Raw genomic sequence first — 57,671 nt, 5'->3', positions numbered from 1 at the left:
CTTGCTAGTACGACTTACGATCCTAGTCATAAGCATTATCATTATTTTACTGCGTACAAACTAATCAACTTTGGTCTTGAAAGACTCGAACAACTCCATCCAGAACAAAGAATTGCATATTCAGACGACAGTAATTTCATGAATTTTAAAGCATGGTTCGAAGATACTTATAAATTAGAAGACTTTGACTATTTTGATTCTTTTGAAGAAGAGGTTGAGTCAAGAAAACACGGGAACTATTTCAAATGGTGTGGTGATAACAAGCTTTTTATAAATGATTTAAACGATGTTAGCGACTCTGAAATTGTCTATCAAGACATTATGACTTTACCCTCTTTTTCTCAACAAATTAATCCAACTTTATCGATGCATGAAGAGCTTGTATATCATGGGAATTTCGATGAGTTAAAGAATGACTATTGCTACGCACGCTATTTGATTTTTTCGGCGAAAGACATGCCAAATGATTATGAACATTTCTTTAATAAAACATACCCACACGTTGAGGATATGTCGCACTCCATCACCAATCTAAAAGCCAGTCATTACAAAAGTGCATTCAGAACACTTTATGCTATCTTCGATAAAGTCGCTTATTTTATCAACCGTTTTTTTTGTCTAAATGATATCGAGCATGATCATAAAATAAGCTTTGATAGTATCTTTAGGGAGCTGAAAGGTAGTAAGAATTGGAAACCGCACAGTAAGCTTAAAAACAGCCAGAATTGCTTTATCCATGCGCTATTCTATATTCTCAAAGACATCCGAGATGTAAAAGACTCAACTTCAGTTAGTCGTTGGCTAGATCCTGATGCAAAGGAGTTTTCTGAGATTAGAAATGCTATAGAGCATCGTTCTTTAAAGATTGTTGATGATTTTGGTTATACCCTAGTTCAATCAGATGTAGCTTTCAAGCAATCGCAACTTGAAATGCTTAATGGTGAGATAGAAGGCTTTGAAATACAACTTCAGGAGCTATATGGTAAAATATCTTCAGCGAAAAAGACGCAGAATGACGCTCTTAAAGCAGAATTGGAAACTAAAAAACAATCAATCTACAAACACTTAGAGCGAGCAAAATCAAAAGTCGATGAGCAACTCAAGCTTTCAAGTCATTCAGTGCTGATCAAAGAGAGTGATTTTAAATCAAGGCTTATGACATTGATGAAGCTTGCTCGAAGCTCGATTATGTACCTTTCACTTGCTATCCACGTCGAAGAGAAAAACAAGCCTGATAAAGGTGTATTAATGATTCCTAAAGAAGTGCCTTTAAAATAGTAATTGACCCTGTTAGTAGATTAACCAGATTTACCTAGACAAGTAACGCGCATTCTTGGAATAAACTGAAGCTATCTCTACACCTCAGGTTGTTGATGTATGTCTCAACTAGCTAAATTTGTAACCAACTGATGTCCATTCTTGAATTTGATGGCTTGCACGTTTGTGTCGGGTAGACGACACTTGTTGCCAAGTGCCGCCCCCCTAAGAACCCAGCGTGCAACTTTCACTGCACTAGGCTCAAGCCTCCACAAAAGTATCGTTTGATACCCAGCAACTTATAAAGCAGTGAGAGTAGGTTCATTCCAAGAGTTACGAGCTTGCCTTTTCGATTTTCTCCTAGCCAAGTATTCTTGGTATTGAGGATCAAATGGTATAGCCGAATTTCGGATTTTTACATGTCTCTCAATGGGCACTTTGGCTATTTGGAATAGATTGAATTGGCAATCCATATCCTTGACCTTCAGCCAACCATGAAATTGCCATTGGCCTTTTCGGTTGATGAAGTATTTAAGGGCTACCCAAGTCTTTGACTTTGTTGGATGGCGCCTTACTGCCCAGTGCCATAACGTATAGAATAGTTTGTGCCCAACATACCCGAATACTTGTTTAGCAACGCAATGACGATAATAATTCGCCCAACCCCTTAGTTTTGGATTTATCAGTTTGATAAGATCGTTAACAGGGATGGTTGCGTGCTTTTTGATGAGTTCGCGCAGGTTACTCAAGAGCAACAAGGTATTGGACTTGCTCGGTTTAATGAGCAATTTTCCTTTGTACTTCCTATGATAAAATCCTAAGAAGTCAAAACCATTGCTCTCCTTGCTTTGCTCAACGATAATCCAAAGATTGGAAAGTCATGGAGCAGAAAGTATCAAAGCTTCGAGTGAGTATTGCAAAGGTAACCCCTGTGGTTACCGGGTAACATAGTACGCCTTAGTGGAGGTTTGAGCCGTATGCAGTGAAAGTTGCACGTACGGTTCTTAGGAGAGCGGCACTTGGTAACAGGTGCCGCTTATCCGACCATTGTGAGTTAAGAGCCACCTGTAAATTCATAAATTTAGCTAATAGTAAGCATTAGATATATAGATTACGAGCCTATGAGTTAATGATTTAATCATGTAATTATTAATTTTTATGGGATTAGATCGATATCAAAGTTTTTTAAAAACCACGTCAACCCAACAAAAAAAATGATAGATATCATTACGCCAATTAACAAAGAACTCCAGAAACTATACTTGTTTAAAAGCATTGGAAACAATAGAAACATCGGTAACGTAGGAATGACGTACCAAAATGTATACCAAGCATGATTAGCTATTTTTTCATTTGATTCATTTTCGACATACATCCAAATCATTGCCATGATAGTTACAATCGGGAGAGCAACTACTAGTGCGCCAAATTTATCGCTGCGTTTTGCTATTTCTGAAGCCGCAACAATGATTGCAGCTGTAATGAGATATTTTGTAATTATCCAGGTCATAATTTCTCTGTTTTCATAAAAATCAAAAAACCGATTGCCGATAGGTTTTTAGTTTGTCATACTATTGATAAATAGTTAAGAGAATAATTTGATGCAATTAGGTGACTTAGAAAAGTTAGTGCTTCAATTCCTATGGTCTGAGAAAGAAGCAGATGCAAAGCGTGTACATGCAGTAGTTGGGATTACTCGTGGAAATTCATTAAATACGATCCAAACTACGTTAGATCGACTGTTCAAAAAGGATTTGTTAAGTAGAACTAAGCAAGGGCATGCACATTTTTATACCGCCAAAGTTGATAGAGAATCACTTATCGCAACATTAATAACAGATGTTACAGCCGACTTTATTGAAGATGGTGAACATAGCCTGATTGCTGCATTTGCTTCATCTTCAGCAAATCTTGACGACGCTCAATTTGATGAATTGGAAAAGCTTATAGAAGAACAACGAAAATTACGTAGTAGGCAAGCATAAGATGCTCGAAGGTAACGTGGCGATTTTATTAAATTTGATTAGTGTTGCAATAACGGCTTTTGTTATCGTTACACTATTAATATCTGCTATTGTCCCGTTGATTAGAAGCAGCTTAGATGCATTTGATTTTATCGCTCGAAAACGAATTTTGTGGTTGATGGTTACTTCTCCTTGGTGGATTGCGCTATTTTGCGTAGGAATATTGTTCCCTCGTCAAGGGAATGGATACTTAATTCTTTGGATGGAAAAGGTTGCACATTGGCATCATATCGATCTATTTATAGTAACAAGCTGGCATGGATTAACTTTGGTCATTGCAGCAGTCGTATTGGCGGTGTTGATTAACATTTCCTTTATTCAAGTTCGCCGTCATTCCATCGCAATACACAATCTTTTCAAACTTTCAGATGTTCAGCCTATCGCGGGTCAAAATGAAAATACTGTTTTTTCAATCTCATTAAGCATGCCTGCGGCTTTTACCATCGGTTTATTCAAGCCAAAGGTTTACCTTACATCAGGATTACTACAACAGCTTGAACAATCTGCTGTTGATATTATTATCCAACACGAGTTAGCACATGTTAGAGCAAGAGATCCCTTATTCAAAAGTATTTACGCTTTTTTCTGCCTACTTTATCCGAAGCCTATCCGCCGCTCTTTACAACAAGATTTTACTTTATTAACAGAACAACAAGCAGACGATGCCGTCACGCTCTACCATGACAACCTTGATGTGGCACAAACTTTAGTTACAGTCGCTAAGAAACAACGTCTGTTACCTGTTAGCTGTGAAGGAGTTCAAGTCAGTCATTTTAGTAAAGACCAAATTACCCTACGGGTAGAAAACCTTCTTTCTCCAAGAGAGCAAGTATCTGGAGCTAAACTGGCATTTACAGGGTTATGCTTCCTCGTGACTACATTATTCACATTATCAACTGTTGATAGCCTCCACCATCTAATCGAAACCTATTTCAACCATTAAATAAGGGTTATGAATGAATAATATTGTTGAAACAACCATAGATAAAAAACCGATTGCCAATCGGTTTTTGTGTGTTTTTTTTATCTCGGCCCTAGCATTTTCTGTGACAGCAAAAGACAACACAGAAATAAAAGTGCCACTTTATTTAGAAGACGCTATTCGCATGACGTTAAGTCACCACCCTGAGTTAGCGGTATTTTTGCATAAGACAAATATGCAAAAAGGAGCAATACAACAAGCAGGTATTGGTGAGCCAGCACAAATTGGGCTTACTTTTGAAGATGGTTTAGGCGTCGGTGAACATAGTGGGCTGAGTAACATGCAAACCACACTGACGTATTCCTGGTTGTTGCAACAAGAGCAAATTAATAGCCGTGTTGGCAATGCACAAACAGCGATGGATCAGCTAGATGTGGATAAGCACATTGTTACCATGGATTTAGCGGCGAGTACAGCAAAACAATTTACTCAAATCTTAGTAAAGCAAGAGCGTCTGAAGTTGAATCAAATGGCAACGCTTCAAGCGAACGAAGTGCTTAAAGCCATATCTGAACGGGTCAGTGCCGGCAGAAGCTCAACGATTGAAATGCGTATGGCAGAAGTTGAAATCGTGCGGATGCAGCTAGCTGTTGAAGATACAGAGCACGATTTAAAAGCTAGCCAGTATCAATTGTCGTCGTTGTGGGGAAAGCCAGGCACCCAATTTAGAGTCAATGGTAATTTATTCGCTCTGCCTGTGTTATCAAGTTTAGATAAGGAACTCGATAAACTGAAAAAAAGCCCGTATATCACTCAATTTGCAACCGCTACCCGCATAGCACAATCACAACTAGAACTAGCCCGTATTGAGGCTAAATCACAATGGCAATTATCGGCGGGTATAAGGCGTTATGAAGCGACAGATGATTTTGGGTTAGTCGCAGGTATTTCAATCCCATTGGGTACTGACAACCGAAATGCAGGCAACATAGCAAGCTTAAAAGCGAAACAAGAGTTACTGGCTTTTGAGCAGGCTTCGCTTATGCACAAGCTTGATTCACAGCTTTACGTTCTGCTTCAAGAAATAGCCCATTCGCGACACGTTATTGATAAGTTCCAACACGATATTATTCCTATTCTAGAAACGACCCTTAAAGAGGCTGTTTTAGCCTTTGATGTAGGGCAACTAAGCTACAGTCAATGGAGTGACATACGCCGAGAATTACTGAATGCACAATCGGAGTTGTTAATGGCTTACGAAAGCTTGCATTTACAGCATATTGAAATTCAACGCCTAACAGGCGCATCTTTATCTCAGTGAGACCTTTATGAAAAATTATAATATTTTGACATTATTAACTGTCACCGCATTTCTGTTTTTTGGTTTTACGGCCCCATTGCCAGTGTCCGCCTCATCTGCTCCTGAAGCTGAACAAGCTGAGCCAGAAAAAGGCCCTAATAGAGGCCGCATATTACGTGACGGTGATTTTGCCGTTGAACTCGCTATATTTGAAACCGGTGTTCCTCCTGAATTTAGAGTGTGGGTCACGGATGTTGGTATGCCAGTATCCCCAGATAAAGTCGATTTTAGTGTACAGCTAACCAGGCTAGGTAATGTCATTGATGATATTAAATTTCGGGTTCAAAGCGACTTTCTGCGTGGTGATTTAGAAATTTATGAGCCGCATTCATTTGTGGTTACGATTGTTGCTAAGTATCAAGGTCAAACCCACCGCTGGGAATACGATAATTTTGAAGGACGCACCCAGATAGCGCCTGATGTTGCAAGCGCCATGGAAATTGAAACCGATATAGTAGGACCTGTAACCCTGCATCAAACGATCCCTGCATATGGGCGTTTATCACTTCCAGCTAACGCAACGCATAACATAGCGGCAAGATTTGATGGCGTGATAAAAACCTTACTCGTTCAACAGGGGGATGTGGTCAAACAAGGGCAAGTGTTGATGACGGTTGAAAGCAACGAAAGTCTTAAACCCTATCAAATAACATCACCTTCTGACGGCATTATTAGTGAACAATATGCCAATATTGGTGAGCCGACCGGCGGGAAAGTATTACTAAGATTAACGAATACTGCGCAGTTTTTGGCAAAACTGGCGATTTACCCACAAGACTATACCAAGATTAAAGTAGGGACTCCTGTAACGATTAAAGTCGAAGGTGATGATCGTCAGCTGAAAGGAAAAATCGAATTTATCGAGCAAAAAGTACGTGATGACCAAGCAAAACTTGTTTGGGTCACATTACCCAATACCAACAGTTCACTGGTGGAAGGGAGTTTTGTCAATGCTGATATCGAGGTCGCCACAATCCAGGTTGCCGTGGCAGTGAAAAAAGTGGGGTTACAAGGTTTTAGGGATTTTACTGTCGTTTACGCAAAAGTAGGTGAACAGTACGAAGTTAGAATGCTTGAATTGGGTCGCGAAGATAGTCAGTGGATTGAAGTGCTTGGCGGTATCGAACTCGGTACAGCCTATGTCACCGAAAATAGTTACATAATTAAAGCTGACATTGATAAGTCTGGCGCATCGCACGATCACTAGGAGAGCGACATGTTGGAATCTATTTTACGCTTTTCCATAAAGCGCAATTTACTTGTTTTAGCCATAGTACTTATTGTCGCAAGCTTCGGCGCTTGGAACTTTACCAAACTGCCTATTGATGCCGTGCCTGACATCACCAATGTACAGGTCATGATCAATACGGAAGCATTGGGATATACACCATTAGAAATTGAGCAAAGAGTATCATTTCCATTAGAAAATGCACTTGCTGGATTACCAGGGCTCACTTATACCCGCTCTGTTTCTCGCTATGGTTTGTCTCAGGTAGTGGCAATATTTGATGATAATACCGATGTCTATTTTGCAAGGCAATTGGTAAACGAGCGCTTATCGGCTGCACGCTCTGAGTTACCTATAGGCTTAGAGCCTGAGCTGGGCCCTATCGCGACGGGTTTAGGTGAAATATTCATGTTCACCGTAGATGCGTTGCCTGATGCAACGCATGCTGACGGCTCTGCTATAACGCCAACCGATTTACGAACGGTTCACGACTGGACTATTCGTCCACAGTTAATGCGTGTTCCAGGTGTGGTTGAGGTTAATCCCATTGGTGGATTTGAGCGCGAAATATTGGTGGCATTTAAACCTGAAAAACTACTGGCATTTGGTGTGACTCAAGCTGATGTGGTTGGGGCAATAGCACAAAATAATCAAAACCAAGGGGCAGGTTTTATTGAGCAACGTGGTGCGCAATGGTTAATTCGGGTCCCCGGACAAGTCGAAACTTTACAAGACATTGGCAATATTCCGCTTAAAACTGAGGATGGTTCAGCTGTTTACATAAGAGATGTGGCATCCATTGGCGACGGCAAAGGGTTGCGTACAGGCGCAGCTACTCAAAATGGCCGCGAAGTGGTCATGAGCACAGTATTTATGCTCATAGGTGAAAATAGCCGAACAGTTGCTCATGCTGTGGGAGAAAAACTTAAAGAAATCAATACCAGTTTGCCAGAGGGAATAATAGCAACCGCAGTATATGACCGCACTAAATTGGTCGATCAAACACTTAGTACGGTACAAATGAACCTTACTGAAGGTGCCATTCTAGTAGTGGTGGTGTTATTTGTTTTATTGGGTAACTTCAGGGCAGCTTTTTTAACCGCGTTGGTCATTCCGTTTGCCATGTTGATGACGGTTACAGGTATGGTGCAAGTTGGTGTGAGTGCCAACTTAATGAGCTTAGGGGCACTTGATTTTGGCTTGTTAGTGGATGGTGCCATTATTATTGTTGAAAATTGTTTACGTCGACTAAGCCAAGCTGGACATACTCCATTACCGTTAAAAGTACGCTTAGAATTAGTTTTTTCAGCCACGCGTGAAGTGATCCGCCCAGCGTTATTTGGTGTGTTTATTATTACCGCGGTGTATTTACCCATTTTCGCTCTTGAAGGTGTAGAGGGGAAAATGTTTCACCCAATGGCTATTACTGTTGTTATCGCACTTTTAAGCTCAATGTTACTGTCAGTGACTTTTATTCCTGCAATGATTGCCTTGCTATTTAGAAAGCCAGTTAAAGAAAAACACAGTCCTATTATTCGTGGTGCGGCTTATTTGTATCGCCCTGCGCTTAATGTTGTGCTTAAAGCGCGTTGGGTTGTAGTGATAATGGCCATGCTACTGGTTGTGGTTTTTGGCTACCAAGCAACACGTTTAGGCAGTGAGTTTGTGCCAAATCTAGATGAGGGTGATATCGCGATGCATGCCCTGCGCATCCCAGGTACATCATTAAGTCAGGCTATTGCACTGCAAGAAGTGCTCGAAGAAAAAATAAAGAAAATGCCGGAGGTCGAAAGAGTCTTCGCCAAAATTGGTACTGCCGATGTGGCAACCGATGCCGTGCCACCTAGCGTGGCTGATAACTTTATTATACTAAAACCCCGAGACCAATGGCCTAACCCTGATAAGTCAAAGGAGCAAGTCGTTGAAGAACTAGCCGCTTTGGTTGAACCTATTCCAGGCAATCGCTATGAGTTCTTACAGCCTATCCAGATGCGTTTCAATGAGCTATTGGCAGGTGTTAGGGCTGAATTAGCGATTAAGGTGTTTGGTGATGATTTTGAAACATTGACCGCTTTAGGCAGTGAGATCGAATCAGCCATTAGTCAAGTTGAGGGCATTGCCGATGTACAAGTAGAGCAGACAACAGGATTACCGTTGTTATCCATAACACCTAATACTGACAAAATCATGCAATACCAAATTAGCAAGGCGGAATTACAAACTCAAATAGCCACAGCGCTAGGTGGAACGGTTGCAGGTAAGTTTTATCAAGGCGATAAACGATCAGATATTGTTGTAAGGTTAGATGAAACACTGCGTAACGATGTTGAGGCATTGTCGTATTTACCTATACATTTGGCAAATGGCGGTACTGTACCATTACAAGAATTGGCTTCATTAACCCTCATTAACGGCGCTAACCAAATAAATCGTGAGAATGGCAAGCGCCGAATAGTGGTCACTGCCAATGTAAGAGGCCGAGATTTAGGAAGTTTTGTTCAAGATGTTCAACAAGTTGTGAGTACCAATGTGGCTATTCCAGCAGGTTACTGGATTGAATATGGTGGCACTTATCAGAAGTTGCAGTCAGCTTCACAACGGCTAAGTGTTGTTGTGCCTATTACATTGCTAATGATTATTGGCTTACTCGTATTAGCTTTAAATTCTCTAAAAGACGCATTAATTATCTTCACTGGAGTGCCTTTAGCGTTAACGGGTGGAGTAGCCGCATTAACCCTGAGTGGTATTCCGTTTTCTATATCGGCAGCGGTTGGCTTTATTGCGCTATCAGGTATCGCCATTTTGAATGGTTTGGTAATGGTATCGTTCATACGTGACTTACGACAAGATGGAATGGGATTACATCAAGCTATTTTCGACGGTGCGTTAACCCGACTTCGGCCCGTTATCACTACCGCATTTGTCGCATCATTAGGCTTTATTCCAATGGCATTTAATACTGGTATGGGTTCTGAAGTACAACGACCTTTAGCGATGGTAGTTATTGGTGGCATTATATCTTCAACATTGCTGACGTTATTCGTCATTCCTGCACTTTATCGCATTTTACACAAAGACAAAGACGTTAATTTGACTGACGCAGACGCAATGGGACCACTCAATGTTAACTAAACTATCAAGCTATTGCTTACTCTTCATCCTTATTGGCTGTGCTTGTATGAGTATAGAAGTTTTTGCTCATGGGGTTGATGACAATACACGAGCTTTTCTAGAGCAAAATAGCGGCATTCAGTTTATTCCTTTTATTTATATAGGTGCAAAGCACATGATCACAGGTTATGACCATTTGTTATTTCTGGTCGGTGTGATCTTTTTCTTACATAAACGTCGTGATGTTTTGTTGTATGTCACCATGTTTACTATTGGCCATAGCGCCACCTTATTACTGGGTGTACTCGGCAATGTGCAAGTTAATGCTTACCTTATTGATGCCATTATTGGTTTATCTGTCGTGTACAAAGGCTTTGATAACTTAGGAGGGTTTAAACGCTGCTTCAATTGGCAGCCAAATACTCAGTGGGCGGTATTGATTTTTGGGCTGTTCCACGGTTTAGGTTTGGCGACAAAGTTACAAGAGTTTAATTTACCCAGCGAGGGCCTTTTTACTAATCTGGTTGCCTTTAATATTGGTGTTGAATTAGGTCAGTTTGCGGCATTAGTGATTATTTTAATTGCCATTAATACATGGCGAAAATGGCCTTCTTTCCAACGTTTTTCTACACTAACGAATACCTTACTAATGAGTGCCGGTGTCATGTTGATGGGTTATCAACTTGCTGGCTACTTTATCAACTAATGATTTATTTATTAATAATTAACAGAGAAAACTATGCAACATACAGTAAGTAGCAGCACGTTAATTAAAGCCACGCTATCTGCGATTGTCGTGGCAGCGATTGTTTTAGTGACACTCATTTTACCAGCGGAATACAACATCGATCCAACCGGTATTGGGCACAAGATAGGTGTCACGGTCTTAGCACAAACTGCGGAACCTGAAGAGCCAAAGAGTGCAGTCGCAGGGTCCGATAAGTTTCAAGTAATTGACGTTATAGTGCCTGCGGGACGTGGCGTTGAGTACAAATTCGACATGCAACAGTTTGAAAAAATGACCTACGAATGGAACACTGATAGAGGTCCTATATTTTTTGATCTACACGGTGAACCAGAAGGTGATACAAGCGGCTATTACGAAAGTTACGTTATCGCGACATCAGCTGAAATGAAAGGCAGTTTTACGGCACCCTTTGCTGGTTCACACGGATGGTATTGGAAAAATACATCTACTCAACCAGTAACGGTAAAACTATTAGTAAAAGGCCAATACAAAGTGATTGGTTTAAAATAATAAGGCGTTATTGATGAAAGCATTATTTTTACTCGTAGCACTGTTTGGCACTGCCATAAGTAGCTATTCCTTCGCACATTTAGACAAATTAAAACGAATGGATCATTCAAGGCATAACCATATGAATGACAAAAAAGCTGTAGATATTGTCATCTTGTTGACACAGAAAATGACGTTTAAGGATTTAGGTTATAAAGTTGGCCAACTTCCAGCATCATGGCAAAATATTACCGTTGCAGATACCACCGTGTTGAGCGATACAGGCGATGTGTATATTATCAGTGCTTTGAATACAGAGATTAATAAGATCTTATATTTTCAAATAGCTAACGACGGTGATGTTATAGCGGTATCTGAAAGTAATGTCTTTTAAGGAGTAATACAAAGAGTGTTGTATCCCAATTTAGACGGTCCAACACTCTTAAATGTCCTTATCACAAGATAAGGGCTTGTTAAATTGATTAATAAGCTGAGTTTTATCGGGTGTATAACTATCTTGAATATTAACTTGTCAGGGTTTCATTTTAAGGTGCTTCTTACACCTCGTTTTTAATCCTATATTAGAATTCCCGGTTCATTTTTTCAAAGCATTCTGTTAGCACCTCAATTGAGCTTTCATCTAAGTTACGTGTAATGTCTTCAGTCAGTTGGATATGCATACGATTATGGTATGTATGAAGCTCAATCCCTTCAGTTGTTAATCCTACGAGTATTGAACGCCTATCATCTTCGTGTGGAGAGCGGATAATCAATCCAAATTTTACCAGTTTCTCTACCTGAACAGTTAACGTGCCTGTAGTAATAGCAAGCCTATCAGCTAACTCCTTCATTCTCATCGGCCCATGAGAACCTAGCACCTCTATAGTGTGCACTTGTGCTAGTGAATACCCGGTATCTTTAACGACAGACTGCTCCCAAGAAGACAGTTTGTCGTAAAACTCGATGATTAAGTTATTCAAAGAATGCATAAAGGGCATTAGCAGTAATTCACTTCGAGGGTTAAGTGGCTTAGCTTATCAAACTTATTCAAAGAGTGTTTAAATGTTTCTACATTGGTATCTGTTGTTGTGCACAATGCTATTGAGGCAGAATAATGATCTGCGCTAACTTTCCAGATATGGATATCAGTAACCCTAGTGTGCTCATCATTAATCGTGTTAATGATGTCTAATTGATATTCTTTGTCGATGTTTTCATCTAAAAGAATTGGGCTTGTCTGCTTCATAAGACCCAATGCCCATTTAGTTATAATCACCGCACCAACGACGCCCATAATGGGATCTAACCAATACCATCCAAGGAATTTTCCGACTAGAAGTGCACAAATGGCTAACACCGAGGTTAATGCGTCAGCAAGTACATGAAAGTAAGCAGCCTTGAGATTATGATCGTGACCATTATGATGATCATGGTGTTCATGTTCATGTTCATGACTATGGTGGTCACTGTGGTCATGGCCGTGATGTTCATGACCCAGTATAAACATACTGGCGATGTTGACGATGAGTCCGACGATAGCAACAAGAATGGATTGATTAAATTGGATTTCAATAGGTGATAGTAGACGATGTAAAGATTCAGCTAGCATTATGATAGCGACAATACCTAATGCTATTGCACTGGTATACCCGCCGAGCACGCCAACTTTGCCCACACCGAAAGAGAACTTGTTACTACTCGCATGCTTTTTTGCATAGCTATAGGTGAACAGTGTGATGCAAAAGGCAGCGGCATGAGTTCCCATGTGCCAGCCATCAGCGAGTAAGGCCATAGAACCATAAACAGTGCCGGCTATAACTTCGATGACCATGGTGATGACTGTGATGATAAGTACATACCATGTTCGCCTTACATTTTGTTCATTAACAGATGCGAAGTTATGTTGATGGATATATTTTTCAGCAATAGTTTTCATAATAAAGTAGTTTGATAATCAATTATTATGCAAATTATACTATTTGACAGTCAAAGTAAATGGTTGTGATAACTCGATATTAAATATTTTAAATATGCGGTATCTAGGATTTAATCACTTCAGTTTTCAAAGTGTATTGCAGACATTACCGATCCTAATTGTAATATGCATGATGAAATTTAAGGCTTTAGCTTTAACACTCTCTATCGATGTTTCCCCCAACTAAACTTGTGATGACCAATCAATAAATTAGGAGGTCATCATGGATATATTAAATAAAAAACACCGCAGCGGTGTAAAAAAGCCTTTTCGGCTCGAAGAAATTTGGCGTATTCGAACTAGGCTAGAAATAGAAAATAGTTTTATGCAACTAGCGTTACTCAATTTGGCAATTGATAGTAAACTCAGGGCGAGCGATTTACTTCCTTTGAAGGTTTGCGATATATCGTCACAAGATCGGATGTTTACTCGGGTTAAGCATATTCAGCAGAAAACGGATGTTGAAGTCCAGTTTGAGATCACGGCAAGGACTCAACAAAGTCTGATGAAGTGGATTTTTGTAGCTACTCTAAAGACTAGTGACTATTTGTTTCCAAGCATAAGACGAAAACAACAACCGATTAGCTATTCATATTATCGGTATCTGGTCAGGAAGTGGGCATCAAATCTAGGGTTAGATCCTAGCTTGTACGGTACTCACTCTATGAGGCGCACTAAAGCGACACTTGTCTATGCAAAGACTAAGAATATTCGAGCAGTACAGCTTTTGCTCGGACATACTAAGGTAGACAATACAATCCGTTATCTTGGTGTTGAATTGGAAGATGCTCTTTTGCTTTCAGAAGGTACTGATTGCTGATACTAAATGGCCCTAGAATCTAGGGCCATTTTTTACAGCTGTAAGTATAGGACATAATAGCTGACTTCCCCCTCATTGTAAGAGCCATTAACCTTGAAATATAAAGCGTATTTATCGATAAAAATTTAATCACTAAAACCTTAATTTAATGGCCTGGTTGATTTGACCACAACTCTGGCACTTTCGTGTTTATCCATACTTATAGTAATGTGAATAATAAAGATTAGAGCTTTAGCTTTAACACACTTTTGTCCAAAAGTGTGTTTGAAGTGACAACGAAGCTTAGCCTTTATTGTCTCCGAATAAATTAGGTCTTCAGGATTTTGAATTTCACTTATACTGCTATCAAATATCATTTCTGTTGGAGTTGGCCTGTATGTTCAAAAAAGTGTTTTCAGCATTGATTGTTTCATCTACCGAGCCCCTTAATGTTGAATCATATAGCGATATAGAGCTTATCCGGCAGGGGTTAACTGCTGAGACGCTAACTAATTCGATGACGTTTACGGGCTTATCTAGGCGTGAATTAGCTTCTGTATTGGGAGTAAAATTAAGACTTCACAATAAGCTGTTGCCAGCCATCGCGACCGAGCGTGTGTTGATGCTAATCAGCCTTATTCAAGCAGGAACAGAGTACTTTGGTACGCAAGATAAAATGCTTTTATGGCTAAAGACACCCAACCATGCGTTTGCTAATCAACGACCGATAACGCTGCTAGATACCATAATTGGTGTGGACATGATTAATGCGACGATAACTAAGTTATCGCATGGTATGACGGCGTAACAACCTCAGTGGCTTTACAGCGCGTTGACGACAATGTTAATTACCAAGCTCTATTCCATCAACATATTCCTACAGCCAAAATGCCGTTAATCTAATGACGATTTACCGTGTGGTGCGAATAGCATAGTTTAGTCAATAATCACTTTTGCCAACTTACGCTCAACCTCTACTGCACTTTTTGATTTCATCTATCAATTCATTGACGGCATTGAGCTCAATGCCTTTTGCATATAGCTCGGTATCTAACACTTTGATTTTGCCATTGATGATGGGGCTATATAAATGAAACTTATGGCTAAGCAATTTAAAAGCATTGAGTTTATGTGTTAACTGCTTGATATGTTGCTGAAGTACATTATAGTGGTTTTTTACCATACTCTGATTATCAGTGTGCTTATGTAAAGTACTGTCTGTCATTTTGGGTAGCATATGAATCGGTGCTTGTAGACTGAATCGTTGTTCATATTGTGCGTTGCGACTTCTTCTAGGAGAAAGCCGTTTCACAAAGTGGTGCTTTTCTAATCGATATAAGTGGTTATGCATGCATTTTCGAAGGATGGCGGCATCTTCAGTCTCATACGTATAGATAAGGGCTTGTAACAAATATTCCGTGGTAAACACGACGGGGCAATGTTTATTAATAATGTCTATAAAATCAACTTGTGTCATTTTGAAGGATTCGAGTTGTGAGTAAATAAACCCAGGGATGCTAGCATCCCTGGGCGAGCGTTTAGCTAATAAGGCAGCGGCAAACTGATATTAGCTAAGTGATTAACCACCACAAAACACACTATAGTGTGTTTTAATTTAATCTACAAGATAAGAATGAAAAAAAAGATTGCGATTGAGTTTGGAAAAAAACTCGCAGAAAAAAGAAAAGAAAAAGACATACTTCAGAAAGACCTGTCACAGCAATGCGGCTTTAGCCTCAACTATATCGGTATCGTAGAGCGCGGTGAGAAAAGCATCAGCTTAGAGAAAGTGTATGTTATTGCAGCGATTCTTGAATGCTCAGTGCATGATTTAATCCCAGACGAGAAAGCGATTTTACTTGAGGCTGAATAGCTTAAGACACAAGATTGTTGAGTAAAGTGAAGGTTTATTTGGTAGTCATTAATTCAATTCGCAGATAAAATTGACTTAATTAAATTTTAAAAGTATATAAAAAACAACAGTTTACATGTAAATAAGTGTTGATTAGATTGTTTTTTGAGTGTAATGTTGTCCTCAAGAATAAAGTTGGCTAAATTAAAGCCAGCAGTGATGGGGATAATGACTCAAACAATTAATCATTCTATCGACGCTTATTTATCATTCAAGCAAATAAAAGCTGCACCTTCAACGTTTAACTCAGAGCGAAGCAAGGCTTTTAAGCTAAAAGAATTAATTGGCAAACGACCAGTTAGCGCTGTGACTCACAGTGACATTCTGCAGCTCATTCAAACGCTTGATGCGCAATATGCAAACAAAACTATCAACGAATTCTTAATCATTTTACGTGCGGTGTTTAATCGCGCATTACGAGATGGTGTTATAACTCAAAATCCTCTCACTGATATTTCAAACTTGAAAGTTCTTCATCCAGAGCCAGAGCCTTTCACTCTCAGTGAATTAGCTTCAATGAGTAAAGTAAAATCTGAATGCGAAAGTGGCAGAAACTTGTATCAGCTCGGTGTACTAACTGGTCTGCGTATTTGTGAATTACTTGCCTTGACGTGGGAAATGGTCGATTTAAGCCGCGCCCAGTTACGCGTAACCATTGCGTTAGTCGATAACATATATAAGACACCGAAAACAGCAGGCTCTGTTCGAACGGTTGAGTTATGCGATTCAGCGATTGAAATATTACAACAACAATATTTAATCACCGGTCACAAAAAAGCCGTTAACTTTACCGTTTTACAAGCTGATAATAAAACCAAGAAAACTCAACCTTTTTCTCCTGTTTTCTACAACAGCAAAACTAATCAACCTTTTCTTCACGCAAAACAATATAACAAAACCTATTTTACGCCATTACTGAAAGCTGCTGGCATCACTCATCGCGGCGCAGGACAGCTCAGGCACACATTTGCAAGCCAATCCCTCACCGCGGGGATATCCAAAGAGTGGATAGCGCGCCAAATGGGGCATAATTCTACAGCAATGATAGACATCCACTACGGTCGATGGATGTCTCAAGATGCACCTAATAATTTAGTTCTTGTTTCAAAGCAATTTTCAAGTGTTTTTGGACGAATTAAGCCTGACAAAACAGAAGTTCAATTTTCGCAAGCCACCAGTGATTTATTGCCTCCAAATCATACAGTTTTACAAGGGAGTTCCTTCGCGAGCAGCGGTCACACCGCATTTACACCTGAACAAGTCAACACGTTGTTACATCAGCATCCCCAACTGTTGATGCAATGCATCACTCAGCTTCTAGTTCAGTCGGCTATCGGAGGAAGTTATGAGAGAAATTAGGGCTTTCTATTCGATTGTTAATTACAGTTTTAATGCCAAAGGACGTAGGACTGGTAAAGCATCTCTTATTCATTCGCTTCGTCTTTCTAGCCCTAGTATGTCCGGATTAACTTATCTTGGGAAAATGAGTAAGCTTTTTCGAACTCGTGACGAGTTGGCGGTAGAGTGGGATGTTGCTTTATCAGCCGCAAACCTGATTGACACTGCCGAAGGTATTGTCCCCCTCGATTCATTTTCACAAGAGCAACGTGAGCAAATATTATTTGATGTGATGGGAGATACAACAAAAAGTGCAGGATCATATGCTGAAAAAAGCAAAATAAAATCAAAATCTCTTTATAAGATAAAACAATGGTTAGAGAATGAAAATGTGTCAGGGCCGTTTTCTTTGTTAATGAAATCTTATATTGAGTCAAATGAATTTATTAACATCAATGAAGTTAAAGACACATTAAATCAGTTAGATATACCTAGAAAAAAACAGAAAATTGCACAGGTAACGAAATACATCAAAGCCCACAACGCCTTAATTGATAAGCCTAAAACACTCAACTCCACTAATTTTGAAGAAGTATTATTTAAAATCCCCGTCAATCATTGTGTAGGCACAGATATCATTAGTAATACTGAAATGATGAGTACAATGAAGTTGTTTTTGCAAACATTTTACTCTGAATATCCGATTAAATTGATGGTTTTACATCATGATGAGCGCTTACCAAATGAAAATACTGGCGGGCATGTTCATGCATTTATTTCAGGCAAAAACAGCTTGACTGGGGAATATGACTTACGTTTGTCACAAATAAAACGTGTGAATGAGTTTTTGATAAAACGAGGAGATACCAGTGATTGTTTAGATGAAACAGGTCGTTTACGTTACATCGATGCGAGCTCAGTCACCAGCTACATGCAGCAGATGTTTTATGAATTTATTAACGCAGACTTGTTTAATACAAAAGACTTGAATGTCGAGTTTTCACCTGCATCAGAGCGTAATTCTAAATTGAGAAAACAAATGAATGCTGAAGCTCGATTGCCCAAATATCAGCGCCAATTTAACTATTATAACCGCACAATTGAGTGGCAACAGCAACAGGTTACTGCGTTGAAAGATACCTGGAACTCGATCACTTATAACATATCAACGAGTGTAGAAGAACAGGATAAATTGAAAGCTAAAAATATTGAATATATAGAAGAAAATCGCAAGTTAAAAATTGATAATGACAGCATCAAAAGCGAGATTTTTCAGGGACAGCAACTTGCACGAGATTTAGTCGTTGATATACAGCATAAAAAGAGTGAAAAGGTTAAGTTAAATCAAACCCTTGATGGCATGAGAAAACAAGTTAATGAGCTGGGTAATATCATCAGCCAAAAGCGAGCACTAATAGACAGCTTAGCCGAGATGACCTTACAGAAACTACTTCCTTTGAGCCAAATATTGGAACGGATGTTTAAACGCTTACATGTTTACAATAACTCTGATGCGCGTGGATTCTTGGGTCTTATCGTTGATGCATTTAACGACAAGTTGTCACCCCAGCATCGAGATATTTCTATAGATATAGCTAAATTAACAAAAGACAGTGAACTAGAAAGTGCATTAAAACGAAAAAATCAGAAACTGACTAAGGATGAATTTGATTTAGATTAGTTAGTGTTAAAAATATCAATAATTTTGAGATTAATCGTCTTAGTTTTGCCATAGTCAGTAGTTAATTAAGTTAACATTTCTCAATAACGAACACATTAGGATCTTTGAAGATCTACTAGCCTAACTAGGCGTAAATTCGAATAATCAATCCCCTAAGCATAGGCCCACATACACCATTGTGCATGTGGGCCTTTTACGCTTAAGCAACATAACCTCTCTTTGTCTTACAGACTCAATGTAACAGCCTTCTCTGCACAGTAATGTAACCTATTGCCTGATATCTAGAATACTTTCGATAATGCTTTAGAGTGAGTTACTAGTGATTTTTTATGTCACTTTAGAGTGATTCCAATAGGTTTAGCTAACAATAGCGGCAATACAGATTAACCCGATGGCAGCGTTACTGCCAATGGTGGCAGAGATAATGTCACAGATGGCAGTTTGAGTGCCAACCGAGACATCAAAGAACATGAAAAAACTTTTAAGGTAATGATATTATTTGTTTTACTTGTAATTTAATAAGTGTTTTAAATACTTGGTGTAATTATCAATTAGTGTAAAATTTTCACTACAGCAGAGTGCGAGCCGAAATCGAAACTAAAAAATTTGGCTCTCTATGAGTGCGACCGTTTTTTGTTAACAAACAAAATCGCTCTCATAGAGAGCCAAATCATTGCAGATAAACTCATCATTATCCGACTAATCTAAGACATTCTGGCCCCATTTTATTTAAATAACAGCACTCATAGAGTGCGTAAAAGTGTATATCGGCTATTTTGACGGCTAAAAAGATTAACCCACTTAAAAGTGGGTATATACAGTAACCCGGTACGCAACTATCCCACTTTTTGTTCCAAAAAGGTCGGATAGTTGCTCGGGCAAGGGGAAACCCCTTTGAACCCTAAAGGCCTATAATGCGCCTGTTAAAAACAGGCGAATTATAGGCGCATTCTCCCTAAATTCTATTGGTATGGCTGGTCAAAAAATTGCTACATTGGCTGGGGGAGCTGCGTTCGGTATGTCATTTTTACAAAACTATAATTTTTATGTGAATAATAATATTTCAAGTTCAGAGTTTATGGGTAAAACAAATTTTGATTTTACGGCCTTAAAAATGGGTTCATCATCTCCTTACGGACTTCTCGGTGCTTCGCTTTATGGCGCGACAGATATGATGTATAAGTCAAATAATTTAAACTATCAAAAAGCACCAAGAGTGATTCAGCTTAAGCGTGATATTGTAAATAAATTCAACGGAAGATATAACGGTTTCTACGAAAGTCAGAAGCAAGTGCTACCGTACAATATTAATCCATGGTCGTTGTATCCACGTCATTAAGGGTTCTGATGTGAACGTTATTGAATTATTAAAGTTATATTTAGCTCTTAGCTATGCGAAAAAATTAAGATCTTGGGGGCGAGGGACTATTTTATTTGTACGAATGGATTTAATCTTATCTTTATCCGCTATTTTGTCTCCAATAGCTATATTATTTTCGATTCTAGCTTTGTCCGATATCGCTTATGTAGTTATATTTATCCCACTATTGGGATGGTGTGCAGATTTATTTTTGACTCGAAAATTTTCAATATATGATGATATAGAGAAAGTAAAATTATCTAAAGGAAAAATAATTAACCTTTCGATGTTTATTGCTTCGGTGATTGGTATCATTATAAGTTGTCAGCTAGTTATATTTTTCACGCCCTAAATTAAGTTTTGGTTTGTTATAAATTGATAGCTAATTCTCAAATTCAGATAATAACCACAACTATGACGCGGCAGGTAACATTCTTGTCAAAGGCGATTATGGTAGTCAGTATCTTTACGGTAGTGTAGGGAAAGGTGCGGGTGGTAATGCAGGCCCTAACGCCATTAGGCAGTTTATTCGTGGTGGTACAAAAACCTTCACCTATGACAATAACGGTAACAGGCTCACGGGTGATGGGGTAACGTTAACCTATAACGACCAAAACAAGCCGTTAACGGTAGACCGCAATAATGTAAAAAGCACATTCAGTTACGATGCCAATGGTAACCGCTATAAACAGGTTAAGCAGCAAAGCGGTAGTGTGGTATCGACCACGTATTATGTGGGTAGTTTTGAGCGTGAAGTGACCCTAAGCAATACGGTAGATAAAACCTACATTGGTGACCACACCATTAAGATGAAAGCCCATGTGGGCAGCTTAGGTAATCAATCACCGTTCCAGCACGTACTGCGCGACCATTTAGGCAGTGTCGATACCTTGATGGATGCCAAAACCGGTGCCGTATTACAGCACCGTGGTTATGATGTGTTTGGTCGTCCAAGAGACATTGCATCAGGTAATGCGCTATTAAGTAGCTGGCAGGGGGTAACCAAAGGCTATACAGACCATGAGCATTTGGTTGATCAAGAGCTTATTCACATGAACGGGCGGATTTATGACTTTAATGTAGGCCGTTTTTTAAGTGTTGACCCGTTTTTGCAGTTCCCAGAGAATAGCCAGAGCGCGAACCCGTATTCGTATATTTTGAATAACCCGATGAGTGGGGTTGACCCGACAGGGTATAGATCTGAAGAATTAGACGAGGTTATATCAGGTAAGGCGTTTGAGAAGCTTGAGAAAGATGAAAGTGGGAATCTCTATGTGACAGCTGATGGGGAAACTTATAAATTAACTTCAGTTTCAAATGGCGAGAAGAACTTTTCCATATCATTTGACGGTAACGGTGGCGGTACCGCGCAGGTTGGTAAAACTACAGGAACCGTTAGCCTACATAAAGGAAATAGTAGTACCAGTGGAAAATCTTGGAACAAATCTGAAGCATCATCAATAGCTGACAAGTATGGCGAAGGCACAGGCTCACCAGAGCTAGAATCTGCAATTGCCAGCCTTGATAGTGACCCCAACGATTTGGGGCAAACGGCACATGTAGGTAGAGCTCAAGAAAGAAACATGCTTGAGTCGATTGAAGAGGGAAGTTACCTAAGGGTCACGGGTGATGCCGCTGCTGAAGCTGTTATGATTGCTGCCCCTATCCCTATGCTAGGCGCTGGAAAAGCAGGTTACCAGATTTACAAGGCATCAAGAGCAACGAAAGGGCTGATAACCCCAGAAAAGTTTTTTGGAGGGTTGACCCATAAGCAAGCTGAAAAGGTGTTAATGAGGAAGTTTGGCAGCCCTAGGGGAGGAGGGTCAAGTAACAAGTCATTTTTTAACAGTAAAACCAAGCGGACTTATAACTTACATCAAGACCCGCTTCACAGAGGTGGTAAACCTCACATAGATATTAGAAAAAGAGGTTTGCCAACGAATTATTACAAAGATAAACCTTTCTTCTTAAATGGTGGGGCGCCATGAATTTAAACGACAAGAAAAATGAACTTATATGCTTATTAAAAGCGTATAGTTGCGGCAAGTTAGACGTGGTCAAGCTTGACGAATTTTCATGGGAGATTATTGATTATTTCACTGAAAATCCTGATAGCTCCTTGCCAGTTAAAGAAAGTAATGAGCGTACTTTCTGGTTTGCAATATGGAGCATCCAGCACCTCGCAGGTGAAGATGAATCACTGGCTAAGAGAGAGTTAGCCAAAGCCCTGAGCTATTTAACAGGGGACTCAGTATTACCTCAAGGTAGCGCAGGAAAAAGACCGACCTAACCCAAAACCCTTTTAGTGGTTATAATATGATGCTGCTACGTAAAAGTGGTGGCATCATCACAGTTACATACCTACTTCATCATTACTAGCAATCTTCATCGCCGTATAAATCTTTCCAACTTTGGGCTATAATCTCGAAAGTTATGTAGAGCCAGATGAGTAATATCAGCAACTTAGAAGATTACAAAACACCCACCCCAAACACCGAAAACTCGAAAGTTACCAATACCCGCAAATATAAAGATGTTTGTGAACGTGAGTGTCTAACATCATCAGAGATTGAACGCATCAGCAAGACAGCGAAGTCCATTATTTATCTTAGCTATAGCGCCATGGATAAAACCAATTTGAATTGACAATTTTTCATTTCAATCATATAGTCAATCTTAGTTAGCAATTGCAGATCTTTAAGATGTAAACCCCTGCAACCAAATGAATTTAAACGACTATTTTAACTATTTAATTCGAGAGTCTGGGTTCAAATCCCTATCCCTCCGCCACATTAAATAAAAAGGCCTTATCGAAAGATAAGGCCTTTTTATTTGGGCGAAAGATAGGACTTTGAACCCACTGGTTCCTCTTTATTACAAGCAAGCTATCCCTCCGCAAGATTTAAGGCAAAGACGAAAAAGTATCATCATGAATTACAGATTAACTGCAGGTGTCACGATTAATTTTATTAGCTAAAACCCAAAGTCTATGTGTCAATGCACATGCTATCTATTTGAAAATAAATATTGTTATTACTGTTTATCATCTTTAGGATGACATCCAATTGGTTGTATTGAATATTATGGATGATATTAATGTTACGTTGCTTATTAACCCTCTGCTTAATTGTTTTTTCTTGTCACTCTTTATCTTCTGAGAAAACACCCTTTGTAAAAGTAACCTCAGCTTGGAATAAGCCGAGTTTAATCACAGATAATGATCCTGCATGTCAATCCTTGTTGGAAGATGCACAATCAAAATTCTACTCAGATATCGATTGGGGCGCAGCTTATGGCGTTAGAGGGCATGGCTATGTAAATACGGGAGAAATACTAGATTGGACAATATTAGGAGGAGACTCTTTAACAAGCCTGTATGCTTACGGTAAAGAATTCTATCTCTATAATTATTTGCATAGTGGCTGCAGTGGAGCGTGTGAGAGGCAGCAATCGCTAGTGTCTACTTCATCATTCATTGAGTTAACCGCCAAGCAAATTGCAGCACTAGCCAAAAACGCACCACCCGCAATGAGCTATGGTTATACATACGCACAGTCGGGCACAAATATCCCGTATATGTTTGTTTTAGGACATTATGGCGCTGATATAGGCCAGTTATTTGTTTATCGTCTTAGCCCAAACGCAACATGGGCACCAGCTTGCGAAATAAACTTAACAGCAACAGTAGTGCCATTCAACAAAGTGCATAGCTATTTCAGCGCGATGAAAAGTTTTGATGATTTGTATCAATCGACTCTGGCTTTAAGTCAAGGTAGTGGCTCTTCATGTGGGCGAATGAATACTCGTTGGCGTTGGGGAAATGCCATTAAGCATAAACTGAGTTTGACATTAACTCGCCCCTGGGCAATGAGGGGCGAAAGTAGAGAAAGTAAAAATAGTCACGGTAATTATTCTAAAATGATAACCGATTTAGAAAGGTGGTCATTAACCGGTGTCGCTGAGCAAAAAGCATTTAATGGCTATAAACATCAGTTAGCTATCTCGATAAAATCGCTTTCGCAATTTTATCAACAGGCGAATCATTGGTATAAACAACAATCCGATGAAATGGCTGAGCTTGCATTAACATCAGCAATTAGTGCAGGTTTTGGGTTCTATATGTATAACCCTGAATTTTCCGCAGGTGAGTTCAATCTAAGAAATGCAATTATTACCAAACAATCGTTAGATACCATAAAAACAATTGAATTTAGTGCTATTGATATCGATAGCATCGCAAAAACTTACTATTCGCAAGAAGCACAAGAAAGTATTTTAAACCTAGCGATAAACCAACCTGAAGTATTAGAATATCTATTGCAACAGGGCATAAGTCCCAATCACAGTAATGCATTTGGTAAAACACCTTTGATGTACGCGGCTCAATATAACTTATTAGAGTCCGCCAAGTTGCTTATTCAACACGGGGCTAATACCGTCGCCAATACCACAATACCTGATGATACTTGTTATTACGCGTTAAGCACCTTCAAAATGACGGCTCTTCATTATGCGGTAAGGTATGCTTCTCCTGATTTTATTAAGTTATTAATAGACAATGGTGCTGCAACTTATATGAAAGCTGAGAACCATCATAATTACCCAATGACAGAAGAAACACCATTGGATTGGTTCTATCGATATACCGATACAGCATCGGCTGAGATAAATAGTCATATTCCCCAAGAAAGTAAGTTAACTGTACAAAAGTGGCTTACGCCTCCAAGTTCACAACAATTAAATAAAGTAGAAAAAAATCAAATAAAATCGGCTATAGCGGCTTATCCACAGGGCAAAGTACAAGATGCTTATGAGTATTTAATCAAGGCATTGAGCATTAATCCTAAAAATGAGAAAGCACTCAGTGATATGTCATTAATCGCGTTAAAAAATAACCAATTTGGTCATTCATTATCAGTCAGTAACTGGTTAATTAAACATAGTGAAAATAGTAAAACTGTGGCTAATGCATGGTTTAATCAAGGACTAGCCTGTGAACAGCATCAAGTAAAAATGCTTAATACTGATATCGGCTATACCATTACGTATGACGGTCAATATTATTGCGCTGAACCAGCTATTTACTCATATATCAATGCTTGGATGTTGGCCAAAAGTACCGCTAGAAAAAATAAGATTATAAGCCAATTCGATGATGGATTAATACAGACTTGTAGTGCTGTTCTGGCGGGTAACAACCAATTAAGATTTTTCTTCCAAAATAGAAAAATATTGATACTGCGAACTAAAAGTGATCATACATCTCTAGACGAATTATTCCAAAATATAACTTTCAATTACAATAGAATAGACAATAAGTCATTGGATAAGAATACTTCGATAGAGACGGTCAATACATACGACTTAGATGATTATGTTATTGAAGAAGTTAACTCACCATTTGGCTTTTTTAATGCTAAATACAATGGTCAATTGCAGTGTCAGACTATAAATGCAGTTTGATTTAGATTTGATATTATTTAGGGGTTAGGTTGAAGTCATTCCAAAGTATCGTTGCGGTTGTAGAATTACTATTTTTTAAGAACGGAGCCTATTTTATGGGTTCCGCATTATAAAAATGGGTGGCATCCCTGTTGACAGAGTTGATGCTGATAACCCGAAATACTGGCGGATAACCATGGCGCCATTTATTTTTAATAGATTGAATATTACTGCTTAAAAATCATAATAGAGCTTGGCGCCTTATTCAAAGAAGAAGTAGGGGGCTTTGCCCATATTAAAAGACATTACCAGCATTTAGACCGAAAACGACGACAAGGCGTTGTAAAATTGCCAGCGCGGGTTGTGTGCGTAAACAATCACTTCTGAATCCCACAAACTATTTTCTACTTGATTGATATCAAGCTTTTCTGTTGCCTTGGTTTTAACTAATGAGTCATTTTGTGGCTATTGAGTAAACATTTTTCAAATCACTCGGTTGAATCTGTACGTTAAGAAAATCATAGCAAGTGTTGGCAACTCAAAAACGAAAGGCGTTATGTGTTACCTTAAAAATGGGTGGCATATTTTAATTGGAATATTTTGATGGAGATAGTGATCTTAAGCTCTTGGTTAAGAACATACCATGAACTCTGTTCATCCTGACTGAGTAAACTAGGCCATTTATGGCTTGATTATTGTTATTATTGTGCCATGAAATAAATGGCATCATAGGCTGAGAATTGCGCATTAATGCCAGTAGAAGCAATCATATTCTGCACGTCCCATCATATCCTGCACATCTAGACAAGAATTAACCTAAGGGGTCTTTTAGCATGAATAAAGAAAAGAATAGTGGCAGCCTTGATTTGCCAGTTGACACTTTCAGTAGCCACACCCCAACACCAACATCAGTTTCGCACTCCATACCCGCGGGGTTTGTGCGCGTGCGCGGCGCCCGAGAAAATAACCTGCAGAACGTTGACGTGGATCTACCCCGGGACTCGATAGTTGCTTTCACAGGGGTGTCCGGCTCTGGCAAATCCTCGCTCGCTTTTGGCACCATTTTCGCTGAGGCCCAGCGACGTTTCTTCGAATCCGTCGCGCCGTACGCCCGGCGTCTGATCCAGCAAGGCCATACGCCTCAGGTGGACGAAATTACTGGATTGCCGCCAGCCGTCGCTCTCCAGCAGCGCCGAGGTACACCCAACTCACGCTCAAGTGTAGGCACAGTCACCACTCTCTCGAATTCTCTGCGGATGCTTTATTCTCGTACAGGTATTTACCCTGATGGAGCTTTGCGTCTCGAGTCGGACTCCTTTTCACCCAACACCGCCATGGGCGCTTGCCCTAAATGCCAGGGACTCGGAACCGCGCACACAGTCACCGAGGCATCGCTGGTGCTCGACCCTTCACTGAGCATTCGCGAAGGCGCCGTCACGGCTTGGCCTGGGGCGTGGCAGGGTAAGAACTTGCGCGACATCCTCACTGCGCTCGGCCATGATGTGGACATACCTTGGGAACAGCTGTCCCGCGCCGATCGCGATTGGATCTTGTTCACCGAGGAACAACCCGTGGTCGACATCATGCCGGAGCGAGAACGGCCCCGGCCTTACAAGGGGAAGTTCTGGAGCGCGCAGAGTTATGTGATGCACACGCTCGCCGATTCAAAAAGCGCTTCGGTGCGTAACCGTGTACTGAAATATGTTGAATCTGGACCATGCTTAATATGCGCGGGCAGCGGACTGCGCAGCGAAGCACTCGCCGTTACCTTTAACGGCCGCACCATAGCCGAGCTCAACAGCTTGTCGCTCACCGAGCTCCGCCACGTGCTTGACCGTCCGGCGGCCGCCAATACCCCAGGTGCGACTATCACCAAGGATCTCACTCGCCGCCTCGACGTGCTGCTCGATCTCGGCCTCGGATACCTAAGTCTAGGCCGCGCAACACCCACGCTCTCTCCTGGTGAAATGCAGCGGCTGCGCATAGCCACCCAGCTGCGCTCTGGGCTTTTTGGCGTAATCTACGTACTCGACGAGCCTTCCGCTGGTCTGCACCCGGCCGATGCCGAGCCGCTCCTAGCCGTACTCGACGAGCTCAAATCTAGTGGTAACTCCGTTTTTATCGTGGAACACAATATGGACGTGGTACGCCGCGCCGACTGGGTCATCGACGTCGGCCCGCATGCGGGAGAGCAGGGCGGAGTGGTCCTCTACAGTGGACCTACGGCTGGACTCAAAGATGTACCTGCCTCGGTCACGCGAAAATTTCTCTTTGCAAGCGAGCGTCCAGTCCCGGCTGCACGCGAGCTGCGACAACCGCTCGGTTGGCTTGGCCTGACGGGTATCACCCGCCATAACCTACGCGGACTCGACGCTGAGTTTCCGCTCGGCATACTGACCGCGGTCACGGGTGTATCGGGCTCAGGCAAGTCCACTCTAGTGAGCCAGGTGCTTGCCGAGACTGTTGGCCTGCACCTTCATCCTGATCTGGATCCCAGTGACGGGAACGCATCCACAGCCTCGGTGGCCGGGGATAAGGATGAACAACCCGAGCCTAAACCCGTCGACATCACCACGGTTGAAGCGATAAACGGCGCGGATCTGATCGATCGACTGGTGCGCGTTGACCAGAAACCAATCGGTCGCACACCGCGGTCCAACCTCGCCACCTATACAGGCCTGTTCGATGCCGTGCGCACCACATTCGCCGCGACCCCCGAGGCTCGGAGCCGAAAGTTCGGCGCTAGCCGGTTCTCGTTCAACGTGCCGGGTGGCCGCTGCGAGACCTGCCTTGGCGAGGGATTTGTGGCGGTCGGTCTGCTTTTTTTACCTGGCAGTTACTCGCCCTGTCCCGACTGCGGTGGCACGCGGTACAACCCTGAGACCCTCGAGGTGACATACTGTAACAAGAATATAGCCGAGGTGCTTGGGCTTACAGTGGATGCGGCAATGGTGTTTCTCGCCGATGTACCCTCGGCGTTGCGCAGCCTTAAAACCCTTAGTGAGGTGGGGCTCGGCTACCTACGACTCGGCCAACCCGCCACCGAGCTTTCCGGAGGAGAGGCGCAACGCATCAAGCTCGCGACCGAGCTGCAGCGGGCACGCCGCGGCCATACGCTGTACATTCTCGACGAGCCCACAACAGGGCTGCATCCTGCCGACGTGCTATTGCTGCTCGCCCAGCTCAACCGGCTTGTCGATGCCGGCAATACCGTGATCGTGGTCGAACACGACATGGACGTGGTTGCCGCCGCCGACTGGGTTATTGACATCGGCCCTGAAGGCGGTGACAAGGGAGGCGCTATAGTGGTCGCTGGCACGCCCCATGCAGTGGCCGCCCACCCGGCGAGCCGAACGGCGCCTTACTTGGCCCAGAGCATCTCTACCACCTGAGCGACTGCCTGTCGTGGCAAACTAGGGGGCGCTCAATAATAAAGCTGACAGCTTTCTGAAATAGGCATGAATTTTGACCAGTGTACTCTTGAAAAAAGACTCTTAGCTGATTTGGGGCCAGCCTAATAGTTCCCGTATCATCAAACATGTCAATAAACGTTTTTGAAGCTTTTGTTTTGCCGGCCCCAGGCGATCCGTACATAAAAATAGACACCGACTGTAGATCCGCAGGAAACGTGTTTAAATTGGCCTGTTCACGTGCTATCTGAGTGCGATTTGCTTTCGCATAGATGATGCCTTGGTTTCAATTTCAGTTTTTCTCTGTCATAGGCCGTGATAGGTTTACCCAATTAAAACAACAAGATACTAGCAATTGCAAGGTGGGTGTAAATTTACCATAGCTTGTATGTATCTACATGAACGGTTGGGTGTAATAACATCACGATAACATGGCACAACCTATTAATTATGATTACGGCAGCCAATAGCGCTATGAAAACACCAATAAAACGGCGTTTTACCGCTAGGGAAATCGCTGATTTATTAAGCCATTGAATGGCTTTTTTATGCTCTCCGCCCGTTAACTTCGTTGCTCATCGCACTCATCGCACTTGTCGCACTTGTCGCACTTATCGCACTCATCGAGGGCATTACTCACTTTGTTTGCTGTTTACCACCTCATTGGTTTTACGCCGGTTAAAACTTCGAGTATTGATGCCTGTAAGGACAAATATAGTAGTATTTGTTTGGTTGAACTTGCTAACAAGTTTATCGACAGTCGCGACAAAAACACTTCCTTTTTCAGCACTATGTCATCTATTGAGTATGGCTCAATAGATGACAAAGTTGTGCCGTTTATCTACACGCTTGTATACATACAATGGCGTATAAATGCCTGTAAATAAGTGTATGTACGCAGTCGCACAGACAGTCAGATTGGCTGATGACATGATTTGAAGTTCTGACGTTATCGTACCGTGCGATTAAAGATCCTCAGATGAAGGAGTGACATGCCAAATGGATAAAACCTTAATCATAGATTATTACACTGACATTCTTTGTGTCTGGGCTTGGATTGCTCAGAAACGTGTTGATGAACTTAATAAAAAATTGGGGCATAAAATCGAACTTAAATGTTACTACGTTGACGTTTTTGGTGATGTACCGACAAAAATAAACACTCAATGGCAATCAAAAGGCGGGTTTATTGGCTTTGCTGAGCACATACAACAGTCAGCATCTGCCTTTGAATATGCCTATATAAACCCAAAAGTATGGACGCAAGTTAGACCCACTACTTCAGCCAATGCGCATTTGATGCTTAAAGCGGTAGAGATTACTTATGATAAAAAGAAAAGTATCGATATGGCGCTAATATTTCGAACCGCATTTTTTGTTGATGGCTTGGATATTGGCAACCTTGAAGTCCTCTGTGATTTAGTTAACGCCAATGGACTAGACCTAAACACCATCAATACCAGTATTGGTGATGGTTCTGCTATGGCATCTTTAATGGGTGATTATCAAAAATCAAAGAGTCAAGGCATTAACGGTAGTCCTTCATATGTCCTTGATGGTGGGCGTCAAACATTGTATGGCAACATAGGTTTCGGCGTAATTCTTGCTAATATTGAAGAGCTTTTGAAGCATCCAACAGATGAGGCAAGTTGGTGCTGAAACGAAAGTGTACAGAGGTGAAGTTGAGAAGCATGTCTTCGATTGGAACATGAGGTTCTGCAACGACCCAGCGCTATTTTACGTAATCAGATTAGCGCCTTTGCAGCCGTCACATCTGTTGGATATCGCACAGACGAATACCTATGGCCAAGTCCAGACTGACATACATTGAAAGTATAAGTCGTCTCAGTTTACCCAATCCTTAGCGCCGAAACTGACCAGATTACATCTGTTTGTGACAACCGGCTTATGGTAATCAGATAAGCTATAAATGCTTTAATAACAAGGGAATAATTACCATTACTGTCAAAAAGTGAAATCCTTCTTGAGAAATTTGATATTTAGGAGACAGACCATGATTGAAAAAATAGCAACTATCCAGTGGCAAGGTCAAGGTAAGAAAGGCCAAGGTAAAATAAGTACCGAGACCGGTGCACTGAAGCAATATCCTTACGGCTTCGGTAGTCGCTTCGAGGATGACCGAAGTGGCACTAACCCTGAAGAGATACTAGCCGCAGCCCATGCCGCGTGTTTTACGATGGCGTTTTCATTCGCCTGTGATAAGGCCGGGTTTGCCACTGCCAATATCGACACTAAGGCCAGCGTTCGTCTCGCTAAACAAGGCGAAGGTTTTGTTATAGACCGCATCGCGTTGACGATGAGCGCAGAGGTTGCGGGCATCGACGAGGCGAAATTTCAGGAGATTGCGGCTGCGGCAAAGTGTGACTGCCCGGTATCGAAGGCTCTTGCCGGTGTTGAGGATATTACCCTGCAAGCGACACTGAAGTAGGTCATCTCCTGAGACACGCTGTCAGCCCGCGCCATGCAACTACACAGCAGCAACTACACGGCAGCAACGCCAAAGTCAGACCGAACGCTAAAACGAAGGTTTAATGACTGTATTCATATCCTGTTCCAGCATTTTTCTAACCGTCGGCAAGATCGCCGACGGTTCTTCTACGGTGAATAGCTTTCGGTCTGGTGTCCGTGCGTTAACACATTCATCAATAGTCCTGATTTGGCATCTAACTCGGATACATAGACACAGAGCGGTTCGTCAATCGCATGAAAATGACACCAACGTTTGATAGCGTACAGACAGCGTTGCCGCTTTTACCTTTTAATCGTTCTGTATCGCTCTCATGTTGGTACATTTAACATTCGAAGGAGACGGTGTTTATTTTACGCACCGTTAACAATATAGAGGACTATGTCATCAGTGCTACAGATGGCAACATTGGTCATATCAAAGACGTTTATTTCGATGATGAAACTTGGTGTGTTCGCTTTCTCGTTGTTGAAACAGGCACTTTAGGATAGCAGAATAAAAAGTTGCTTATATAAAAGACAAATCACGGAGGGCGTATGCATGACCATGAAGATAAAAAGTCACATTATCAAAAAGATAGTCTGACATTAGTTGGTGCGGTTGCGCTTGGCACCGGCGTTATGATTGGTGCTGGCATATTTGCTTTGACAGGGCAGATGGCCCAGATGACCGGAAGTCTTTTCCCGCTGGCTTTTCTTTCGGCTGCGGTGGTTGTGTTATTCAGCGCATACTCTTACGTAAAATTGTCCAATGCTTATCCTTCCGCCGGTGGGATTGCCATGTACCTAAAAAAAGCCTATGGCAGCACGGTGACAACCGCCTTTCATTCCCTGTTGATGTATTTTTCTATGGTGATTGCCCAGAGTTTTCTGGCGCGTACCTTTGGGACTTATACATTACAGCTGTTTGGTATCGATGATAGCAGCGTGTTAGTGCCAACACTGGGTGCTGGATTATTGCTGGTGGCGTTTCTGATCAATTTATCCGCCAACAAGATGATCGAAGGTGTCGCGTCGGTGCTCGGCTTTATTAAGATTGGCGGTATCGTTTTGTTCGGTATCGTTGGCGTAATGGTTGCTGGCACGGTTGAAGTCGATTTCTCAACAGTCAGTCCAGACGCCTCAACTTCTGGTGCAACAATAGCTGGTTTTATTGGTGCAACCGCGCTGGGTATTTTGGCCTTTAAGGGTTTTACCACCATTACCAATAGTGGTTCAGAGCTTACTGACCCTCACAGAAATGTGGGCCGAGCTATCATGATCTCCATCGGTCTTTGTGTGGTAATTTATACGCTCGTCGGTTTTGGCGTCGCAAGTAACTTATCACTAGTGCAAATCATCGAAACAAGAAATTACTCGTTGGCTGCAGCCGCAAAGCCTGCACTGGGCGAATACGCGGTCTGGTTTACGGTTGTTTTGGCCATGATAGCAACAGCAGGCGGTGTTATTGCCAGTATATTTGCGGTTTCGCGGATGTTGGCAATGCTGACTGATATGAAACTCGTTCCCCACAGCCATTTTGGCATGCCCGGTAGCATCCAAAAGCACACCCTGGTTTATACCGTCATTTTAGGTTTGCTGTTGACCATATTTTTTGACCTGACGCGGATTGCGGCCATGGGTATCATCTTTTATTTGATTATGGACATGGCGATCCACTGGGGTGTTTTACGTCACCTGCGAGACGAAGTCGGTGCTAAACGCGCATTCCCTATGGTCGCGATTATCCTTGACTTGATCGTTCTAGCCGGTTTTGTCTGGATCAAGATAAACAGCGATCCATTGGTGTTAGGTGTCGCTGGTGTTGTCATGTTGGTTATTCTGCTTGTTGAGATCCTATTTTTACGACATAACCCTATCGAGCCAAAAAACCACAACCACGGATGAAAATAACCCAATACTACCTTCTAGTGCTAACTGCCCGAGACAGCCTGAATGCAGCTGTGTAGGGGCTCACTCCCTAGGACGAACTTTAATCATGGAGATAAATAATGAAATCTGTCGTTATATTTGGGGCTGGCATTGCCGGATTAAGCGCCGCACATGAGCTGGCCGAACTGGGGTATCTTGTTTCAGTTTATGAAACGGCTGATGAGCCGGGGGGATTCTTTAGAAGTTCACGCCTTAGTCACGACAATATACCGACCGAGTATTCTTGGCATGGCATGGGACCTTGGTACCATAATGTTTTTGATTTGATGAAAAAAATTCCATTCAATGAAGAGGGCAGCGTTTATGATTTAGCCCTGTCTCGGCCCATTGATTTTGGCATATTCCCTGATGCTGGTCAGGCGCAATTTTACGATGAGGGATTTAAAAGTATTAACAAGATGTTTGGCATGAGCAATTGGGAGTTTACCAGAGCGTGCTATTTAATGTTAAAGACTTGGACCTCAAATCATCGAAGCCATGTGGTATATGCCAAGGTGAATGCGGCTCAAGCTTGGAAACCTATGCTTAGCGTGCAAAGTTATAACGCGTGGCGTTCTTGTTTCGGTCCTTGGATTGGCTCTGATTGGTCCAACGTGTCACTGCACACCGCAGGGGATTTTTTTAGAAAGCAATTTACGACAAAGCCCGCGCACCAGCATAAATCTGATCAAGATGGACCCGCATGGCAGCAAGGTGCCGGAGACGGTTGGCTACTCCTAAAAGGGCCCAGTAGTGAATACTGGTTCAATCCCTGGGTTAAATACCTTGAACACAAGGGCGTGAAATTCTATTGGCAGAAACCGCTCACCAAATTAGTGTTCGACGGCAGCAAAATAGTCTCCGCTTTTGTCGGTGATGAGGAGATCAAAGGCGATATTTATGTTGTGGCCATCAATCCTTACTTGATGGTTGATATTTTAAGTAAAACTCCCGCGCTTGAGCGGCAAGAAGAATTAAAATTGTTTACACCGCTTGTTCAAGACGGCCCACACACTCAAGTCTCTTTTCGGTTAGCATTTTCAGACGAAATCAAACTTCCTCGAAAGCGGACTGCAGCGGTGATCAGTGATTCAGAATTTAATTTGACCGTGTTCGCCGAAGAACAAGTTTGGGACAAGGATGTGGATTTGGGGCAAAACATCAAATCTCTTTGGACTGGCACGTCTTGTATTGGCGGCTTCCCTGGGAGGATATTCCATAAGCCCGTCAATCTCTGCACCAAAGAAGAATTTATCGAAGAAGTGAAGGCTCAAATCTTGAGTTGCGGTGCACTAAATCAATTGATTAAACAAGCGAATGACGGCAAAGAGTTGAAAGATTTTACAATTGAAAAAGTTGAAGTGTGGCATGAATGGCACTTTTCCCGTGATGGAATAACGCCGCTACAGCCAAAGTGGGTAAACACCACCAACACTCAAGCATTTATGCCATCTCAAAAAACGCCAGTGTTTAATCTATTCTTGGCCGGAGCCCACACTAAGACTCAGGCTCAAGTCTGGAGTATTGAAGGTGCTGTTGAAAGTGGCAGAAGAGCGGCCAAAGCGATAGATAAACGAGTTAACGTATTGGATCAATATCGACCCAGATGGATTAAATTGTTATCGAAAATCGATGACATCTTGTATCTAATTAAAGCACCGCAGCTTCTAGATTCTGTGGTTTTATGTATCGTTTTATTGCTTATTTTGTGGTTTTTGATCTGATCATATCTTGATTGATCTTAGCGCTATCCAGAAGGGATGAGCGACATTAAAAGTGCCATAACATCAATATCGGCCCTAATAGGTCTCACAACGACAAAGGAGTTTAACCATGAACAAGAAAGAAGCTTACCAAAAAAAACTACAGGCACAATTAGACCAGTGGAGCGCAGAGATCGATAAGCTCAAGGCCAAAGCTGATAACGCGCAGGCCGATGCACAAATTGAGTACTACAAACAAATCGAGGAACTGCGAACGATGCAAAAATCGGCCAACAGCAAACTTACCGAACTTAAGGAATCGAGTGACGGTGCATGGGAGGAGCTCAAGGCAGGTATGGATGGTGCGTGGAACTCGCTTGGCAATTCGCTGAAGTCGGCTACCTCCAGATTCAAATAAACAGCATGGTCATTGCGCCAAATAGGCGCACTATAAATTAGCACAGGAGTGCAACATGGACATTATTAGTTTACTCATATTTTTGGGAATAGGCGCTTTGGCAGGGTGGCTTGCAGGCAACATAATAAAGGGCGGAGGATTTGGTGTCATAGGCAATATTATTGTAGGAGTTGTTGGTGCTGTAGTAGGTGGTTTTATATTTAGCTTACTCGGCATATCAACAGGCGGTTTATTAGGCTCTATCATTATGGCTACTATAGGCGCTGTTATTTTGTTATTCATAATTAGTTTGGTTAAGAAGAAAGCCTAGTTCCTTAAGCACGACGATACATGTTGAAAATTCAAATTAGGAGTGGCCACATGATTAAGTTAAGACAGTTTTGGGGGAATCTGCAATCGAGCTTTTGGTTCATGCCTTCACTGATGGTCGCTGTCAGTATGACCTTAGCGGTTGTGTTGATCGAAGTAGAGTCTGCCGGTTTAAACCAATGGCTAATTCAGTGGCCACGACTGTTTGGGGTCGGTGCAGAAGGCGCTCGCCAGATGTTGTCCACCTTGGCTGGTTCGATGATGACTGTAATGGGGATCACCTTCTCCATGACACTGCTGGCCCTAGTGCTTGCGTCGGGCCAGTACACCTCTCGCATTTTGAGGAACTTCATGCGTAACAGTGTCACGCAAGCAACACTGGGGGGTTTTGCGAGCATTTTCGCTTATTGTCTTATAGTCTTACGCACCATTCGTGGCAGTGGTGGTGGTGATGAATTTGTGCCCAGTCTTGCGGTGTTTTTTGCCTTTGTGATGTCGCTTGGTGGTGTGGGGGTCCTTATCTATTTTATTCATCATATTGCCTTGTCTATCCAGGCATCAAGCATCATTGCTTCGGTCGCTCAGGAAACCAATGCTGCCATAGATAAGTTGCTGCCGATAAAACCGGATGAGGAACTTGATGAAGATGAAATGCGACACCCGATACTAAAGTCTCTGGATGAGCGGGTCTGGTATCCCGTGCCGGCAGCTCGCAGTGGTTACGTTTTAGGCGTGAACAACAATACATTAATTTGCTTGGCGAGTGACAACAGAACCATAGTGCGTATGGAGCAAGGCATCGGCTCGTTCATTGTCCAAGATACGGCTCTGGTGTCGCTAGCTCTTACTTACCCGCCAGAGCAGAAACTCATTGATGCTTTGAATACAGCTTACAGTATTGGTAGCCATCGCACAGTGGATCAGGATCCTACTTTCGGTATTCGACAGATTGTGGATATGGCCATAAAAGCGCTGTCCCCCGGGGTTAACGACACTTCAACGGCAGTGATGTGCGTGGATTATCTCACCTCGATTATGGCTCGATTGGCCAGTCGACAATTTCCGCCATTGTACCATTATGAGGGAGACACTCTGCGAATGGTGGCGATGGTTCCGAGCTTTGATAGTCTATTGGCCGATGCTTTCGACCAGATTCGAAGTAGCGCTGAAAAGAATCTTGCGATACTGGTACGCATGCTCGGTGCCTTCGAGACCATCGGAAGTTTAACGATCTGTCCGAGCCGCTTGAGAGCACTTGACCAACAGTTGCAGTTGATTGCAGAGTTGACCGCTCGCTGCTTTGAATCCAGTTATGATCGCGCGCGGCTGGAAATGCGACTGTCCAAGGTGCGTGAATCGTTGGACGGTCAGTTTGCATTGAGCGCATTAGTTGGGAAAGATTAGTTTTATGTAAATTAGACGGATACTAGGGGCTGTTGATCTTTCAAGGTTGGTTTTGCAGCGAATTGTTGCTCATTTGTACAAGGCAGAGACTTTTTATTCTACATAAAAAGTCGATAACGCAGTAAAAATGAGCAACAAACGCTGCCCGAAGGGTTCGGCTAAAAACGTTTTACTCTTTGTTGAGAAAATCTTCATTAAGCGAGTAGTGCTTAGATTGCTAGGCAGCAATCCACTCGCCTCGATTAAAACGCTCTTATCTCGAACAAAATTTAACCAGCAAAGATCAACAGACCCTAGCATACAAGATTCATTTTTTTGTTGACCAATTCGCTAGCTTTTCTTGGGTATACATCCAACGCACTCTATTTACAATCTCATCGTTCACTATAACTCATATAATTTTGCTATCAGCAATCGCAAAACATTCTTTCAAAACTCGATAACGATACATAGAAGCCCGACCAATATGATATTGGCAAAGCGATATTACAGTGATAATGGACGGCGACGGAGGCGGTTAGTCACTAGTCAGGCTCTGCAAGGCATTGGTGATTTCACTCATCCGCGCCGCCGTGACTTTACCATGAACCTGCGATATCAGATTACCGTTCTTATCCAAAACAACAATGACCGCCTCTTCGCTATCGGAGGGCACACCCAACGCGCTTTCCATGATCTGTGAGTTGAGAATCCAGGTTTGATCGTGATAGCGCTGCGGCACTTGTTCTTTGGCTCGGCCAATGACATCTTCTTCCGACATAAAGAAGGGTAAATTGACAGCCAGTACGTCGCGAACCCGATATTTACTATGATCTATCTCTGAGCGCAATGTGTTAACCCACTCCCGAGTGGATATTGCGGCATTGCGAGATGGCGTAAGTATGAGCAGTGTCGGTTGACCTATCAGTTTGTTACTGTCAACTTTTTCGCCGCTAAGCGCCGTTGCTGTAAATGACGGCCATGGTCCATCGCCTGCAGTAGCAGTAGCAGACGGCCCACATAGGGTTAGTATCGCAAGTAGGGTCAGTTCAGTAACGCGTCGGGATGTTGAGCCCCAAAGTGTTGTCGGTATCATTGGTCTGGTTAGCATAGTATTCCTCCGCTCAGTAGTAGGGGTGCGAACAAGCAGGCCAAGCCAGATCCAAATACAGAAGTCGCAGCATTCAGTGAAACTCCTTCATAAATCATCTTGGCTCTCATGTCTGACGAGTAAGCATCACACATACAATATGCGATTGACGACATTTCATCTGTTCGCTAGCGAACTTTCTGCCAGCCAATGACCCTATTAGCTCTGCAGGCGTCATTTGTGGGTATGTGTTCTAACGAACAGACCAGCTAAAAGCCAGCGCGCAAGCTGTAGTTCTCTGGACTTGCCGCAATGATCTTTTCCTCGGGTTCGGCAGGATTCATCCTCATCATACATAACAGGATATCTAGCTTATGCTTTTCGAAACATTTTCTAACCGCTCGCTGCAGCTATCCAATCGCATGGTAATGGCGCCGTTAACACGCAGTCGGGCTACGCCTGAGCACACGCCTAACGCGCTGATGGCAACGTACTACGGCCAACGTGCGACGGCTGGACTGATTATTACCGAGGGCACTTCGCCCAGCCCGAACGGACTGGGCTACCCACGCATCCCCGGTCTTTTCGATAGCACGCAGATGAATGCATGGAAGGCAAGCACATCAGCGGTACACGCCAAAGGCGGTAAAATCTTCTTACAGTTGATGCACTGCGGTCGAGTCGCGCATGTCGACAACTTGCCAACAGGTGCCGAAATACTCGGGCCAGATGCCGCGGCATGTCCCGGCGAGATGTATACCGACACCCTAGGCATGCAGCCCCACAGTACGCCCCGCAAAATGACCGAGGCCGACATCGCTCATGTGATAAATGAGTATGTGACGTCAGCGAAGCTCGCGCTGGAGGCAGGTTTCGACGGTGTCGAAATACACGGCGCCAACGGCTACTTAATCGAGCAGTTTTTGAATCCGCTGATCAACCTACGCACTGACGGTTACGGCGGCAGCGTTGAAGGCCGCAACCGACTCGCGCTGGAGATTGTGCGTGCGACAGTGGCAGCCATCGGCAGCGATCGGGTTGGTATCCGGCTCTCTCCTTACGGTGTGTTCAATGGCACCGGCGCATTCCCCGACATAGAGACGCAGTACCTGGCATTGACTAAGGCATTTTCCTCACAGGGGCTTCTCTACATCCACTTGGTTGATCATTCCTCCATGGGGGCACCAACGGTACCCGCCGACTTTAAGCTTAAGCTGCGCGCTGGTTTCGATGGTCTGTTCATTCTGTCTGGAGGGTTTGATCATCAAAGCGCTGAACAGGCGTTACGCGATAAACATGGCGACCTGGTAGCCTTTGGCCGTCCGTTTTTGGCTAACCCAGATCTCGTCGCTCGGATGCGCCAAGATGCAACGCTCAACACGCCAGACGAAGCGACTTTTTACGTACCTGGCGCCAAGGGTTATACCGACTATCCAACTCTCGCGACTTCTCCAGAGCGTTAACGCCAAAAGTTATCGCCGAGGTAGCACAATTCAGTAGAAGCTTGCGGCGTCCATAAGACCAAATTGAAACAGGATTTCACTATGACTTACAAAAGCATTAATCCCAATAACGGAACAATATTGAAGACCTTTGATGAAATCAGTGATGCACAGCTTGAGATCAAGCTTGCCACTGCGCATGCCTGTTACCAGACATGGAAAAACACCAGCTATAAGCAACGCGCCGCTATTATGGCCAAGGCTGCAGAACTTCTGCATGCGCATACTGATGACTATGCCAAGCTGGCAACACTGGAGATGGGCAAGCGAATTGATGAAGCCCGTGGCGAAGTCAATTTCAGTGGTAAAATCCTCAGCTATTATGCAGACCACGCAGAAGCGTTTTTAGCTCCAGAGCAACTTGACCCGGAACATGGCGAAGCCCATATGGAAAGCAGCCCGATAGGCGTGATTTTCTGCGTCGAGCCGTGGAACTTTCCCTTTTATCAACTTGCTCGTGTCGCAGGCCCGCAACTGATGGCGGGCAATGTTTTGGTGGTGAAACATGCCAGCAATGTACCCCAATGTGCTATTGCCTTTGAGCAGTTGTTGATTGATGCGGGCGCACCTGAGGGGTTGTACACAAATCTGCTGGTTTCGCACCAACAGTCTAACCAGATTATCGACGACCCGCGCGTCAAGGGCGTGGCACTGACAGGTGGTTTTGCCGCTGGCAGAAGCGTTGCCGCCCGAGCAGGGCAAAACCTCAAACCCTCGTCGATGGAGCTCGGTGGCAGTGATGCCTTTATCGTGCTTGATGACGCTGATCTCGACAACACTATTCCCTGGGCTGTTTGGGGCCGTATGTACAACCAGGGACAAACCTGCTGTGCTGCTAAACGCTTTATTGTGCTCGATTCGATTGCTGACAAATTCATCGAAAAGTTTCAAACCGCGCTTGAACTTCAGCAACCTGGCGATCCGATGGACGAAACAACGACCAAGGGACCGATGTCGCAAGAAGCCGCTCTGGTTAATATTTTGAAGCAGGTCGATGATGCTGTAGCCCATGGTGCTAAGGTGTTAATGGGCGGCAAGCGTATCGACTGCCCGGGCTCTTTCATGCAGACCACGATACTGACCAACATTGCGCCAGGCAACCCTGCTTATCGCACTGAGTTCTTCGGCCCAGTTGCGTTGATTTTTCGGGTCAAGGACGAAGCCGCGGCCATAGCGCTTGCCAACGATTCTGACTTCGGACTTGGTGGATCTGTGTTTACCGAAGATGCCGCTCGTGGCAAACGCGTCGCCAGTCAGATTGATACCGGTATGATGTTCATCAACAATATTGATTGGACCGATGCCGCGCTTCCGTTCGGCGGCGTTAAAGATTCCGGTTATGGCCGCGAACTCGGCGAAATGGGCATTCAGCAGTTCGTTAATAAGAAGCTGGTTCGCACCATTTCGATGGCAGCACCGGTGTAACGGTTGCACAGCTAGGGGCTAGCAAACTGAAAATATTAATATTTCACAAGCAATACCCTATATGGCAACGGCATAACATGGCGAACGAGCTTAGTTATCTAAGATAGCGACATAATTATCGAGAGTTTAACTAAATCGATGGGTTAGGTGGCTGTGGTTTGAAAATGCTATGGTTTGACAATGCTGTGGTTTAACAATGCTATGGTTTCACAGCGCTGAGTTTGAATGAAATTAATTCATAGCACTTTAAGCGTCTAGCTGTGAAGCCGATTAATCTTGCTTGGGAGGATATAGAAAGGGCATGACGTTATTGTTTTTAATGTTTGGGATGATTTGTTATAAACGACAAGATGGCCAAATATACCATGTCAAGCCACCAATGAGGGGTAGCTTGGCATAGATGATTAGTTAATAGATGATTAGTTAATAGGTTTCTAGTCTATCGGTTTCTGTTTTTACCACGGCATAACATTCGCAGCACAGCGTTTCGAGTTTTTGTCTGTTGGTCACGGTAATTTGACCGCGCTTATAGTTGATTACCCCAAGTTTTTGCAGTTTACCGGCGGCTTCAGTTACGCCTTCTCGTCTGACTCCTAACATGTTGGCGATCAACTCTTGGGTCATTGTGAGATTGTTGCTAGCCAGTCTATCAAGTGATAGTAGCAGCCAACGACAAAGTTGCTGGTCGATAGAATGGTGCCTGTTACATATTGCCGTCTGCGCCATTTGTGCCATCAGTGCTTGAGTGTAACGTAACAACAGTTCGCGAAGGTTTTGATTGTCGTTAAATTCATCGAACAATATCGATGCGGACAATTTATAGGCTCGGCCTGCGCTTTGAACTATGGCGCGATTTATGGTGCTTTCTCCCCCCATAAACACGGCAATGCCCACTAAACCTTCATTGCCGACAACAGATATTTCTGCCGATGCGCCATCTTCGAGAACATTCAGTAAAGAGACAATACTATCAATGGGAAAATAGACATTTTCAAGGTTTTGACCAGCTTCATAAATAACTTTACCTAAGGGCAGTTTTATTATCTTTAACTGTGGAAATAAGCGCTGTTTTGTCGCTTCAGGTAATGCTTTAAGTAATGCGTTCTCATTTGGGTCAATCATTGATAACCTTTCAATATATTAAAGTGAGACATTCACTACTTGCTATGATCTTTCTTATGTCATTGATTTAATGCAAGATTACATAATACTTAAGTAATCTTGTTATCAATATAACAGAGTTTGTTGAATCGAGAGGGTTAAAATGCCTTGTTTAGCGTGATTTGCGATCACAGCAGGCGAGTGGAACCATTATTTTTGGTTCAAAAGGCATTGCATGTTGAGTTGTATTTATGAGTTGTATTTATACTCATCGACAGGATATTTAGTTGGGGGGGAGATAGTAAAAAGACCTTTGCAAAGCTGCGTTTCGCTCATAGGAAAGAGACTAAACAACGGCCTACAGCGATTACGTTTAGGCCGCAAGTCAGCTGCTAAGGCTGCTGTTTTGTGAAGATGGATGGCATAAAAGGGCTGAGCAGAAAAGTGATTGCAAGATCCATTTCTCTAGTGGCTATACATTCGGCTTTTGCCGCCGGAGTTAGTTAAGTTTATGTGCTTTAAGTTTATGTGCAGTCTGATGCAAGATGCATTTAACATCTGATTTTTTCGTCGACCTAAACTCACATGTTGAAGCGCTTTGACTGATATTTACAATTTAATCATTTTGAATATCATCAAGCGCCTGACGAACTTCATCCAAAATTAATCTGTTTGCCACTTTTTCATCGATATCGGGTACATCCCATCCAAAAATAGCGCGATATTTCTCAATCAAATTGTTGACATCTTCGATGATATCGCTGCGATGGGCCGCTAACTCTAATTTTTCTATGTCAGTCATGCTCGTTCACCTTAAAAGTTTATAGATAACTCCAGATTAAACTATTATTCATGCTCCATCGGTGCGACACCGAACAGATTGAATAGAAAATTTGGTGCAAGCTGATAGACATCCACTCTATTAGGAAAGCAATGATTTATTGTTTGCCATCTTTAATCTGGAGCAAATACATCATGTTACATACATTGAATGATTTACAAAATTTATCTATTCACGCCTCTGATGGCGATATTGGATTAACCAAAGATTTTTATTTTGATGACAAGCATTGGGTGATTAGATATTTGGTAGTCGAAACGGGTTCTTGGTTATCAAGCAAAAAAATATTGCTTTCACCCATATCAATCAAAGAATTTAATCAGGAACAAAAGACGCTTGCTGTCACAATCTCAAGAGAGCAGGTAAAAAACAGCCCTGACATCGATAGCGAGAAACCAGTCTCTAGGCAGCATGAGGTCGATCATATGGAATATTATGGTTACTCACAATACTGGGGTAACACTGGTATTTGGGGAAGTGAGCCCAGTCCAAACATGATGGCACCTGGTTATTATAGTGTCGCGCCAAAGCCAGATAACTTAGATAACCCAGAGATGTCCGCAGATGTTGAGGCAGCACTATCACGGGATAATGATCATCATCTACGCAGCAGTCATGCCGTGGCGGGTTATCACCTTGATGCCATAGACGGTGAATTGGGTCATTTGCAAGGTATGTTAATAGATATCGACACTTGGGCTATTCGTTATTTGATTATTAACACCAGTAATTGGTGGTTGGGTCATCTGGTTTTGATTGCGCCCAAATCGATTAAAGAGGTGAGTTGGCCTACCTCTAAAATTTATGTTGATATGACGCAGCAGCAAGTGAAAGATGCTCCCACATACGATCCATCAGTGCCTTTCGATCTTGAACATGAGCAAAATCTGCATACTCATTATGGCCATAATGATGGATAACATTATTACCTCTCTATGAGGTGTTTGGCTGTCGTGTTTAGGTTGTTTGTTTAAAAAGTGTTCTTGGAGTCAGTTATCTATTTCAATATGAAAATATAGTCAATATCAGTTAGTTATTGCAGTTTTTTCTTCTTGAAATTACTGCAATTAATTGAAACTAGGAGACATATTAAATATTTAAGACGATGACTTTGAACCCAAGGGGTACCCTTTATAAAAACAAGCTATCTGTTTTCAACATTTAACGATAAAGCTTTATCAGACATGATGAAGCTTTTTTGTGTTGATGAAAGACTCCCATCAGATTCATTAGACCATTACACAAGAACCTCGCGGGCCTGAGACACACAGACCTTTAAATACTCTTCAAACGTGTCGACTAAATTAAGCGTTCCGATGAAGCTTAAATGGTGGCTGGATTTACTTTAATGAATGAAAGATAAACATTTATGCAGGCGCTTTGGATTAGGTTGTTGCTTCAAATTGGCTGGCAATTTTGTTTTGATACAGTCAAGAGCTTGCTAATATCATGTGCACTCTATACTCGACATCTTGTTTCATACTTTCTGATTCGAATCCCGCGCGGGCACGAAATACATAGCCCTGTCGAATATCAAACATAAGCTTTGCACGTGCTAATGATGGAAAATTGGCAGGTAAAACACCTCTTGCTTTTTCTAGCTCAAAGCGTCGCGATAATCGCGCATCGGTATCTAATACTGCTCTTTGTAATAGTTCTTGTGCTCCCTCGACCTCGCCAGCACTTGTGGCAACGCTGGAACTGAGAAAGCAGCCTTTTGCGCCGCTACCATTTGCAGTACTGTAATCAATCACTGCAATCATGAACGAGCGGACAGCTTGGTTAATATCGGGTTCTGTTTCAAAGGCTACTAATGGTGCGCATGCATCAATTGTGGCGTAGCAGTTTATAGCTTCTAAATAGAGTTTACGTTTGTCACCAAAAACCGAGTAAAGGCTAGGGCTGTTAATACCCATTGCTTGGGTTAAATCTTTAATGGAGGCGGCATCATATCCTTGTTTCCAGAAAACATGCATGGCGGACAAAAGCGCTTCGCTACGATCAAAAGCGCGTGGCCTACCAGCCTTATTTTGAATCATATCGGATACCTCAACGCTGTGGATTTAATGATTTATTTTAGTATCAAATGATACATAATTCAATTAATTAAAACCCATTAACCTCGGTAAGGTAATGATTATGCTCTAGGAAGTTGTCTATATTGGCAATATAATTTTGTAACGATCACTATGAAATATTGACACCTTGGCATTATTTTGTTTTTATAATATTCACTACAAAACATTGGAATAAACATGAACTCATCTAAATTAGTAGCAGGACAAACCTTTCCAGACATCACTCTAGCGCTGCTTGGTGGTGGTGAAATTAATCTTACGGCTGTTCCGGCAGAGGGCTGCGATTGGCGTATGGTGGTTGTTTATCGGGGTAAGCACTGTCCCATTTGTACTCAATATCTATCGACGTTGAACGAGCTGTTGCCTGAATTCAAGAAGTTAGGTGTTGATGTTGTAGCTGTATCCGCCGATCCCATAGAAAAAGCGATGGCTCAAATGGAGCTGGTTAAGCCTTTATTTGATGTGGCGTACGGCTTAAGTATTGAACAAATGCAACAAATCGGGGTGTATATTTCAAATCCTCGCTCGCCGGAAGAAACTGACCGACCTTTTGCCGAACCCGGATTGTTTATTATTAATGATAAAAAACAGGCACAAATTATTGATATATCGAATGTTCCTTTCTCTCGCCCAGAGCTGAAGTCAATGATTATGGGTTTAGGTTTTATCCGTAATCCACAAAACAATTACCCAATAAGAGGAACCTACAAATAAAAAATCATGGCCCTCTACATGAAGAAGTACGGCAACTAATTGTGTAGTGACATGGTATTTTAGCCACCTAAATAGAGGTAATATTATTGCCTCGTACATGACTTTAGGTGAGCAAATGAAATCAAATACCAGAAGCACACCATAATACCGTTGCTGTAGCGGTATATTATGGCGTGCTATCTTTTGGCAAGTGGATACTGCGGTGAAAGCAGGCCGTTGTGGTTTTATTTTCATAACGTTCATTCATCAATGGCGGTATCGTTATGTGTTACAACGCTTATAAATCGATTTCGACGATGCTTATTTCATTTAAATTGCTGTGTGATGATTGTTTTTTAGGAACCGCACAACAAAGCAATACCTCACCTTCGGTTGGAGTGACCACTGGCTTAGTTCGATAAGTGATTGATCCTTTTAGCAGTCTTACTGCGCACGTGCCGCAAGTTCCGTTACGGCAACTGAAGTTAGGCGTGAGCCCATGGTTTTCTGCTGTTTCTAAAAGTGTCGCATCATTTGCGTTCCATCTTTGTTCAAAACCAGACTTAACAAATTTGATGACGGCTTCATCGGCTTCGTTTTCTGCTGCAAGTGACTTTTTTGCTTCAAGTAACATTTTTTCTTCAAGTAACATTGATTCATTATCGATTTGGCGAATAAGTGCCGCAGGCCCAAACGCTTCGGCAAAAATACGTGCATCACGTACTCCTAAACTGCGTATTTCATCATAGAGTGCTTGCATAAACGCAGGTGGACCACATAAGTAAAAATCATAATCGTCTAGTGCTAATATTTGCCGAAGTGTATCGGCGGTAATGTGGTCGATTGCATTAAAATCAATGCCTATTTTTTCCTGCTCATTAGGTTGAGTGATAATTGAATAGTATCGAATTTTACCATTAGATTTTATTTCAGCATCACGGAAGTTTTGTGTAAAAGCGCGTTGTTGGGTCGTTTTGGCGGCGTGTAATATGGTCAATGGTCTTAAATGACGGGTACGCTCAGCTTCATTTAGGATATGCGAGGTCATCGAAATCATCGGCGTAATCCCTACGCCTGCGCCGATTAATACGGCCGGGCGCTTTTCTGCTGCATCAATATAAAAATTACCCGAAGGAGCTTTAGCTTCAATAACATCGCCGACGCGCACATTATCGTGTAAGCATTGCGAAATAGTGCCATTAGCTTCTCGTTTAACTGAAATGCGGTAATACATGTCGTCTGGTGTTGATGATACGGTATAAGTTCTTATCACGGCTGTGTTTGCATTGGGTGGGGTAAGGCGCACCGTTAAAAACTGCCCCGCTTTTGAAGACACTAACGGGGTGTTGTCTTTTGGTTCTACATAAAATGAACGAATAACACTACTCTCATTTTCAATACGTTTGACTGTATAAGATAACCACGATTCTCTTGTGGCTTCAGCTGCCAGTGAAGCATGTGCTTGTTCCCAATCACCAGCCATTAAAGTATTTGGTGAATACGCAGTAAACGATGCGCGAAAGGGTAGTGCATTCCTTAATGTCACTCCGTGGCTGAGAGTGAAACGCCATGCTCGTTCAGCACCTTTAAAAGCGCTGACTTCTGGAGTGTCTTCCCATAATAATTCGACAGTGCCGGTTAACATAAATAAGTCACCAGTCGAAAAGTCGATAAATATCAAGCCTGCTTTAGGGTTAACCAAAAAGTTACCGAGAGTGTTAAAAAAATTGTTGCCTGAATAATCAGGAATAGTCAGTGTATTGCCGTCTACTTTCACAAAACCAGGCCGTCCTCCACGGTGTGAAATGTCGACACCTTCATGTTCAGGGTGTTCTTTAGCTGGCACATAACTGGACACAAAAAAGGTATCAGCATCACGGATTATCTTACTAACATCATGACTCAATACCGTAAATTCTTCTATGTTAGAGGCCGGATTAGTGACGTGAGATTGTTTATTAAATTGAATACTGCGGCTTTGTATATATTGCGGACAATTGCCAAAAGATTGATCGACAGATATTGAAAAATGAGTAGGACTGATTTTATGAACCCGGCCATTTACACGATTACGACGACGAGAGTGCATTTCAATACCAAGTAAACCTAAAGGACTACCATCATTTTTTAGTTGTGGTGCGATAGGGTCTCCAGCTATTGCCGATGCGTTAATCGTTAATGTTGTTGAGTCTGGTGATGTTATAAATCCTGGATATCCCGAAAGTATCGATGCCCAAGGCCAACCTTGTTGGTCAACACTGCCAGCAACAATAAAGGGCAGTTGTTGATAAAACTCACGATGTTGTTCTGGAATGTATGGACGTATTGCGCGTTGTCCAAAACTCTCCATCACAGCGCGTTTACCAACACGATCCTGAATGTTCTGTTCACCAGGATGAAATGGCGATAAAGCTGATTTTTGATGGGTCTTATCGCGAGTTTGGTTTTGCATAATAGGCATCTCTTAGCGGGATTTCGGTGGCACTGGATATTAAATAAATCAACATGCCCTACGACTGGCTCACAAATTCATCGGTACCAAAAATCCGCAGTGGATGTGCGAGCTGCCAAGAGCTAGTCGTCTTATTCTACTAATCCAGCTTTGGTTGCTGGCATAGCAACAAATCCTCTCAACCCTTCAATGTTTGTTAACCAGCGACGTACATTTGGGTAAGGTGCTAATGACACATCGCCTTCAGGTGCATGAGCAACGTAACTGTATATAGCAAAGTCAGCTAAGCTGATTTTATTTGCGACCAAATAATCTTGGTCGATAAGTTGTGCTTCTAATTTTGTTAACGCTTTTTCTGCTGTGGCTTTAGCAAACACCGGATCTGATGGTGAATTGAAAACATTAATTAACCTCGCTGCGCCTACGCCATAAGAGATTTCGCCCGCTGACATCGCAAGAAAACGATGCATTTCTGCTTCATGTTGCAGATCTTGAGGGATAAACGAAGGCGCATATTTACGAGCCAGATAAATGAGGATTGAAATTGAGTCGTGAACAACCGCATCACCGTCTTCAATAACAGGGACCAAACCCAAAGGGTTAAGGGTAAGAAACGGTGCTTTTTTATGCTCCCCAGCAGGAAGATCTACGTGGATAATGTTGTGCGCAATCCCCGCGACACTCGCAAATAGCTGCACGCGATGAGCATGACCTGAAAGTGGGAAACTGTGAATTTTAATGGCATTAGACATGATGTGTTCCTTTAAGGGTTGAATGATTTGTGCGTGAGAAAGAATAAAGTTCACACGGTATAAATACAATGACCTGTTTTATTGAAACATTATCTCTATTATGGATATAATATTAATGGCTGTTATTAATGGTCATTACTCATGTGAGGATCATCTATGGATACAATTGATAGTATGCGTATTTTTGTTGCGGTCGCGGGGCAAAAATCGTTTACGGCGGGGGCAAAACAGCTAGGTATTAGTACTAATTTGGCCAGCAAGCATGTGCGACAGTTAGAGGCCCGTTTAGGTGCGCAACTTATTCATCGGACAACTAGACGTGTCACTTTGAGTGATACAGGACTCGCGTATTTTGAACGCTGCGTGTTTATAATTGATCAATTTGATGAGTTAGAAGGTTTAGTTCAAGAGCGTCAATCCGAACTTGCGGGGCCTATTCGTATTACTGCGCCAACAGGATTTGGGTCAAGGGAATTGGTAGAAGCTATTCGACCTTTTCAAATTGCACACCCTAAAGTGACTATCAATCTGCATCTGTCCGATCAGCATGTCGATATACTTGACGAAGGTTTTGATCTCGCCATTCGTTTTGGTCCACTGCAAAATTCTACGCTTATTGCTCGTAAGTTGCTTACTATGCGATTAGTGGTGTTTGCATCACCGGAATATATCAATACACATGGTGAACCATTACATCCTAGCGATTTATCAACACATAATTGTTTATTACAATCATCGTCAGCAGATCCGGAGCATTGGGCCTTTACGGTTGCTGGCACAGAACAAAAATATCGGGTAAATGGGTCTTTTACGGCAAATTCGCCTCGGGCGGTCGCGCATATGGCCGTTGGAGGTTTAGGTATTGGTCGTTGTCCGCTGTACACCGTTGAACCCTTTCTTAAAAGTGGTGAGTTGGTATTGTTGTTTGACGATAAGATGGTTAGCGTATTTAACTTATACGCTGTATATCCTTCTGCACGTCATTTAACAGCTCGGATTAGAAAATTGATAGATCACTTAGTAACGGCGTTAGGATAATTTTATCTAAAATAATATCGTATCAGCTTAGGGCTATTGACCATTAAACCTGCATTGATGATGCTATTCGATATGTCGATGAGGTCATTGATACACTTAGAACTCAGTTTAATTCAACTGAGTATCATAATTGACGTTATTAAAAATATCTTACAATCCAATTACTTAACGGCCACTCAACGCAATAGTAAATGTTTGAATTGTTGCTGAGTTTAAAATACTCCAGTTCGTCTTCTCGACCGCTTCGGACATTTAGTGGATTTAGATTTTTAACATTAACATAAATATAAACATTTAAAAAAGTGAGGTTTCAGGGCTGTGTGATTATTGTCCGTTATTTACGACATCTTTGAGGTGCATCAAGGTTTCATCGACACATTTGACTTAAATTTACATGCCTATGCATCTGAGTCAGTTTTGGCCTATTCTTATAGTATAAATCAAGACTAGAAGTGAGATTTGCTATGAAAATGCCTGAAACGAGTTTTTTTGAATGGCAACGTCAATTCAGCTCTGAAACTGATTGCTTAAATCACATTAAGAAAATGAGATGGCCTAATGGCTTTGTTTGTCCTAGATGCTCTTGTGAGCATGCTTATGAGCTTACAACCCGCAATGTATATGAATGCAGTCAATGTCATAAACAAACATCGGTCACAGCTGACACATTATTCCACGGTAGCCGTATTCCTATCACTAAGTGGTTTTGGGCAATCTACTTTTTAGGCTCAGATAAAGGCAGTATTTCAGCATTAAGATTGAGCAAGCACATTGAAGTTAATTGGCGAACGGCACGTTTGATATTAAGTAAGCTGAGAACGGCTATGGGCCATAGAGACAGCTTATATAGACTGTCAGGCGTTATTGAAATTGATGATGCGTTAGTGGGTGGCAGAAGGAAGGGCAAGCGTGGACGTGGAGCAGAAGGTAAAACACCTGTTTTAGTTGCCGTTGAAAGCAAAGGAAAAAGAGCTGGATTTATTGCTATGCAGGCTGTGAATAGCGTTTGCCATGATAGTGTTGAAAAGTTCGTTGCCAAACACTTAACGAGACAGCAAGAAGTGCATACAGACGGCTTACCTGCGTTGAACATTATAGATAAGACTCAACAACATGAAGCGAGGGTTACCCCCAGTGAGCTTGTTGATGAATGGCTGCCTTGGGTTCATATTGCCATTGGTAACTTAAAGGCATTTTTACTTGGGACATTTCATGGTGTTTCAGGAAAGTACCTGCAAGAATACCTGAGCGAGTTCTGTTATCGGTTCAATCGTAGACAAATGGAAAGAGAAATACCTAACAGATTGTTAAATTTGGCAATGATTCACACGCCAATACATTCTTACTGAGCCAAGTGCATAGGCATGTAAATTTATTAGGTAAGTGTTATTTTTATTTGCTGTTATGTATCAGATTCTTTCAGCTCTACTTAGCCAAGGTGGGTTAGCAAAAAGGTAAAATAGCAGCATTAATAGACCGATAATGTTTGGATTGTCCTAGCAGCCTGACGTTTTATAGGTGAATCAATATGAGTAAAGCTAAAAGTGATACCAATAAACATCGTGACAATCTCGAAGGAGACATTAAAGAGGCGGTTGAGGCAGATAAGGATATTCGGGACACCGTTCGGTGCATTACTCTTAAAGCATTGAGTGAAGGAAAATTAGACCTCAATGAGCTCTCACAGATTGCACTCTGCGTGATTAAAGGTGCCGGTTTAGGTGCAAGTGATGGTCAAACCCACCAGCTCACTAAGGCGGTTGCTGGGCTTGAGGATGCCTTATGTTCTGCCGTAGAGGCATCCAAATTAGCTGTTGAAGAAGCCAGTTCGCATGTTAACACCTTTAGTAAACAAGATTTACAGCGCACCATTAATGACCTTAGTGAACTTGAAGCTATGTATTTAGAGACGTTAAAAGACGTGGCAAAAGAGGCTAATGAGGCGGTATCCGTTACTTTAAATGATTTGGCTCGTCATGGTCGAGTAAGCGGCACCGCCGTCGGCCAGAAAGTAACTGAAGTTTCTACATTATTAAACCAACAATTAACTGAGCGGTTAAGCGACACGGTGGCAGCTGGAGTCGATTCTGCAGCTAAAGTAACCCGTAACCTCGCTTATGCGGCAGCAGGTTTTCTTGATGCTTTTGCACAAAAATTGGATGAGAAATCAACATCTAATTCCAACTCAAATAAGAGTCAATAATGGGTGAAGCATGCTTTGGCAAACGTTAGGTACCGCGCGAGATATTGGCCGACTGAATGAGCTTGCTTCGGTTTTAATTCGTTATGGCTTCGGCGATGTGTTGCGCAGGCTTGGCCTTGCTAATGTGTTTAATGTCGCCGGTAAGGCTCTGCATTGGAAGCATGCAGCTGAAATAAACCAGTTAGAATCACCGGTTAGGTTTTGCCATGCACTGGCAGAAATGGGACCAACCTTTATCAAACTAGGACAGATCCTTGCTACGCGTTCAGACCTATTTCCACCAGAGTGGACTGCTGAATTTGAAAAATTGCAGAATCATGCGCCGCCGGTATCATTTGAATTAATCTGTAAACAGTTACAGGAAGACTTAGGTTGTAGTCCGCAACAGGCTTTTGCCGAATTTAATCCAACCCCTTTTGCTGCCGCATCGATTGCCCAAGTTCATCGGGCTCGCCTACACGATGGTGCTGAAGTCATTATTAAGGTTCGCAGGCCAGGCATAAGACCTGTTATGGAAGCTGATCTACGTTTACTTGCCCGTATTGCAGAGGTGATGGAGTCAGAGTCACCGACACTACGCCATTTTAGGCCTCGTGAGGTGGTCCGTCAATTTACCCATTCTCTACGGCGGGAACTGGATTTATTGGCCGAGTGTCGTAATGCTGAAAGGGTGGCAAACAATTTCAAAAATAACCCTAACATCGTTATTCCAAAAGTGTATTGGTCGTGGTGCAGTGAACGCATCAATGTTCAACAGTTTATTGATGGTATTTCTGGACGGAATATAGCAGCAGTGGAGCAGGCTGGATTAGATAGGAAGCTGTTAGCTAAGTATGGTGGTCAAGCTGCGTTGAAAATGATTTTAATTGATGGTTTTTATCATGCGGATCCCCATCAAGGTAATATTTTTTATCTGCCTGAAAATCGAATCGCATTTATTGACTTTGGCATGGTGGGTCGATTGTCTTTCGAACGCCGCCATCAAGTGGTGCAACTTTTACATAGCATGGTTGAATTGGATGCTTCTCGTGTTGTTGATGTATTACTGACTTGGGCTGGCGATCCTCCGCTCAATAGTGAGAATCTTACTTTTGAAGTAGAAGAATTTGTTGATAAGTATCATGGCGTTTCGTTAAAAAGTTTCCATTTGAGCATGATGTTGACTGAACTGATATCACTGCTTAGAGAATATGGCCTCAGCTTACCTCCTGATATTATTATATTGATCAAAGCATTAATTGCGCTTGAAGGTGTTGCCCTGCAATTAGATCCTGACTTTAATATGGTGTCTGAAGCAAAGCCATTATTACACCAGTTAATGTTAGAACGATACGCACCAGACGCATTGGCCAAAAGAGGTTGGCAAGCCATTGTCGATACCGGTGAATTGTTAAGTGGATTACCGCAAGACTTACAACAACTTTTACGTTCAGCCCGTAGCGGTCGATTTCAGCTGCATATTGATGTCACAAGACTAAAAGCCTTTGGCAATCAACTTGATCGTGCTGCTAGTCGAGTCGCCATTGGCAATGTGGTAGCGGCCATGATTATTGGATCTTCTATTGTGATGACAGTTGATGGAGGACCAACTTTATTTGGTTTGCCGTTATTTGGCATACTTGGATTTCTGAGTGCTGCCGTCGGTGGGATTTGGTTGTTATTCTCTATTTGGTCAAGCGGGCGCTGGAAGTAGCAAATTATCACTACATCAATAATAAACATGAGGCTGCATAAATTTTATGCAGCTTTGCAGTGCCAAAGCATTAAAAATAGACCTCGATAAGAGTAAATCATATTACCTTTGCTGTTTTGTACGACATGAGTAACTGCTCCATTGATTCAGTGTACAACATAACCATTCCTTCCAAAAACAAGCTGAATAATCAGACCATTTAGTCTAAAAGGTGACAAGAAGTTGCAAACACTCAATGCTGTCTAATGCTTAACGTGTAAAATCTGACTTTTAAAAACTATAAACTACATTTGTACTTAATTGATGTAGTCACTAACGCTTTATCTAATTCAAATGTGAAGAGACTTTTTCTTAACTAATCGTTGGTTTTTTTGCGGTAAATCGACATGCTATTTATGTGATCTATTGATAACAAAAAACGTTTCATTCGTGCTGCTTTAGGTATTAGTACTGACTGTTATGTCAAATTGTTGCATCGGTAAACTTCACTCAAATACTTGAATCGGTCACGCAATGCTTGTTGAAAAACAATCTATGAAAATAATGTGCAATAACAAGATCATGCAATGGCTCGATTACGTCATTGATACGGTTTAAACGCATCGGTTGAGATGACGATTAACGCTTAGACCAAAGTCGATAGCCAACAATGACATAGAGAGTGCTAATCTGAGTAAAAATGGATTGGAGTATTCATGCTAAATAGAATGATTTTGATTAATGGTTTAGTGGTATTTGCCATCACTGTACTGCTGAGTTATTTAACCTTACCTCCTTGGCTGTATGCATTATTGATCGCACTCGCGTCCGTAGCCACGCTACTGCTTACCCACAAAAAACAAATAAGCCCAGAAATCCTTGAGTCATCTCAACACGATGAGCATGTTGCGAGTGGTATCAGCAAAGCCGCCACTCGAATTGCTATTGGTGGGGCTGAAGTGTCATTTTTTATTGAAAAGCTAGCACATGCAATGGGTTTGCAAGTAAAGCATGTTCAAGAAATATCAGAGCGTGCGGGTAATTTAGAGCAAGGTGCTCAACAACTGTTAGGCCAATCAGCCAAAGTACGTTTACTGGTTGAAGAGGCAAATACCCAAGCTTCAAGCTACGCCAAAGAAATAAAACAAGTTGATGAACAACAACGCAGCTTGTCTACTGAAATTGAATCAACTGCAGTGTTATTAATAGAACTTAACAACAAAGCAAACGCTATAAGCAGTATCACCGACACTATTAATAAACTATCTGATCAAACTAATATGTTGGCACTCAATGCTGCAATTGAAGCGGCTAGAGCTGGTGAACAAGGCAGAGGATTTGCCGTGGTTGCCGATGAAGTTCGTAATCTGGCACATAAAACGGCTGAAGCAACGCAAGGTATAGAATCATTGCTGTCAGAAATTGGTGAAAATAGCATTCAATCTGTACAAGCAATGCAACGAGTCAGTGATATGGGGGGAAAACTCTCTCAGCGTATGAATGAGATTTATATTCTTACAAAGGCAAGCCAAGAAAGCATGGCCGATGCAGCAAGCGAAATGCTGCAAATGGATCAAACTGTAGGTTTTACCGTTGATAACACCAATGGCATAGGTGCCAATATTGAAGGAATAGGGGCCTCTATACTCAAAGTTGATACCGACTTAATAGAAGCTTCAGATCGAGTTCTTGAGCTTAGTGGCTTTGCAGAACAGATATTTCGTCATTTACAAAGTTTCGATTTATCGGATAAACACGCAATTATCGCTAATGTCGCACTCAATGCTGCGGCTGATGTCGGAGCGGTTTTTGAAAATGCTCTGTTAAAAGGTTCACTCACACAAGCCCAATTATTTGACTCAAATTACCAGCCAATCCCTAAAACCGACCCTCAAAAATTTACCACTGGTTTTGACCGTTTTACAGACTCCAATTTACCTAGCATTCAAGAGGCCATTTTAAAAAATAACACCGATATTATTTATGCCGGAGCTGTAGATGTAAGAGGGTATTTTCCTACCCACAATATCAAATTTTCTCAGCCTTTAAGCGGAAACCGGGAGCAAGATCTTTCTGGTAATCGCACCAAACGCATTTTTAATGACCCTACAGGAAAGCGATGCGGCAACAATACTGAAAGTTTTTTACTGCAAACATATAAGCGTGATACCGGTGAGGTGATGCATGATCTCTCTGCACCAATTTACGTTAACGGCAAACATTGGGGAGGATTTAGAATTGGTTACAAGGCCGAAGAGTCATAAATAATTAGCTCTATCCGGCTAATTTTTATGATTTTATGAGTATGTTGCCAACGAAACTTAACACAGGGGAATCATGTTTTTCATTCATTGACTAAGTTCCAACATGAACAGCAATCTAAATTCACTTGTTGTGCGTTATTAACAATCAACATTAGCAGCGTAAAAAAATCAAGTAAGTTAAAATTATTACCTTGTAGAAACCGCCCATAAACATACCGTTTATTCATATCGGTAAAAACATTATCTTTAACTTATTAGTCTTTAAAGGCTAGCTTAGTTAAATATTTAGGCTTTTCTGTTTAAGGCTAAAACCTGCAAGGAAAGTGATCGCAAAATTAGCCTGTTAATAGCTGTTATTTATGTTCATGTTTGGTGAAGCGAAAATACAGAATGTGATATATAAATATATGATTATTTATATGTTTTTTATTTTTAAATTAACCTGATTTTGAAATAAGCCTGAAATCACGAGCCGATTTTGTTAAAATCCTTGCCTGAAGATGCAATCGAGTATCAATTTAATAGGGCAAGGCGGCTCTAATTGAGGTTTTATGAAGATAAATAAGGACAAATACAGTATAGATAACTCCGATTATACTGTCGGGCAAGATAACATTCAAAAATGGGGTTTTGATATACATAACCCTGTATTTGGAACGAGTGCAGGCTTAATCGCTATTTTTTTAATTGCCATTTTAATTATCGACCCGGCAACATCAAAAGAATTTTTAGATGGTATGAAATGGCAGATAATAAGTGCATTTGACGGCCTCTTTATGTGGTCTATGAATCTATTTGTGATCTTCTGTCTGGCATTAATTGTGTCACCTTACGGTAAAATTCGCCTAGGTGGTGACGGCGCAAAAGCCGATCATTCAAGACTTTCCTGGATAGCGATGCTTTTTGCTGCAGGTATGGGTATTGGTTTGATGTTTTGGGGCGTTGCAGAACCGTTAGCGTATTACACCGGCTGGTATGAAACACCACTGAATGTGGTCGCCAATACCCCGGCAGCAGCAGAGCTTGCACTGGGTGCAACTATGTTCCATTGGGGATTACACCCTTGGGCGGTTTATGGCGTAGTCGCCTTATCGTTATCTTTCTTTGCGTACAACAAAGGCTTACCGCTTTCCATACGTTCTGCTTTTTATCCTATATTAGGCGACCGTACCTGGGGTTGGCCCGGACATGTGATTGATGTTTTAGCTGTAATCGCCACATTATTTGGTTTGGCAACATCACTCGGTTTAGGTGCTCAACAAGCTGCGGGTGGTTTCCAGCACGTGTTTGGTA

General features: G+C 42.1%; 49 protein-coding genes and 2 pseudogenes (2 of these 51 running past the window's edge). 38 read left to right on the top strand and 13 right to left on the bottom strand.

The features are described from left to right. Nucleotides 1-1,278 carry the 3' portion of an LA2681 family HEPN domain-containing protein gene (locus tag HNW13_RS08380; RefSeq protein ID WP_194956080.1) on the top strand. The gene continues 453 nt to the left of window position 1, outside the view, so the window shows 1,278 of its 1,731 coding nt (coding positions 454-1,731); its start codon lies off the left edge, out of view; its stop codon occupies nt 1,276-1,278. Between the two features lie 278 nt (nt 1,279-1,556). Here HNW13_RS08380 and HNW13_RS08375 read toward each other — a convergent pair. Continuing rightward, nucleotides 1,557-2,090, bottom strand: a pseudogene (locus HNW13_RS08375) (group II intron maturase-specific domain-containing protein); the annotation flags it as partial. A gap of 323 nt (nt 2,091-2,413) precedes the next feature. Beyond that, nucleotides 2,414-2,767: a DUF3147 family protein gene (locus tag HNW13_RS08370; protein WP_182680802.1), complete on the bottom strand. Its 354-nt coding sequence runs from the start codon at nt 2,765-2,767 to the stop codon at nt 2,414-2,416. A gap of 91 nt (nt 2,768-2,858) precedes the next feature. On the opposite strand from HNW13_RS08370, the gene HNW13_RS08365 reads away from it, so the two are divergent. The 8 genes from HNW13_RS08365 to HNW13_RS08330 are packed head-to-tail and all read left to right on the top strand — an operon-like array spanning nt 2,859 to nt 11,533. Continuing rightward, entirely contained in the window at nt 2,859-3,242 is a 384-nt protein-coding gene (locus HNW13_RS08365; protein ID WP_123884050.1) for a BlaI/MecI/CopY family transcriptional regulator, read from the top strand. A 1-nt stretch (nt 3,243) separates the two neighbouring features. Further along, nucleotides 3,244-4,224, top strand: coding sequence for a M56 family metallopeptidase (locus HNW13_RS08360; RefSeq protein ID WP_192114767.1), 981 nt, complete (start codon nt 3,244-3,246; stop codon nt 4,222-4,224). A gap of 13 nt (nt 4,225-4,237) precedes the next feature. Beyond that, nucleotides 4,238-5,524, top strand: a complete 1,287-nt coding sequence (locus HNW13_RS08355) for a TolC family protein (protein ID WP_192114768.1) — start codon at nt 4,238-4,240, stop codon at nt 5,522-5,524. 7 nt (nt 5,525-5,531) lie between these two features. Next, complete coding sequence (locus HNW13_RS08350) at nt 5,532-6,770, top strand: HlyD family efflux transporter periplasmic adaptor subunit (protein WP_192114769.1); 1,239 nt, start codon at nt 5,532-5,534, stop codon at nt 6,768-6,770. A gap of 9 nt (nt 6,771-6,779) precedes the next feature. Further along, entirely contained in the window at nt 6,780-9,923 is a 3,144-nt protein-coding gene (locus HNW13_RS08345; protein ID WP_192114770.1) for a CusA/CzcA family heavy metal efflux RND transporter, read from the top strand. After that, on the top strand, nt 9,913-10,608 hold the full coding sequence (locus tag HNW13_RS08340) for a HupE/UreJ family protein (RefSeq protein ID WP_192114771.1): 696 nt from the start codon (nt 9,913-9,915) through the stop codon (nt 10,606-10,608). Before HNW13_RS08345 ends, HNW13_RS08340 begins: the two co-directional genes overlap by 11 nt. Before the next feature lie 33 nt (nt 10,609-10,641). Then, nucleotides 10,642-11,160, top strand: coding sequence for a hypothetical protein (locus HNW13_RS08335; protein WP_192114772.1), 519 nt, complete (start codon nt 10,642-10,644; stop codon nt 11,158-11,160). A 13-nt stretch (nt 11,161-11,173) separates the two neighbouring features. Next, complete coding sequence (locus HNW13_RS08330; protein ID WP_192114773.1) at nt 11,174-11,533, top strand: DUF6488 family protein; 360 nt, start codon at nt 11,174-11,176, stop codon at nt 11,531-11,533. Nucleotides 11,534-11,720: 187 nt separating this feature from the next. Here the strand turns inward: HNW13_RS08330 and HNW13_RS08325 are convergent, their stop codons facing one another. Together HNW13_RS08325 and dmeF are read right to left on the bottom strand one after the other, a co-directional pair. Beyond that, entirely contained in the window at nt 11,721-12,128 is a 408-nt protein-coding gene (locus tag HNW13_RS08325) for a MarR family transcriptional regulator (RefSeq protein WP_192115154.1), read from the bottom strand. 8 nt (nt 12,129-12,136) lie between these two features. Further along, nucleotides 12,137-13,075 (bottom strand): CDF family Co(II)/Ni(II) efflux transporter DmeF, encoded by a 939-nt coding sequence (gene dmeF / locus HNW13_RS08320; RefSeq protein WP_192114774.1) that lies wholly within the window; start codon nt 13,073-13,075, stop codon nt 12,137-12,139. Nucleotides 13,076-13,337: 262 nt separating this feature from the next. Here dmeF and HNW13_RS08315 point away from each other — a divergent pair, with 262 nt between their 5' ends. Both HNW13_RS08315 and HNW13_RS08310 read left to right on the top strand, forming a co-directional pair. Further along, nucleotides 13,338-13,934 (top strand): tyrosine-type recombinase/integrase, encoded by a 597-nt coding sequence (locus tag HNW13_RS08315; protein ID WP_192114775.1) that lies wholly within the window; start codon nt 13,338-13,340, stop codon nt 13,932-13,934. Nucleotides 13,935-14,310: 376 nt separating this feature from the next. Continuing rightward, complete coding sequence (locus tag HNW13_RS08310) at nt 14,311-14,721, top strand: antitoxin Xre/MbcA/ParS toxin-binding domain-containing protein (protein ID WP_192114776.1); 411 nt, start codon at nt 14,311-14,313, stop codon at nt 14,719-14,721. Between the two features lie 159 nt (nt 14,722-14,880). Here HNW13_RS08310 and HNW13_RS08305 read toward each other — a convergent pair whose 3' ends face one another. Then, nucleotides 14,881-15,390: a hypothetical protein gene (locus HNW13_RS08305; protein ID WP_208062810.1), complete on the bottom strand. Its 510-nt coding sequence runs from the start codon at nt 15,388-15,390 to the stop codon at nt 14,881-14,883. A gap of 156 nt (nt 15,391-15,546) precedes the next feature. On the opposite strand from HNW13_RS08305, the gene HNW13_RS08300 reads away from it, so the two are divergent. The 9 genes from HNW13_RS08300 to HNW13_RS08260 all read left to right on the top strand — a co-directional run bounded on the left by HNW13_RS08300 (nt 15,547) and on the right by HNW13_RS08260 (nt 29,038). Further along, entirely contained in the window at nt 15,547-15,786 is a 240-nt protein-coding gene (locus HNW13_RS08300) for a helix-turn-helix transcriptional regulator (protein ID WP_124731077.1), read from the top strand. Nucleotides 15,787-15,960: 174 nt separating this feature from the next. Next, a complete protein-coding gene (locus HNW13_RS08295) occupies nt 15,961-17,184 on the top strand; it encodes a site-specific integrase (protein ID WP_208062808.1) in 1,224 nt (407 codons plus the stop codon). Then, entirely contained in the window at nt 17,171-18,844 is a 1,674-nt protein-coding gene (locus tag HNW13_RS08290) for a hypothetical protein (protein ID WP_192114779.1), read from the top strand. The genes HNW13_RS08295 and HNW13_RS08290 overlap by 14 nt, the downstream gene beginning before the upstream one ends. Before the next feature lie 970 nt (nt 18,845-19,814). Further along, complete coding sequence (locus HNW13_RS08285) at nt 19,815-20,183, top strand: hypothetical protein (protein ID WP_192114780.1); 369 nt, start codon at nt 19,815-19,817, stop codon at nt 20,181-20,183. A 10-nt stretch (nt 20,184-20,193) separates the two neighbouring features. After that, on the top strand, nt 20,194-20,556 hold the full coding sequence (locus HNW13_RS08280) for a hypothetical protein (RefSeq protein WP_192114781.1): 363 nt from the start codon (nt 20,194-20,196) through the stop codon (nt 20,554-20,556). Nucleotides 20,557-20,917: 361 nt separating this feature from the next. Next, nucleotides 20,918-22,192, top strand: coding sequence for an RHS repeat-associated core domain-containing protein (locus HNW13_RS08275; RefSeq protein WP_192114782.1), 1,275 nt, complete (start codon nt 20,918-20,920; stop codon nt 22,190-22,192). Further along, a complete protein-coding gene (locus HNW13_RS08270) occupies nt 22,189-22,494 on the top strand; it encodes a hypothetical protein (RefSeq protein WP_192114783.1) in 306 nt (101 codons plus the stop codon). Before HNW13_RS08275 ends, HNW13_RS08270 begins: the two co-directional genes overlap by 4 nt. A gap of 806 nt (nt 22,495-23,300) precedes the next feature. Continuing rightward, on the top strand, nt 23,301-25,667 hold the full coding sequence (locus HNW13_RS08265; protein WP_192114784.1) for an ankyrin repeat domain-containing protein: 2,367 nt from the start codon (nt 23,301-23,303) through the stop codon (nt 25,665-25,667). A gap of 812 nt (nt 25,668-26,479) precedes the next feature. Next, the gene (locus HNW13_RS08260; protein ID WP_192114785.1) at nt 26,480-29,038 is read left to right on the top strand and encodes an excinuclease ABC subunit UvrA; all 2,559 of its coding nucleotides are present in this window, start codon (nt 26,480-26,482) and stop codon (nt 29,036-29,038) included. On the opposite strand, the gene HNW13_RS08255 is transcribed toward HNW13_RS08260, so the two are convergent. Beyond that, nucleotides 29,028-29,303: a zeta toxin family protein gene (locus HNW13_RS08255; RefSeq protein WP_347813081.1), complete on the bottom strand. Its 276-nt coding sequence runs from the start codon at nt 29,301-29,303 to the stop codon at nt 29,028-29,030. The two genes, HNW13_RS08260 and HNW13_RS08255, sit on opposite strands and share 11 nt — an antisense overlap. A gap of 752 nt (nt 29,304-30,055) precedes the next feature. Between HNW13_RS08255 and HNW13_RS08250 the strand changes: the two genes are divergently transcribed. From HNW13_RS08250 to HNW13_RS08215, 8 genes are all read left to right on the top strand, one after another. Continuing rightward, complete coding sequence (locus tag HNW13_RS08250) at nt 30,056-30,715, top strand: DsbA family protein (protein WP_192114787.1); 660 nt, start codon at nt 30,056-30,058, stop codon at nt 30,713-30,715. A gap of 355 nt (nt 30,716-31,070) precedes the next feature. Continuing rightward, nucleotides 31,071-31,505, top strand: a complete 435-nt coding sequence (locus HNW13_RS08245; protein WP_123777477.1) for an OsmC family peroxiredoxin — start codon at nt 31,071-31,073, stop codon at nt 31,503-31,505. A gap of 383 nt (nt 31,506-31,888) precedes the next feature. Then, nucleotides 31,889-32,035: a PRC-barrel domain-containing protein gene (locus HNW13_RS23630; protein ID WP_254439893.1), complete on the top strand. Its 147-nt coding sequence runs from the start codon at nt 31,889-31,891 to the stop codon at nt 32,033-32,035. 45 nt (nt 32,036-32,080) lie between these two features. Then, nucleotides 32,081-33,430, top strand: coding sequence for an APC family permease (locus HNW13_RS08235; protein ID WP_192114788.1), 1,350 nt, complete (start codon nt 32,081-32,083; stop codon nt 33,428-33,430). Between the two features lie 104 nt (nt 33,431-33,534). Beyond that, nucleotides 33,535-35,178 carry an FAD-dependent oxidoreductase gene (locus HNW13_RS08230; RefSeq protein ID WP_192114789.1) on the top strand — a complete coding sequence of 548 codons (1,644 nt, stop codon included), beginning with the start codon at nt 33,535-33,537 and terminating at the stop codon, nt 35,176-35,178. A 109-nt stretch (nt 35,179-35,287) separates the two neighbouring features. After that, nucleotides 35,288-35,575, top strand: coding sequence for a coiled coil domain-containing protein (locus HNW13_RS08225; protein WP_192114790.1), 288 nt, complete (start codon nt 35,288-35,290; stop codon nt 35,573-35,575). A 55-nt stretch (nt 35,576-35,630) separates the two neighbouring features. Next, complete coding sequence (locus HNW13_RS08220; RefSeq protein WP_123777473.1) at nt 35,631-35,885, top strand: GlsB/YeaQ/YmgE family stress response membrane protein; 255 nt, start codon at nt 35,631-35,633, stop codon at nt 35,883-35,885. A gap of 50 nt (nt 35,886-35,935) precedes the next feature. Further along, nucleotides 35,936-37,288 carry a DUF2254 domain-containing protein gene (locus HNW13_RS08215; protein WP_192114791.1) on the top strand — a complete coding sequence of 451 codons (1,353 nt, stop codon included), beginning with the start codon at nt 35,936-35,938 and terminating at the stop codon, nt 37,286-37,288. Here HNW13_RS08215 and HNW13_RS23720 read toward each other — a convergent pair. Together HNW13_RS23720 and HNW13_RS08210 are read right to left on the bottom strand one after the other, a co-directional pair. Continuing rightward, nucleotides 37,271-37,483, bottom strand: a pseudogene (locus tag HNW13_RS23720) (hypothetical protein). The gene HNW13_RS08215 and the pseudogene HNW13_RS23720 overlap by 18 nt on opposite strands. 322 nt (nt 37,484-37,805) lie before the next feature. Continuing rightward, a complete protein-coding gene (locus tag HNW13_RS08210) occupies nt 37,806-38,378 on the bottom strand; it encodes a hypothetical protein (protein ID WP_192114792.1) in 573 nt (190 codons plus the stop codon). Nucleotides 38,379-38,731: 353 nt separating this feature from the next. On the opposite strand from HNW13_RS08210, the gene HNW13_RS08205 reads away from it, so the two are divergent. Together HNW13_RS08205 and HNW13_RS08200 are read left to right on the top strand one after the other, a co-directional pair. After that, entirely contained in the window at nt 38,732-39,820 is a 1,089-nt protein-coding gene (locus HNW13_RS08205) for an alkene reductase (protein WP_192114793.1), read from the top strand. Nucleotides 39,821-39,901: 81 nt separating this feature from the next. Beyond that, on the top strand, nt 39,902-41,284 hold the full coding sequence (locus HNW13_RS08200) for an NAD-dependent succinate-semialdehyde dehydrogenase (protein ID WP_162022974.1): 1,383 nt from the start codon (nt 39,902-39,904) through the stop codon (nt 41,282-41,284). A 423-nt stretch (nt 41,285-41,707) separates the two neighbouring features. On the opposite strand, the gene HNW13_RS08195 is transcribed toward HNW13_RS08200, so the two are convergent. Both HNW13_RS08195 and HNW13_RS08190 read right to left on the bottom strand, forming a co-directional pair. Then, nucleotides 41,708-42,406: a Crp/Fnr family transcriptional regulator gene (locus HNW13_RS08195; RefSeq protein WP_101088470.1), complete on the bottom strand. Its 699-nt coding sequence runs from the start codon at nt 42,404-42,406 to the stop codon at nt 41,708-41,710. 595 nt (nt 42,407-43,001) lie between these two features. Next, nucleotides 43,002-43,187 carry a hypothetical protein gene (locus tag HNW13_RS08190; protein WP_162022975.1) on the bottom strand — a complete coding sequence of 62 codons (186 nt, stop codon included), beginning with the start codon at nt 43,185-43,187 and terminating at the stop codon, nt 43,002-43,004. A gap of 173 nt (nt 43,188-43,360) precedes the next feature. Here HNW13_RS08190 and HNW13_RS08185 point away from each other — a divergent pair, with 173 nt between their 5' ends. Beyond that, on the top strand, nt 43,361-44,146 hold the full coding sequence (locus HNW13_RS08185; RefSeq protein WP_101088494.1) for a PRC-barrel domain-containing protein: 786 nt from the start codon (nt 43,361-43,363) through the stop codon (nt 44,144-44,146). A gap of 510 nt (nt 44,147-44,656) precedes the next feature. On the opposite strand, the gene HNW13_RS08180 is transcribed toward HNW13_RS08185, so the two are convergent. After that, the gene (locus tag HNW13_RS08180; protein WP_192114794.1) at nt 44,657-45,265 is read right to left on the bottom strand and encodes a TetR/AcrR family transcriptional regulator; all 609 of its coding nucleotides are present in this window, start codon (nt 45,263-45,265) and stop codon (nt 44,657-44,659) included. A gap of 216 nt (nt 45,266-45,481) precedes the next feature. Here HNW13_RS08180 and HNW13_RS08175 point away from each other — a divergent pair, with 216 nt between their 5' ends. Continuing rightward, nucleotides 45,482-46,018, top strand: coding sequence for a peroxiredoxin-like family protein (locus tag HNW13_RS08175; protein WP_101088467.1), 537 nt, complete (start codon nt 45,482-45,484; stop codon nt 46,016-46,018). Nucleotides 46,019-46,295: 277 nt separating this feature from the next. Here the strand turns inward: HNW13_RS08175 and HNW13_RS08170 are convergent, their stop codons facing one another. Further along, nucleotides 46,296-48,449, bottom strand: coding sequence for a pyridoxamine 5'-phosphate oxidase family protein (locus tag HNW13_RS08170; RefSeq protein ID WP_192114795.1), 2,154 nt, complete (start codon nt 48,447-48,449; stop codon nt 46,296-46,298). 131 nt (nt 48,450-48,580) lie between these two features. Beyond that, nucleotides 48,581-49,201 (bottom strand): glutathione S-transferase, encoded by a 621-nt coding sequence (locus HNW13_RS08165; protein WP_192114796.1) that lies wholly within the window; start codon nt 49,199-49,201, stop codon nt 48,581-48,583. A gap of 156 nt (nt 49,202-49,357) precedes the next feature. On the opposite strand from HNW13_RS08165, the gene HNW13_RS08160 reads away from it, so the two are divergent. The 6 genes from HNW13_RS08160 to HNW13_RS08135 form a co-directional block, all read left to right on the top strand. Further along, nucleotides 49,358-50,239 carry a LysR family transcriptional regulator gene (locus tag HNW13_RS08160; protein WP_192114797.1) on the top strand — a complete coding sequence of 294 codons (882 nt, stop codon included), beginning with the start codon at nt 49,358-49,360 and terminating at the stop codon, nt 50,237-50,239. A 464-nt stretch (nt 50,240-50,703) separates the two neighbouring features. Beyond that, nucleotides 50,704-51,588, top strand: coding sequence for an IS1595 family transposase (locus tag HNW13_RS08155; protein ID WP_192114092.1), 885 nt, complete (start codon nt 50,704-50,706; stop codon nt 51,586-51,588). 179 nt (nt 51,589-51,767) lie between these two features. Continuing rightward, complete coding sequence (locus HNW13_RS08150; RefSeq protein ID WP_192114798.1) at nt 51,768-52,442, top strand: DUF6781 family protein; 675 nt, start codon at nt 51,768-51,770, stop codon at nt 52,440-52,442. A 10-nt stretch (nt 52,443-52,452) separates the two neighbouring features. Beyond that, nucleotides 52,453-54,135, top strand: a complete 1,683-nt coding sequence (locus HNW13_RS08145; RefSeq protein WP_192114799.1) for an AarF/UbiB family protein — start codon at nt 52,453-52,455, stop codon at nt 54,133-54,135. Nucleotides 54,136-54,830: 695 nt separating this feature from the next. Then, nucleotides 54,831-56,378, top strand: coding sequence for a methyl-accepting chemotaxis protein (locus tag HNW13_RS08140; protein WP_192114800.1), 1,548 nt, complete (start codon nt 54,831-54,833; stop codon nt 56,376-56,378). Nucleotides 56,379-56,929: 551 nt separating this feature from the next. After that, nucleotides 56,930-57,671, top strand: partial view of a BCCT family transporter gene (locus HNW13_RS08135; RefSeq protein ID WP_182744383.1) — the 5' end (the start) only. It continues 839 nt past the right edge of the window; the window shows 742 of its 1,581 coding nt (coding positions 1-742); the start codon lies at nt 56,930-56,932; its stop codon lies off the right edge, out of view.

It is taken from the genome of Shewanella sp. BF02_Schw, from assembly GCF_014596695.2.
GTDB lineage: Bacteria > Pseudomonadota > Gammaproteobacteria > Enterobacterales > Shewanellaceae > Shewanella.
This window is presented reverse-complemented; position numbering and strand designations above follow the sequence as displayed.

Bases quoted from the DNA above. Each gene is read 5' to 3' on its own strand.
- HNW13_RS08140 (WP_192114800.1), top strand. From the start codon at position 54,831: ATGCTAAATAGAATGATTTTGATTAATGGTTTAGTGGTATTTGCCATC.
- dmeF (WP_192114774.1), bottom strand. From the start codon at position 13,075: ATGAAAACTATTGCTGAAAAATATATCCATCAACATAACTTCGCATCT.
- HNW13_RS08195 (WP_101088470.1), bottom strand. From the start codon at position 42,406: ATGATTGACCCAAATGAGAACGCATTACTTAAAGCATTACCTGAAGCG.
- HNW13_RS08185 (WP_101088494.1), top strand. From the start codon at position 43,361: ATGTTACATACATTGAATGATTTACAAAATTTATCTATTCACGCCTCT.
- HNW13_RS08290 (WP_192114779.1), top strand. From the start codon at position 17,171: ATGAGAGAAATTAGGGCTTTCTATTCGATTGTTAATTACAGTTTTAAT.
- HNW13_RS08265 (WP_192114784.1), top strand. From the start codon at position 23,301: ATGTTACGTTGCTTATTAACCCTCTGCTTAATTGTTTTTTCTTGTCAC.
- HNW13_RS08360 (WP_192114767.1), top strand. From the start codon at position 3,244: ATGCTCGAAGGTAACGTGGCGATTTTATTAAATTTGATTAGTGTTGCA.
- HNW13_RS08205 (WP_192114793.1), top strand. From the start codon at position 38,732: ATGCTTTTCGAAACATTTTCTAACCGCTCGCTGCAGCTATCCAATCGC.
- HNW13_RS08220 (WP_123777473.1), top strand. From the start codon at position 35,631: ATGGACATTATTAGTTTACTCATATTTTTGGGAATAGGCGCTTTGGCA.
- HNW13_RS08165 (WP_192114796.1), bottom strand. From the start codon at position 49,201: ATGTCTAATGCCATTAAAATTCACAGTTTCCCACTTTCAGGTCATGCT.
- HNW13_RS08210 (WP_192114792.1), bottom strand. From the start codon at position 38,378: ATGCTAACCAGACCAATGATACCGACAACACTTTGGGGCTCAACATCC.
- HNW13_RS08155 (WP_192114092.1), top strand. From the start codon at position 50,704: ATGAAAATGCCTGAAACGAGTTTTTTTGAATGGCAACGTCAATTCAGC.
- HNW13_RS08310 (WP_192114776.1), top strand. From the start codon at position 14,311: ATGTTCAAAAAAGTGTTTTCAGCATTGATTGTTTCATCTACCGAGCCC.
- HNW13_RS08300 (WP_124731077.1), top strand. From the start codon at position 15,547: ATGAAAAAAAAGATTGCGATTGAGTTTGGAAAAAAACTCGCAGAAAAA.
- HNW13_RS08145 (WP_192114799.1), top strand. From the start codon at position 52,453: ATGCTTTGGCAAACGTTAGGTACCGCGCGAGATATTGGCCGACTGAAT.
- HNW13_RS08245 (WP_123777477.1), top strand. From the start codon at position 31,071: ATGATTGAAAAAATAGCAACTATCCAGTGGCAAGGTCAAGGTAAGAAA.
- HNW13_RS08235 (WP_192114788.1), top strand. From the start codon at position 32,081: ATGCATGACCATGAAGATAAAAAGTCACATTATCAAAAAGATAGTCTG.
- HNW13_RS08170 (WP_192114795.1), bottom strand. From the start codon at position 48,449: ATGCAAAACCAAACTCGCGATAAGACCCATCAAAAATCAGCTTTATCG.
- HNW13_RS08180 (WP_192114794.1), bottom strand. From the start codon at position 45,265: ATGATTCAAAATAAGGCTGGTAGGCCACGCGCTTTTGATCGTAGCGAA.
- HNW13_RS08160 (WP_192114797.1), top strand. From the start codon at position 49,358: ATGGATACAATTGATAGTATGCGTATTTTTGTTGCGGTCGCGGGGCAA.
- HNW13_RS08250 (WP_192114787.1), top strand. From the start codon at position 30,056: ATGGATAAAACCTTAATCATAGATTATTACACTGACATTCTTTGTGTC.
- HNW13_RS08340 (WP_192114771.1), top strand. From the start codon at position 9,913: ATGTTAACTAAACTATCAAGCTATTGCTTACTCTTCATCCTTATTGGC.
- HNW13_RS08355 (WP_192114768.1), top strand. From the start codon at position 4,238: ATGAATAATATTGTTGAAACAACCATAGATAAAAAACCGATTGCCAAT.
- HNW13_RS08175 (WP_101088467.1), top strand. From the start codon at position 45,482: ATGAACTCATCTAAATTAGTAGCAGGACAAACCTTTCCAGACATCACT.
- HNW13_RS08230 (WP_192114789.1), top strand. From the start codon at position 33,535: ATGAAATCTGTCGTTATATTTGGGGCTGGCATTGCCGGATTAAGCGCC.
- HNW13_RS08150 (WP_192114798.1), top strand. From the start codon at position 51,768: ATGAGTAAAGCTAAAAGTGATACCAATAAACATCGTGACAATCTCGAA.
- HNW13_RS08330 (WP_192114773.1), top strand. From the start codon at position 11,174: ATGAAAGCATTATTTTTACTCGTAGCACTGTTTGGCACTGCCATAAGT.
- HNW13_RS08315 (WP_192114775.1), top strand. From the start codon at position 13,338: ATGGATATATTAAATAAAAAACACCGCAGCGGTGTAAAAAAGCCTTTT.
- HNW13_RS08350 (WP_192114769.1), top strand. From the start codon at position 5,532: ATGAAAAATTATAATATTTTGACATTATTAACTGTCACCGCATTTCTG.
- HNW13_RS08225 (WP_192114790.1), top strand. From the start codon at position 35,288: ATGAACAAGAAAGAAGCTTACCAAAAAAAACTACAGGCACAATTAGAC.
- HNW13_RS08305 (WP_208062810.1), bottom strand. From the start codon at position 15,390: ATGACACAAGTTGATTTTATAGACATTATTAATAAACATTGCCCCGTC.
- HNW13_RS08190 (WP_162022975.1), bottom strand. From the start codon at position 43,187: ATGACTGACATAGAAAAATTAGAGTTAGCGGCCCATCGCAGCGATATC.
- HNW13_RS08335 (WP_192114772.1), top strand. From the start codon at position 10,642: ATGCAACATACAGTAAGTAGCAGCACGTTAATTAAAGCCACGCTATCT.
- HNW13_RS08370 (WP_182680802.1), bottom strand. From the start codon at position 2,767: ATGACCTGGATAATTACAAAATATCTCATTACAGCTGCAATCATTGTT.
- HNW13_RS08325 (WP_192115154.1), bottom strand. From the start codon at position 12,128: ATGCATTCTTTGAATAACTTAATCATCGAGTTTTACGACAAACTGTCT.
- HNW13_RS08365 (WP_123884050.1), top strand. From the start codon at position 2,859: ATGCAATTAGGTGACTTAGAAAAGTTAGTGCTTCAATTCCTATGGTCT.
- HNW13_RS08260 (WP_192114785.1), top strand. From the start codon at position 26,480: ATGAATAAAGAAAAGAATAGTGGCAGCCTTGATTTGCCAGTTGACACT.
- HNW13_RS08345 (WP_192114770.1), top strand. From the start codon at position 6,780: ATGTTGGAATCTATTTTACGCTTTTCCATAAAGCGCAATTTACTTGTT.
- HNW13_RS08270 (WP_192114783.1), top strand. From the start codon at position 22,189: ATGAATTTAAACGACAAGAAAAATGAACTTATATGCTTATTAAAAGCG.
- HNW13_RS08215 (WP_192114791.1), top strand. From the start codon at position 35,936: ATGATTAAGTTAAGACAGTTTTGGGGGAATCTGCAATCGAGCTTTTGG.
- HNW13_RS08200 (WP_162022974.1), top strand. From the start codon at position 39,902: ATGACTTACAAAAGCATTAATCCCAATAACGGAACAATATTGAAGACC.
- HNW13_RS08285 (WP_192114780.1), top strand. From the start codon at position 19,815: ATGGCTGGTCAAAAAATTGCTACATTGGCTGGGGGAGCTGCGTTCGGT.